The following is a 57671-nucleotide window of genomic DNA, read 5'->3' as shown; positions in this document are numbered from 1 at the left end:
ATAGATTTAAAGGATTTTTATAATCCCAATAATCATTTTAATCTGTGGCTAAAATTTTTAAATTATAGCGTACTTTGCGTAAATCCTTGCGCCCTTTGCGGTTAAGCCTCTAAAGTGTAGCTTTCTGTTTTTCTACAAACTTATGCGATTGCAGTTCCAGTAATTCTTTTGCGTTTTTACGCTGTAAATCGTAGAGACTTTTATCTTCTGCAATATCTGCATAAACTCTATCGTGCATTTCGGCGCTGGTTTTAACCAATAAATCTCTTTGGTATTTGTTTTGCGCCAAAGTCGCTTTCATTGCCGTTTCAGCTTCTTCTTGTTTAAAATCGAATTCTCCTTTTGGTGCTAATAATTTGGCAATAATTGGCGAAGTTTCAATGGCCAAAAACAATAGCATAATAAAGAATGACGGTAGCCAAGGTAGTTTATTCAATGCATTGATGCGTGCCATTAATCCGTCAAAACCTTCAATGATGGGTTGTGTCTGCGAAACTTTTTTATCTAAATCGGCTTGTAATTGTCTGCCTGCTTTTTCTTTTTCGGCAATTTTGGCTTCGTTTGTAGTTTTTAAAGTTTCGTATTCTTTAAGAGCTGCATCGTGTTTTTCACGTTTTTCTTTATAAACTGGGCCTTTTCCTAGTTTTTTGGTTCCGGCAGTTCCTTCGGCTTCTGTAATATAAGTTGAATAAAGTGCGTTTACTTCTTTTTCTTTCTTAACAATGTCAGCTTTTAGCGCTGCAATTTCAGCTTTATTTTTATCTAAATCTGTTTTGAAATAAGTTCCGATTTGCTTTTTATTCGCCAATTCCATTTCGTTTTTCTCTTTCAATAAAACGGTATTGATTTCTTTTTCGAAAATTTTAATTTCCAATGGTTTAGAAATTACAATCGCAATAATAATCGCCAAAACAATACGCGGAGTCGCTTGCAGGAATTCATCCATAAAACGATCTCTTTTTTTAATGGTCGAAACGATAAATCGATCTAAATTAAAAATAAGTAAACTCCAGACAAATCCAAAAATTAAAGCGGGATAAATAGAATCGAAAACGGTAAAAAGTGCATAAGCACTGGCTAAAAAAGCCATAACTGCTGTAAAGAAAACAGTGGCGCCAATACCAACATATTTGGTTTGTTCGCCTTCTGAGCAGTCTTTCAAGAGGTCTCGGTCGGCTCCTGAACATAGGATAAAAAATTGTTTTAACATGATTGATGATTTTTGATTAATGATGATACGGCAAATTTAACGCCAAATTTTCAATTACAAATCAAAATATCTTTTTCTTTTTACTTGTGAATCAATTATTTGATAGTAGCAGTGTTATTTAAAGATTAATAAAATTTAGAAAAACCCATTAATCATAACACTATGTTAATTTTTTTTGAAGGCTTTATTAATACTTGGGTTATAGTTTCGCAACCGAAATCAAACTAAACATAAACTAATGAAAAAATTCTATTTATTAACCTTATTCTTTTTATTTGCCTTTACAGGTTTTGCTCAAAAGGCAATTATATCTGGAAAGATATTAGATGCCGATGACAAATTGCCTCTTCCTGGTGCAATGGTTCAAATTGTAGGCGAAAAAAAATATACCGTTTCTGACTACAACGGGCGTTTTGAATTATTAAATATTACGGAAGGAACTTACAAAGTTGAAGTAAAATATATTGGATATACTTCTCTAGTTCAAGAAATAAAAGTGGAGCAAGGAAAAAACAACGTAATTGACTTCGCTCTTAAAGCTTCTGAAAATGAATTGAAAGAAGTTGTTGTTGGAGACATCTTAAAAGGTCAGGCAAAAGCCTTGAACCAGCAAAAAAATAATAAAAATATCGGAAACGTTATTTCATCAGACCAAATGGGACGTTTTCCAGATGCTAACGTTGGAGACGCTTTAAAACGTGTTCCAGGTATCACAATGCAGAATGACCAAGGTGAGGCTCGTAACATCATTATTAGAGGTTTGGCTCCATCTTTAAACTCTGTTACTTTAAATGGAGACAGAATTCCTTCTGCAGAAGGAGATAACAGAAACGTACAAATGGACTTAATTCCGTCTGATATGATTTCTACAATCGAAGTAAACAAAACGCTAACATCTGACATGGATGCAGATGCTATTGGAGGTTCTGTTAACTTGATTACAAGAGCAACTCCAAACGGAGAAAGAATTTCTGCAACATTAGCAGGAGGTTATTTACCTATTCGTGATCACGCTTCTTACACTGCTGGTTTCGTTTATGGTAATCGTTTTATTGACAACAAATTAGGAGTTGTTGTGAGTGGTTCTTATAACAATGTTGATTATGGTTCTGATAACATCGAAAACGAATGGGTAAGAGATGAATTCGGAAATGATTATTTGCAAGCATCTGAAATTAGAAAATATGATGTACAGCGTATCCGTCGTAGCGGTTCTGTTGCTTTAGATTATAAATTCAACGAAAACAATACAATTTTTGCGAATGCTATTTATAACTGGAGAGACGATAGAGAAAACCGTTTCAGAACCACTTATGATGATATTGAAGCAATTTACGATGGCGAAACTATCACTGGTTTTGAAGGTCGTGTAAAACGTCAGTCTAAAGGTGGTGTTGATAACAACAGAAATAAAAACACAAGATTAGAAGACCAAAGAGTTCAAAATTACTCAATTCGTGGAGAGCACTTAATCAATTCTACTTTAGATTTAGATTGGTCTGCTAACTATGCAAAAGCAAGAGAATATCGTCCGCAAGAGCGTTATATCGAATACCGCCAGACTGGATTAGAAATGTTTCAAGATTTATCAGATATTAGATTTCCTCTAATGACAACTGTAGGTGAATCTCTTGACGCATTTGAATTTGACTCTGTTACTGAAAATACAGACGAAACTAGCGAAAGCGAATTTGGTGCAAAAGTAAACATCCGTTTCCCATTTTCTGTTATTGCTGGAGAAAAAGGAAGATTGAGAACTGGTCTTAGGCTTCGTTTGAAAGAAAAAGAAAGAAACAATATGTTCTATTCTTACACTCCAATTAATGACGACATGGAGTTATTATCTCAAGTTCCAACAAGTTATTTTGACGGAAGAGATTTTAATCCAGGAAGTAAATATGTACCAGGAACTTTTGCTTCTGCTGCTTATTTAGGAGGTTTGGATTTAAACAATGCTTCTTTATTCGAAAAAGAAACAGATCCAGCAGAATATTTAGCAGTAAACTACAATGCAAAAGAAAGAATCTCTGCTGCTTATGTAAGATGGGATCAGGATTTTAATGATAAACTTTCTATGGTTTTAGGTTTCCGTGTGGAGAATACACACATTGATTATACAGGAAACCGTGTATTAGACGAAGAAGAATTAGAAAGCAGAATCAACAATACAAACTCTTACACTAATTTATTGCCGAGTATTTCATTACAATACAATGCAACAAAAGATTTAATTTTAAGAGCTGCTGCTACAACAGCTTTGGCAAGACCTAATTATTATGCTTTAGCACCTTATGTAAACAATATTGCTGCAGATAAAGAAATTACAGCTGGAAACCCAGATCTTAAAGCTACGTATTCATACAATTATGATTTCATGGCAGAGAATTATTTCAAATCTGTTGGTTTAATCTCTGGAGGTGTTTTCTATAAAAGGTTAAATGACTTCATTTACAACTACAGCGACAATCAATATACTGATGCAAAATTTGCTGCCGATTTTCCAAATCAAGCAAACCCGATTCCAGCAGGAGAAAACTGGTCTTTCTTACAATCAAGAAATGGAGAAAATGTTGATGTTTACGGATTTGAAGTTGCTTTCCAACGTCAGTTAGATTTCTTGCCAGGTAAATTCTTAAAAGGTTTTGGTATCTATTTGAACTATACCTACACACAATCTGAAGCTAAAGGAATTGCCGATGAAGATGGAAACGAAAGAAATGACATTAGTCTTCCAGGTACAACGCCACACATGTTTAACGGATCTCTTTCTTGGGAAAACAAACGTTTCTCTGCTAGAATCTCTACCAACTTTACATCTGATTACTTAGATGAATTAGGTTCAGAGTCTTATAAAGACAGTTACTATGACAAGCAGTTTTTCTTAGATGCAAATGCTTCTTATAAAATCACGAAACAATTGCGTGTTTTTGCCGAAGCTAATAACTTAACAAATCAGCCGTTACGTTATTACCAAGGAGTTGCTGCTCACACCAAACAAGCAGAATACTACCAAGCTCGTTTTAATCTTGGATTGAAATTAGACTTATAAAATACAAATATTTAAAATTCTTAAATTAGACAGAGTTTAAGGCTCTGTCTAATTGCATTAAAATATTATCAAAATGAAAAATAAATCTATACTGTCATTTTTACTTTTAAGTGTTTTATTTATCGCTTGTAAAAACGATAAACTAGCTCCAGTTCAGCCAAATGCTGTAAAACCGACAGCAGTTACAGAAGCTCTTCCTCACGATACAGACGATCCTTCAATTTGGATAAACCCGACAGATCCTACAAAAAGTATTATTGTTGGAACAGATAAAGACACAGACGGAGGTTTATATGCTTTTGATTTGAATGGAAAAATCCTTAAAAAATCAATTACCTTAAAGCGTCCTAATAATGTGGATATCGCTTACGGATTGATTATTGACGGAAAAAAAGTTGATGTTGCGGTTACAACTGAAAGAGAAGAAAATAAAATCAGAATTTTTAGCCTTCCTGATTTAGAGCCGATCGATAATGGCGGAATTCCAGTTTTTGAAGGAGAAGCACAACGCGACCCAATGGGAATTTCATTGTACACGCGCCCAAGCGATCAGAAGATTTTTGCTATTGTTGGAAGAAAAACAGGACCTTCTGGAAGTTATTTATGGCAGTATGAACTTTCTGGAAACGGAAAATTTGCTGCAGCAAAAGTAGTTCGCAAATTCGGAACTTACAGCGGTAAAAAAGAAATTGAAGCTATTGCTGTTGACAACGAATTAGGATTTGTGTACTATTGCGATGAGCAGGTTGGAATTAGAAAATACAAAGCAGATCCTGCTTTAAACGATAATAAAGAATTGGCTTTCTTCGGTCAAAAAGATTTTAAAGCAGATCATGAAGGAATTGCCATTTACAAAAAAACAGATTCTACAGGATACATTTTAGTATCGAATCAGCAGGCAAATTCTTTTATGGTTTACCCAAGAGAAGGTGCAAACGGAAATCCAAACAATCACCCGCTGTTGGCTGAAGTTCCAACTTCTACAATCGAATGTGATGGTGCCGATGTAACAAGCGTTAACCTTGGCGGGGCATACAAAAACGGACTTTTCGTAGCGATGAGCAACGGTATGACTTTCCACTATTACGCTTGGGATTTAATCCAAAAACGCATAGACGAAGCAAAGAAATAAAGATTCAGTGTTGATTTGAAATTGCAGGTTTTCAGTCCTTTCCTTTAAACTGTGACTGAAAACTGCGTTTCAATGATGTTCATGAAGTTCATGTTCTTCCACAAAGACACACAAAGAAAAAACGCAAAGGTTCGCAAAGTTATATTAAAAAAACTTTGCGAACCTTTTGCATTAGTATTAGCACATCCTAATGTCAGGCTAGGGTGACAGTTAAAGACTGAACACTAAAAATCTGACCACTGACCACTAAAAAAAAAAAGCTGTTCAAAACGAACAGCTTTTTTTATTTGAATCAATAATTCCTTTTATTCTGTAATTGGTGCTCCCGCTAAAATCTCAGCGTTAGCAAACTCTTCAAATTTGGCAAAATTAGCTTTGAATTTTTGTGCCAATTCTAATGCTTTCTTATCGTATAAATCTTTGTCTTCCCAAGTATTTCTAGGATTTAGAATTTCTTCTGGAACATTAGGGCAAGTTTGTGGTTTTGCAATTCCAAATACAGCGTGATTTTCAAACGTTACATTGTCCAATTCTCCTTTAAGAGCAGCAGTAATCATCGCACGAGTATATTTTAGTTTCATACGGCTTCCTGTTCCGTACGCACCGCCAGTCCATCCTGTGTTGATTAACCAAACTTTTACGCCGGCATCTTTCATTTTTTTGCTTAACATTTCAGCATAACGCGTTGGATGCAAAGGCATAAATGGAGCTCCAAAACATGCAGAAAAGTTAGGCTGAGGCTCTGTTACACCTGCTTCTGTACCAGCAACTTTTGCAGTATATCCAGAAATAAAGTGGTAAGCCGCCTGACCTGGAGTTAGTTTTGAAATTGGAGGCAAAATTCCGAAAGAATCTGCCGTTAAGAAAAATATATTTTTAGGATTGTGTCCAACCAAACCTGGCTGTACATTATCAATATGTGTAATTGGGTAACTTACACGAGTATTTTGCGTGATCGAAACATCGTCATAATCTACTTCATTTGTTCCAGCTTTAAAAACCACATTTTCTAAAAGCGCTCCTTTTTTGATAGCTCTAAAAATGTCTGGTTCGTTCTCTTCTGTCAAGTTGATTACTTTTGCGTAGCATCCGCCTTCAAAGTTGAAAACCGTATTTTCGTTTGTCCATCCGTGTTCATCGTCTCCGATTAATTTACGCTCTGGATCTGCAGACAAAGTAGTTTTTCCTGTACCAGATAAACCAAAGAAAATTGCCGTATCTCCTGCTTCACCAACATTGGCGCTACAGTGCATTGGAAGTGTATTTTTGAAAACTGGAAGAATAAAGTTCAAAGCAGAAAAAATTCCTTTTTTCATTTCTCCTGTATAACCCGTTCCACCTATTAAAGCGATTTTTTTTGTAAAATCTAAAATAGCAAAATTAGACTGTCTTGTTCCATCTACAGCAGGATCTGCCATAAAACTTGGAGCACAAACTACGGTCCATTCTGGAGTAAAATTAGCCAATTCTGACTCTTCTGGACGTAAGAACATATTGTAGCAAAACAAATTTGACCAAGCTGTCTCTGTTACAACACGAACATTTAATCTGTAATTTGGATCTGAACACACATAAGAATCACGAACAAAAACTTCTTTGTCTGATAAAAATGCTGTCACCTTATTATAAAGCTTTTCAAAAGCTTGTGGTTCAAACGGAATATTTACATTTCCCCACCAAACTTGATCTTTAGTAATATCATCTTTTACAATAAAACGATCTTGTGGAGAACGACCTGTAAATTCACCTGTATTAATTGCTAAAGCTCCGGTAGAATTCTCAACACCTTGTCCAGACTGCAAAGTAATCGCATGTAATTCATCTGCAGATAGTTGATAACGAACTTTTGCATTTTCAATTCCTAGCTCTTTTAACGAAATCGATTGCGCGAAAACTGTATTAGTGTCCATAAATTTTTAAGTTGTGTGTGATTTTTTGTTTAAAGCAAAATTACAGATTAATTTTTATTCCTTTCAAAATACTTAAATTTCACTTTAATTAATATCAAAAAGGAGAAATTTCACTTTGAAAATCACAAAAAAGAAAAAAATAACCGCTTCTAATTTGTTTATTTACAACCTAATGAGGGACTTTGTTATATTATTTTTGTTTAATGCTAAAAAACATAAAAAAGTCACACAAATAAAGTTATATGTTATTTATGTGACAAAATTAAAGATTAATTCTTAGACAGAATTTTTTTTTCGGTATTTTATGATTTTCTCTTCAAAATTGTAAAGAATAATAGCGCCCAGGCAATAATTAATAGAAAACCACCCACTGGAGTTGCGAATACTATAATTTTAGAATAGAATAAGGTGTAGTCTTTCGTTGCCACCAAATAGATAGAACCGCTAAAAAGAACAACACCTGCAACTACCAAATTGTAGATTGCCTTTAAGGTCTTTTCTGCAATGTCTTTTTGGGTTGATAAGAAAAGAAGAAATAGAGCGTGATACATTTGATATCGAACACCAACTTCAAAAGTATTTAACTGATCGACTGAAAGATATTTTTTTAATAAATGTGCGCCAAAAGCACCCAAAATAATAGCTAACATACCAATAAAAGCTCCCGTTAGAATGATTCTTCTTTTCATAATTTATCTCTTTGAAATTTGAAACAAAAATACTTCAAACGAACCAAAAAACCGCTTTAGTTTCTCGATTATTTAGAACAAAAGCAGGTTATTTTCTATCGAAATTCAAAAAATAAATTCAATTTAATTCATTTTCAATTGTTATATTTATAACATTTAAATATATTTGTGTTAAATATTTGAAACATGAGAAACGTTTTAATAATTGGAGCAGGAAGATCTGCGTCGTCTTTGATTCGATATTTATTGTCGAAGTCTAATGAAGAAAACCTACATATTACTGTAGCTGATCTTTCTTTGCCATTAGCGGAAGCCAAAACTCAAAATCATCCGAATGCAACTCCACTCGCTTTAAATATTTTTGATACCGACGAAAGAAAAACCGCTATTGCGAATGCTTCAATAGTAATCTCCATGCTTCCTGCGCATCTGCATATTGAAATCGCAAAAGATTGTATTGAATTTAAAAAACATCTGGTTACGGCATCTTACATTAGTGATGCCATGCAGAGTTTGGATACAGATGCAAAACAAAACAATCTGATTTTTATGAACGAAATTGGCCTTGATCCCGGAATTGATCATATGAGTGCCATGAAAGTTATTGACGAAATTAGATCTAAAGGCGGTAAAATGCTTTTATTCGAATCTTTTTGCGGCGGACTTGTTGCTCCAGAATCTGATAATAATCTATGGAATTATAAATTTACATGGGCGCCAAGAAATGTAGTGCTGGCAGGACAAGGCGGTGCAGCCAAGTTTATTCAGGAAGGCACTTATAAATACATTCCGTATAGCGCTTTGTTTAGAAGAACTGAATTTCTAGAAGTGGAAGGCTACGGAAAATTTGAGGCTTACTCAAATCGGGATTCTCTTAAATACCGTTCGGTTTATGGTTTAGATGATATTCTAACTTTATATAGAGGCACAATTAGAAGAGTTGGTTTTTCTAGAGCCTGGAATATGTTTGTTCAGCTCGGAATGACTGATGATAGTTATATTTTAGAGGGGTCAGAAAATATGAGTTATCGTCAGTTTATCAACTCTTTTCTTCCTTATCATCCAACGGATTCTGTTGAAATTAAAACCCGTCTGATCTTAAAAATCGATCAAGACGATATTATGTGGGATAAACTTTTGGAATTGGATTTATTTAACCCAAACAAAAAAGTAAATCTCCCAAATGCTACTCCTGCTCAAATTCTAGAAAAAATCTTAAGCGAAAGCTGGACTCTTGAACCAGATGACAAAGATATGATTGTCATGTATCATAAATTTGGTTATGAACTTAATGGAGAAAAGAAACAAATCGATTCTAAAATGGTTTGCATTGGCGACGATCAAACCTATACGGCAATGGCAAAAACAGTCGGACTTCCGGTTGCAATTGCGACATTATTGATTTTAAACGGAAAAATTACAACTCCCGGCGTACAGCTTCCTATTAAAAAAGAAGTTTACGAACCAATTTTAAAAGAGTTAGAAGAATATGGAGTCATTTTTAACGAACAAAATGTGCCTTATTTTGGATATAATCCAGACTTATTTTAGTCAGGATCTGCAGTTTATTTTAGATTTTTTTTAATTAGTTTTTTAATTTTAATCCGCTTCTTCCATCAGGAGCGGATATTTTTTTTCTTTTAAGGGACAAAGGTGCAAAGTAACAAAGTGGCAAAGGTTTTCTACTTTTCGTAAAAAAAACCTCCAGCTAAGGCTGGAGGCTATTGAAAGTCTATGTCACTTTGCAACTTTGTCACTTTGTTACTTTGGCGCAGCCTGAATCGTAATTGGCAAACTATAAAGCACACGAACAGGTTTTCCGTTTTCACTTCCAGGAATCCATTTTGGAGAAAGTTTTAAAACTCGAATTGCTTCTTCTCCTAAACCATATCCAGCATCTTTTACAATTTTGAATTCAGACAGGCTTCCGTCTTTTTCAACCATAAACTGCATCGATATTTTGGTTTCAACATTATTTTTTGATGCTTCTGCTGAAACTTTAAAACGTTGCCCTACAAACTTATAAAACTCTATAATTCCGCCTGGAAATTCGGGCTGTTTAATTTTTAAATCTCCTGATTTATAAACCTTATTAGCAAATGGATCAACTTTTTGAGCTGTCACTTTTGAACTAAAAGTAAACAGAAGTAAACTGCAAACTAGTCCAACAATAAAAACTTTAAAAACTATTTTTAAAGCAGATTCTTTTTTGGTCATCATAAGCAAGCGCTTTTTAGTTATTTGATAATTAATAGTACTTGCTAGCGGAACTGTTTGTCTGTTCGAAGCAAAATCAAGCAGCAGATTCTGGTAATTGCTTATTTCTCCAAACTGTTTATTTACAGCTTCATCAGCTAGAAATTCGTGATTCAGTTTTATAGCTTTTATAAAATAAGAAATGAACGGATTTACCCAAAACACAATTCTCAAAACCTCTGCAAAAAGAATATCCAGCGTATGTTTCTGCTCCAAATGCGCTTTTTCATGCGCGATTAATTCTGACGGAATTTTTCCTGACTCAAAATCGGCTTTATTAACAAAAATCGTATTCCAAAAAGAATGAGGCAAAACAGTTTCTTTCATTAAAACTACTTTTACGCCATTGACCAAGCGGCTTTCTTTTGTTTTTAGTTTTATAAAAAATGAAATCAGGTTTAAAGCCAAACGAAAAGCTAGCACTGTTGAAGCCATAATATATACACCGCTCACAATAACGAACAGGTTTTGCATAATATAATTTTCATCTAAAGAAGTACGATTAGTTTGGATTACTATTTCGTCCAGTTGAATGGTATTTATTCCTGTTTCAAACATCGCCTTCACTGAAAACAATTGGAGCGGAATTACCAAACTGAAAATCAAACTTCCGATAAGATACACACGGTTAAAACGAAACATTTTTTCATTTTCCAACAACAATTTATAAACTGCATAAAAAACTAAAAGCAGTATTGCAGATTTTAAAAGATAGGTTATCATTTTTTCTTTTTTTGAATTTCTGAATCGATTATTTTTTTAAGATCTTCCAATTCTGAAGCCGACAAATTGGTTTCGGTCGTAAAAAACGAAGCAAACTGCGACGCCGAATTATTAAAGAAATTGCTAATCAACCCTTTCACATGTTTCGAGAAATAATCTGTTTTCTTCACCAAAGGATAATATTCTCTCGAATTCCCGAATTCGTTATACGCCACAAATTTCTTGTCGATCATTCTTTTTAATAAAGTCGCGACCGTAGTTGTTGCCGGTCTTGGTTCTGGATAAGCTTCGAGCAAATCTTTCATAAAAGCTTTTTCAAGCTTCCATAAATGCTCCATTAATTGTTCTTCTGCGTTAGATAATTGCATTTTTTTTGAGGTTCTAAGGTTCTGAGATTTTAAGTTCTATCTTAATTCTTAATTCTTAATTCTTAATTCTTAATTCTTAATTCTTAATTCTTAATTCTTAATTCTTAATATCTATTTTTCAAGTTTTTCTGCTTCTGTTTCTGCCAATTCTTTTTTATAGGTTTCCAAATTCCATTCAATATTCAATTTTACTGCATATTCAGCCATAGTGCCAAGTCCGACTTCCGCACGCCTTTTATCTACATTATCTGGATCTATCATTGGAGCTATGCGAATCTTATTCGTCTTTTTATTCATCGAACTCTGACTGCCATAGATTTGTTTTTTCCCTTCTCTTAAAGCAACTCGATCTTCTAAGTAGGCCAAATTTCCTGGATCTGCATTACCAATTTTAGCTGCCTCTCTCATCATCGGCAAATACTTTTGCTGATATTCTAAATCGGCGTGCTGAATAACCAGAAACAAAGTCTTATTTCCCTGTTCGCCAACCACATTTTTCCCTAGCCAGCCCCTTTCATCCAGTATTTTCATCACTTTAATGAGATTAATACTGTCTTTGGTTCCCATAATTTTACCAATGCTATCTATTTTCTTCTTATCAGCATTTGGCTTTCTATAAACATTCATAAATTCTCCACGAATTTCTTGATCTTCAATATAAATTTCTGCGAGTTGTTTTTCTAGCACCTTATCGTAATTGGCTCCAATAATATCCAATTTCTTCTGCAGTTTTTCAATTGTCTTTTTCCATTCTTTTTCTGAATGAAGGCGTTTTAAATCGTTATCAATTCGGATATGTGCCATGTTTTCATACCCTTTATCAATAGACAGATTCAGCCACTTAAAAGCTTTTTTATTTTCTTCTGCCATAGACGCAGAACAGGCTGCATTGTAGAAATCTTTATACGATTTCTGCTCCAGTTTAAAAGCTTTATTATAATAATCAACAGACAACTTATAAATTTCTGCCTCATAACAAGAATCGGCTTTGCGAACCCAATCTTTATAAGTCTGAGCTTTTAAGAAACTGCTGCTCAGTATCAGCAAAACAAAAACAATCGATTTTTTCATAGGTTTTATAGTTAGTTGTTTAATGTATTTTGTTCTGAGATTAATTCTCCTTTTTCGTAATATTTAATGTTTTTCAATTTCCCTTTATCCGAATAAAACTTCCATTCTCCAAAATAAAACCAGTGCGACTCAACTGAATTAGTTTCGAATTTCGTTTTCCCTTTCGATTCTAATTTTCCGTTTTCGTAATAACTTTTTACAACACAAATTCCGTTTTTGTATTTCTCTACCTTGTAGATTTTTCCGCCAATATAAGTTTTCCATTTTTTGACAGGCTGATCGTTTTTATAATGCTCTATAGATTTATATTGAATATTATCCTGAATATAAACATCAACCCATTTGCCTTCTTTTTTCTTGTCTATTTTTTGATTGACAACAGAAGTTTTACAACTTAGAAAGCTAAACAGCATCAAAATAAAAGTCATTTTTTTAACCATTGTCTCTACAATTATAGATTCTATTCTACAAATGTAGAATTAAATTTCAAGCGGACAAGTTTTTTCTTATGTTTTTATCTCTTAGATTATTTTTTTAACCGCAAAGAATGCAAGGATTTTTATTAACCGTTACGTTTATAAACGCAAAGTTCGCAAAGCTTTGTACATAAAGCTTTGCGAACTTTTTAAAATCTTACTTAAAAAATCTCAGCGAACTTTGCGTAAATTCTTCGCGTCCTTGTGGTAAAAAAATCCGCTCATTTCTGAACGGATTTGTATCTAAATCAAGTTTTAAACTTTGACAAAGTGAAAAACTTAAAAAACTTTGCGTCTTTGCGACTTTGCGAGCAAAAAAAAAAGCGCACTTTGTGTAAAAAATTTAACCGCAATCCCGATAGATATCGGGAGCAAGGATTTTTACCATAGGTTACGCACATAAACGCAAAGTTCGCAAAGCTATACGTACATAGCTTTGCGAACTTTTATAAATCTTGCTCAAAAAAATTTTAGCGAACTTTGCGTAAATTCTCCGCGTCCTTGCGGTAAAAAATCTTAGCGTCTTTGCGACTTTGCGAGCAAAAAAAAACGCGCTTAAAAAAAACTTAGTGTCTTAGTGCCTTCGTAGCAAAACCTTATTTACTCAATTCCACAAAATATTTGTAAAACAACGGAATCGTCTCAATACCTTTCAAGTAATTAAAGATTCCGAAATGCTCGTTTGGCGAGTGAATCGCATCACTATCCAAACCGAATCCCATTAAGATCGTTTTGCTTTTTAATTCTTTCTCAAACAAAGCCACAATCGGAATACTTCCGCCAGAACGAACCGGAATTGCTGGAACTCCAAACGTTTCTGTATACGCTTTGTTTGCCGCCTGATAACCGATGCTGTCAATTGGCGTTACATATCCTTGTCCGCCGTGGTGAGGCGTTACTTTTACCGTAACTCCAGCTGGAGCTATACTTGTAAAATGTTTGGTAAACAATTCTGTAATCTCTTCCCAATCCTGATTTGGAACCAAACGCATTGAGATTTTAGCGAAAGCTTTGCTCGCAATAACCGTTTTAGCACCTTCTCCGGTGTAACCTCCCCAGATTCCGTTTACGTCTAATGTCGGACGAATTGAGTTTCTTTCGTTGGTTACATACCCTTTTTCGCCATAAACATCTTCGATATTTAAAGCGTTTTTATATTTTTCAAGACTAAAAGGCGCTTTTGCCATTTCCGCTCTTTCTTCTGCAGATAATTCCTGAACTTTATCGTAAAATCCTGGAATCGTAATATGATTGTTTTCGTCGTGAAGCGAAGCAATCATTTTTGCCAGAATATTAATCGGATTCGCTACTGCCCCACCGTATAAACCTGAATGTAAATCGCGGTTTGGACCTGTAACTTCTACCTCAACATAACTCAAACCTCTTAAACCTGTCGTGATAGACGGCTGTTGGTTGGAGATCATTCCTGTATCTGAAATCAGGATGACGTCGTTTTTCAGTTTTTCCTGATTGCGCTCTACGAACCAAGCCAGACTTGCAGAACCTACTTCTTCTTCTCCTTCGATCATAAATTTTACGTTGCACGGAAGCTCGTTGTTCTGAACCATATATTCCAATGCTTTTACGTGCATGTACATCTGACCTTTGTCGTCACAAGCTCCACGCGCGAAAATGGCGCCTTCTGGGTGAATATCTGTAGTTTTAATAACCGGTTCAAATGGTGGTGAAGTCCATAATTCTAAAGGATCTGGCGGTTGTACGTCGTAGTGACCGTAAACTAAAACCGTTGGAAGATTTGGATCTATTATTTTTTCGCCGTAGATAATTGGGTAACCTGGAGTGTCGCAAGTTTCGACATAATCGCAGCCTGCTTTTGTTAAACTTTCCTTAACAGCTTCTGCTGTGTCAATAACATCTTGAGAGTATGCAGTGTCGGCACTTACCGACGGAATTTTTAATAATTCGATCAACTCATTGATAAAGCGATCTTTATGTTGTTGAACGTAGGACTTAATATTTTCCATTTAAATAATTTTTATAGAAAACCAAAAGTACGAGAAAAAGAATTAAAAAAAATTTTCAAAAAACGCTTTGATAATTCAAAAGTATGCCTATCTTTGCACCCACAATTCCGCGGATATGGTGAAATTGGTAGACATGCCAGACTTAGGATCTGGTGCCGCAAGGCGTGTAGGTTCGAGTCCTATTATCCGCACAAAAAAAGCTTCTGAAAATTTTTCAGAAGCTTTTTTGTTTTACATATATTTGATTCATATATCCTAATCACATAATCACAATGAAAATCAAAGACTTAAAATTAGATTATTATTCAGATTTTTTAGGTGAACCTGAGATCAGATTTTATACCAATCCCAAAAACATTCCTTTTCGAAGAAACAATCAAAAAAAACCAAATGGAATTTCAAGTGAAATTGCACTAACACAAGGCGAAAATGGAATTTACTTTTTCAGCATGTGGGATGGCTTCTTTTTTTTCTTAAGATGTGAACTAACAAAATATTTAAACTCTACATACTTGCCAAAATTCATCAAAGATTATGACGAATGCGAAGGCTGGCGCTGGGATGAAATTGATCTTTTAATCAATGAAAATGATTTAGATTGGTCGATTGATAATTTTTCAATGACTCTTCAAAAAATGAATGAGAAGCAAAAAACCGATTGGAACACTAATAGCATTGTCGATTTAATAATCTTCTTAAAATTCGTAAAAGAAAATGAAATGGAACTAAGAATTTCCTATGAATAAAATATTATTATCCGCACCAAAAAAAGCATCTGAATATTTTTCAGATGCTTTTTTGTTTTTACTACTTCCCTCTTTTGTTATTAAAATTGTTGATAAGCAATTTACTACGATTCTAAATATTTGTCTTTCTATGTTATTTTTGAGAGATAACATTTTAAATCATTTAAAATACAACTTTTTCAGATGAGAACCTTTTTTAAATACTCAAATATTTTAGCTCTTTTAGGAATTATAGCAGGATTTATAATTTATTTTTTAGCTGAAAAAAAGAAAGAATTGACACTTTATACAAATTCGTTTATCTCTTTAGTTGACAAAAACTCGCTTTCTGGATCAGGAATTAAAGTCTCTTTTGACAGTGTTCCTGTTACAAATCTTTATAAAGTAAATTTTAGTTTAATTAATACCGGCGATGTTGCAGTAACAAAATCTGACCTTATTGATAAAATAAAAATTAAATTTGATCCAAAAGCGACACTTCTTAAATATGAAATAAAAAGTTACCCTATTACAATTAAGATTGAAGATGAGAATTCAAAAAACGAAATTGAAATAAATCCAGACCTTTTAAACCCAAGTGATCGAATTGATTTTATAACTTATTACACATTAAATAAAGAAGGTTGCCTACCCCAAACAGATTCTAGAATAATAGATGGGAAAATCATCATCAAAAATTTAGTAAACGAAATCGAAACAGATCGTAAATTTAAAATTATAAATACACCAGTAGGCGAAACTCTGTTTTGGTATATGGTAATTTGGAATATTGCAATTTTTATCATGATAACATGGGCAATATTCCGAGATAAAGAAAATCCTAAATGGGCAAAAATTACTGGCTATATTATTTTTGGCGGAGGAAATGTTTTAACAATGATATATATTTATGGTAAAGAGTTTTTATAACCAAATAATTTTATCATTTCGAAACATATAATAATCCACCTTGACGAAAGAAGCTCCCCAACATCACCAACAAGTTTGTACACTATGAAAAAAATTGCGGAAATCACTCTGAAATTTTTGTAGGTTTTGTTGTTTTGACTTCTCCTTTCGTCGAGATGAACTATTTATCAAAATTGGAATTTGGAATTTCAAAAATTGGAATTTCTTGCATTTATTCAACATCCAAATAAGGATCGAGAACTTCTGCCAATCTATTGAGCCAATAAAAATTATCGTCTAGATTCTTTATTTCAGATTCTAATGTTTCGCATCCACGCATAGAACATAACGAAAGCGCATAATTTACTTGTCGTATCATTTTTGCGATATCTTTTGGATCGATAACATTATTAAAAAAATCTTTTAATCTGGTTTCAACTTCATTTGAAAAGTTTTCTGTAATCATTATCTTATTTTTTATTTGGGTCAAATATAATAATTTATAGGCGAATTAGCCTACATGAACAAAATAAATCTTTTACACTTTTGAAATATGAATATTTCAGAAGAAACTTTTCTTGTAAATCTTGGTATTCACGTTAGACAATTACGTGAAAAGAGAGGCTTATCCCAACAAGGTTTAGCTGACGAATGCAATATTGACAAATCTCAAATAGCAAGATTAGAAGTTGCGAAAGTAAATACTGGAATAAAAACCCTTTTTAAAATTGCCAATGCTTTAGGTGTTGAGCCAAAAGAATTGTTAGATTTTCCTTTGAAGTAATACTATTCTCCATGATCAAAACCAAAAAATTCCAGCTTACTAAAAAAGAATACTTCTCTTTTATTATTAGAATTTTATTAAAAAAAATCGGTTGGCTATTCGCTTTAATGATTTTAATTTCTATCTCACTTATTTTCAAGGACAATAAAAATTACACCGAAAATTCCATTATGGTCTTTGGCTTTTTCTTTCCAATTGTATTGTTATTTCAATATTGGAGATTTGCAAATTCAAAAGAAAATGCAATTATCTTAAAGGAAAGACAATTTGAAATTTTTCCAGATAAGATTTTATACCAAATGGGAGAAGTTTCTGAAGGCACAATTGATGTTGAAAATTTTATAAAAACATTTGAATTAAAAGATCTGTACCTTATATACATCTCAAAAGGTCAATGTTTTTATTTTCCTAAAAGAATTTTCGAATCTAAACAAGATGAAAACTGGTTTAGAAATGAAGTGTTTTTAAAAATTAAGAATAAATAACTCAGCTAAAGCCATTTCTTTCAAAACCATAAAAACCTCCAGCTAAAGCAGTAGACAATTCGTCTAATTTTGTCATTCTGAGGAACGAAGAATCGCACTCGAAATTCCGTAAAGTGAATTTTCAATCTGTGTCGAATCCCGCTTGTGATTCTTCGTTCCTCAGAATGACAAACTTTGTGGTTACTTTACTTAATTACTTTGCGTAAAAAAACCTTTGTCAAAGTTTAAAACTTTGACAAAGGCTTCTCGTATAATTTGGAATTTGGGATTTTAAGATTTGGAATTTAATATTTCAATAATCTTTTCCACATTCACTTCACTATAATCATTAATATAAAAATCACACGGCGGAAGTTCTTCTTTAGTATGCGTACTCAAAACGCCAACGACTTTCATTCCTGCATTTAATCCTGCTGTAACACCCGAAAAAGAATCTTCAAAAACCACACAATCAGACGGTGAAACGCCAACGCGTTCTGCCGATTTTAAATACACTTCTGGATTTGGTTTATGAAAAGTAACGTCTTCGCTAGACATCATCGAATCCATTTTTTGGTCGAGTTTCAAGAAATTAGCAATCAAATCGAGATTGGCACGTGGCGCCGATGTAGCAACCGCCGTTTTGAATCCGCGGGATTTTAATTCTTCCAGAAACGTCATGTAATGCGGAATCGTTTCGACTTTGTCTTTATAAATCTCACGGAACATTCCTTCTTTTTCGTCTTCGAGTTTTAGAAGTTCTTCTCCTTCAATTGGACGTTTGAAGAAATGTGTCATGATATAACTATTGTGTTTTCCGTACATATGCTCCTCAAATTCTTCATTGGTGTACGGAATTTTATATTTATTGAAAAACTCTTCGAAAGCTACGACATGATGCGGATTGGTGTGGCAGATTACGCCGTCCATATCAAATATTACACATTTTTGGCTCATAATTTTATTCTGTTTTTAAACGGGTGCAAGATAAGGCAATAAAGCGTTTATTACGCAGAGATTCACAAAGGTTTTTCGCAGAGATACGCAGATAGTTTTTTTAATCTCGCAAAGGCGCAGAGGCGCAAAGTTTTGTTCTAATTTTTTGTCATCCTGAGCGAAGTCGAAGGACGTAAAGTTTTTTTATTTCACGCAGATTTAAAAAAGGATTTAAGCAGATCGGGCAGATTATTTTATAAAAAATCCAAATTAAATCTGCTCTAATCTGCTTAAATCTGCGTGAAAAAAATCCTTTTAATCTTAATAATCTGTGGCAAAAAAAACTTTGCGATACTAACTCCATCCCTGCTTTGGAATTTGGAATTTTAGAAAATTGGAATTTACCTTTTAGCCTATCCAAATTTTGCTTTTCACCAAAGTAATCGTCTGCCTCAAATGCTGATTCAAAGCAATTAGAATAATCAAAACCACCAAACCATAACCTACAATAGTATAAATCTCCATATCGGCCAATAAAGTCGATTGTTTGCTCATGGTTCCGAAGATCTTTTTCATCGCTAGAACATTGGCATTGTCTGCGGAATATCCTTTAGCGATAAAACTCTGCGTTGTAGCAGCGATATTTTGCTGTGCTTCGGGATTTTCTCCTGTTACGAATTGGCTTAGTTTTAGAAAATGTTTTTTATTGAGAAAAACTACTGCGTTCTGCATCACACAAAAACCAATTGTGCTTCCCCAAAAACGTCCAGAAACCCCGACAATTCCAGCAGAAACCGCCATATTTGCCGGAACCGATGATGTGGTAAATAAGATGAGCGGAACAAATAAAAACCCAACACCGATTCCTTGCAAAATATAGGGAACAATAATATCGCTCAATGCCACATCGGGCACAAAAAGAAACGTAAACCAAAAATGAAATATCGCAATAAGCGTAAAACCAATCAGAAAAATAATTTTGGTCGAAACAGATTTCATCAGGAAAAAAGCAGCCAGAATCAATCCGATTACGTTTCCTAATCCGTTAATGTATTGCACGCCCGCGACACGCGACGGATCCCAATTCCAAATTGAATACATCGCTCCGTGACACAAACTCAATGTGGCACGGCTGATGTAGAAAAGGAAAAACAATAGAAATCCGATTCGAAGATTGGCATATTTTATCACTTCAAAATCGAAACTTGGTCGTTTTACCAAACGTTCTTTAAAAATGAATAATCCGCCTGTAATGAGCGAAAACATCAGCATTAAAACCATTTCTGAAGATTGAAGCCAGTATTTTTTTTCGGCATAAACAAAAAAGTAGGCACCGCAAAGAATCGAAATTAAAACCAAAAAATAACTCATCCAATCGATTTGATACAAAGGGATTTTCTTTGTAATTCGGTGCCCTCTAAAAGTAACTAAGATTAAAAAGACGTTTAAAACCTGAAGTCCACCCGAAACATACAACATGTATTTCCAGTCGTAATGATCGAGGAACCAAACAGCGATATTCATAATAAACGGCGTTGATAAGAGCAATGCGCCATAATAAAATGTAAAACCAATGATAATCGCATTTTTAGTATTGAACTGTTCAATAAGCAATTGTCTAATGGTGATTACAGGAAGCGCCATCAGAATTCCTTCGGCAACTCTCATCAATAAAAAAACCGAAAAATTGGTAATATACGCCGAGGAAACAATCGTAATTCCGATAAGGGAATACACGGCCATCAGGTAATTTTTGGCAGGAAAAAAACTCGAAAATCGGCCTTCTATTAAAATTGTAGCGAGTAAAGTTCCGTAGGTAACGCACATCGCGAATTGCAAATCTTCTGGCTCAATATCCAGAAAACTCGCCGCGTACGTTACATTTGAACTGTAAACTCCCAACAAAATCATAGAATGCAGCAGACAGACGAACAATATAATTATGATCGCCCATCTCGGAACCCACGATTTAAATATACTTTTATCTTCCATTTTATTTGTGTGCAGCAACAACTGTAATGTTCATTCCTGCTCTTAAAAAATCGGTTTGTTTGTCGTTGTCTTTTAACTGAATTCGAACCGGAATTCGCTGTTCAATTTTCACGAAATTTCCTGTCGCATTATCTGGCGGAAGCAAAGAAAATCTCGCACCACTTGCAGGCGACAACGAAGCAATTGTTCCGATAAATGTTTTATCATTTACAGCATCAGCTTTAATTTCAACTTCCTGACCAACGGTTAAATATTGCAATTGCGTTTCTTTAAAATTGGCGGTAATCCATTTTTCTTTACTCACAATAGAAAGTAAAGACTGTCCTTCTTTTACCATTTGTCCTGGTTGTAAAGTTCGTTTTCCAACCCAGCCGTCATAAGGCGCCGTGATAATCGTGTACGAAAGAAATAATGACGCATTATCAACAACAGCTTGTTTTGAAGCGATATTCGTCTGCGTTGTTGGAACATTCGCTTCGGCAACAGAAGTGCTTAAAGCAGAAGAATGAATTCTGTTTTTCATTTCCCGAAAATGTGCCTGAGCCGTTTCATAATCAGCTTTTACTTTTTCTAATTGTTGCGAAGTCGCCGCTTCTTCTTTTACCAAAGCCTGATATCTTTCGTATTCTAATTTGGTTTTCCAAAGATTCGATTTTGCCGCTTCTAACTGCGATTCGTTTATCGCCGTTGCACTCGCCGTATTAATGGCATTTTTCTGAGCTACAACGCTATATTGTTTCGCGTTTTGAACATCAGCCAAAGCCACATTTAATTTCGATTGATATTCCCTGTTATCAATCACCACCAAAGTATCACCTTTATGCACAAACTGATTTTCGTTAAAACGAACTTCCTGTACATAACCCGTAATTCTCGACATAATCGGCGTAACGTATTGCTCCACCTGAGCGTCATTGGTTTCTTCATGATTTCGGTTAAAAACATAAAACCAAATCCCTAAAATAACCCCGCTTATAACCAGCGTACACGCAATAATTGTTATTATGATATGAAACGTTCTATTTCTTCTAGTTTCATTTTTTATCTTAACCATAAACTTTATATCTTTTAATTTCCACCCCAGAATCTGGCGCTACAATATGAATCGTTCCTCCAGAACTGAAAAATCTATATTCTTTTCTACACCGGATTAATCCCGAAGCCTCGGGACGGCGCTACAATACGGATCGTTCCTCTGGAACTAAAAATCTATATTCTTTATTCTATTTTCTATTTTCTATTTTCTTCTAACTTTTCGCATCTAACATCTAACCCAGAACCTAACTCTGCGAAAGCATTCCCGCCGTATGCAGCAGTTCGTAATGTTTTAAAACTGCATCCAATCGGGTTGAGATTTTGTTGTATTTCGCTTGAAGTAAAGCATTATCAGCATCTACCATTTCGGTTATTAAAACCAATTGGTTTAAGTATTTCAGCTTTACAATTCTGTAATTTTCTTCTGCTAAGTCCAACGCTTTGTCAACCACCACAAACTTTTCGAGGATTTCCTGATATTGTGTATGATCTTTAAAAAGCTGATCCTGAATTTCGTCTTTTACAATTTCGGTCTGCATTTTCTGCCATTCGATTTTGGTATTCGCCTGTGCTACTTTCGTTCTGTTTTTATACAAAGCCGAAAGATCAAAACGTGCCTCGATTCCTACTTGACCTAAAGTGTACAAATACGGATTTGGCGGAAAGAATTTGTAGTTTGGATAATAAAATCCGTAATTACCAAAGAAGTTTACGCTTGGCAGATAATTTCCTTTTACCAATTCCAATTCGGTTTTACTGATTTTCAATTCCTGGCTTGAAATGCGCATTTCTTCGTTCTGCATGGCTTTATTCAGATAAAAATCATACGGAACTAAACCGTTCATTTCATCCAAACCAGAAGTCGTATCTATTGCGATTTCTTCGTTTTCCGGAAGCTGAATCAACGTCTTCAGATCGTGAAGTGCGATTTTAATGTTTTTGGAGTTTGTCAACGCATTCAATTCACGATCTGAGAGTTGCAATTCGGCACGAATGACTTCATTTTTGGTCACTGTACCATGTTTCTGCATCGATTGTACTTCTTTCAATCGGCTTTTTTCTTCTTTGATGTTTTCTTCAAAAATCTTCTGAAGTTCCATCATTTTATAAATCGCGAGATAGTTGGCTACAACCTGAAGTTCGATATCATTCTCTGTTTTTTCCGATTTTATTTTGGCAATTTCGTTTTCATCATTCGCAATTTTAATCGCGTTGTTGATTTTATTTCCAACATAAATTGGCATTTTAAAAGTCGAATTTACCTCGTAGATTTCAGGAATAGCTTTGGTCACTGTTTTTCCGTTAAGGAAACCATTTCCTTTAAATTCGGTAATGTTGGTAATTCTGGAATATTCTCCGTTTAGTTCGACATCTGGAAGTCGGAGTTCTTTTCTTTCTTTGATGTTTTGCTCTGAGAGCGTAATGTCCAATTGAGATCTTAGGACTTTTTTGTTGTTTTCTTTAGCCAGTTTCATCGCTTCTTGTAAAGAAACCGAATGAACCTCCTGAGCTTGTAAACTATTGAATGCGAATGCAATTAAAAATATCAATAAGCTTTTGAGAAAACAATCTTCTTTAGAATTTGTTGTTTTAAGGAACATGAATATTTAACTATTTGATGCTGCAAAGTTCCTTCATTTTTTCGTTGACTGATAATTATTAAAAGCCAAGAACATATTCATTTCGGCCAAACGTTAAAATTTCTTTTTCCGAAAACGTTATATTAAAATATTGAGGTACAAAAAATTAGAATCATTTTGTTTCAAACAGATTTTCAATGGTTTAGCTAAAAAAGGTTTCACGCAGATTTAAATGGATTTAAGCAGATCTGGCAGATTTTTTATAATATTTATCTGCTCAATCTCCAAAATCTGCGGGAGAAAAATTATACATTCCAACACAGAAAAATCAAAATTAAATCTGCTTTAATCTTTTTAAATCTGCGTGAAACCAAAAATTCTGCGTGAGATAACTATTTAGTTTGCTCCAAAATTTCCTCCCCATTTAAGTAATCAGAAGGTCTTTGGCCGAGAATTTTAAAAAAGGTATTACTGAATGTAGGAACACTGTTGTAACCAACTTCTTCGGCTACTTCTTTTACCGAAAGTTTTCTTTCTAACAGCAATTCGATCGCTCTTAAAATTCTTCTAATGGTATAATATTGAATAAAAGACATCCCGAGATCTTTCTGGAATAATCTTGACAACGACCTTTCACTATAGCCAAACTCATGCGCGACATTCGAAAAGAGAATAGTTTCTCCCAAATTATTCTCCACATAACGCAGAATTTTACCTAAACGCTTGTCTTTTGGCTGTGGCAATTCTAACGGAAGATTCGTTGGACAGATTTGCGGCAAAATCGCTTTTATGGCTTTTGCGATGCTAAAATTGGGAGTTCCTTCTTCGAGATCGCCATTCCAACGATTGGTAAAAAGCATCATTTGAAGCAAAAGATTATTTACGGGATAAATGCCTTCATTTTTATAAAATTCATCTTCATTTTCTTCAACCGGAAAATAAAGATTCCGCATCATCACATGTTCTGACTTTGGTTCAATGCTGTGTTCTAATCCAGCGGGAATCCATATAAAATGTCTTGCAGGTAAAAAATAAGATTTTGATTCGGTTGTCACAAAAACTACGTCGCCTTCGGCATAAAGCATTTGTGCTTTTTCGTGTTTATGAGTTGGAACTAACAATTCACCCATTATATCATGATGACAATAAATGCTTTTTGGGTCAGCATCTACTCTCTTGATGTAATATTTGTCTACTTTAAAGGGTGATTGTTCCATAGTTTTTAACCGCTAAGGTTTACGCAAAGTTCGCTAAAATTCTTTATTAGGCGTTGAAATATGCTCGCAAAGTCGCTAAGACGCAAAGTTTTTTTAGCCACAGATTATATGGATTAAAAAGGTTTTTTTGTTTCACGCAGATTTAAAAAGATTTTAGCAGATAACGCAGAGGATTTTTGACATTTCGAACGGAGATTCTCCGAATCCTTTTAGAGAAAAACCATAGCCCAAGGTTTTAACCTTGGGAAACGTATTGTGATTCCGTAATGTGATATTGATTGCGTACCCAAGGTTGAAACCTTGGGCTATGTTCTGAAATTCTATGTGAAATTTTTCATTGCGGTTAAATCCAAAAAGAAAGGATTTTGTTTGTCTCACAGATTTGGCCAATTAAGCTGATTTAATTTTTAATAGGAAAGAAATAATCTAAAGATCTGCAAAATCTGCGAGAGTAAAAAACTTTGTATCTAGCAACTTTACGAGATTAAAAAAACTTTTACGAAAAAACCATAGCCAAAGGTCTCAACCTTGGGAAACGTATTGTGATTCCGTAATGTGATATTGATTGCGTACCCAAGGTTGAAACCTTGGGCTATGTTCTGAAATTCTATGTGAAATTTTTCATTGCGGTTAAATCCAAAAAAAAAAGTCTCTCCCTTTAAGGAAAGACTTTCTAAATTTAAGCGGTCTGGACGGGACTCGAACCCGTCTCGTCACTAGACGAGATGACAGGGATGTATTCTAACCAACTTATTTTCTGTCTTGAATCAGAGCTTCAATTGATTTACGATTCAATTTTTTCAACCGTAATTCTTCAATTAAAGCTTCTCTTTTAGTTTCAAAACCTTTTAAATAAACTAATTCCCAAGGTCCTTTATTAGCCGTATATTTACTTCTATTTTCATTATGATATATCAATCTTTGATCTACATTTTCACTAAAGCCTTTATAGTAGACATCAAAAGTTTTTGAATAAATAATATAAACGTAAAACATAATAGTAAGCTTTAAGTATAAACAAAAAAAAATGCCTTTCTTTCGAAAGGCATTTTTAAAAAACTAAGCGGTCTGGACGGGACTCGAACCCGCGACCCCATGCGTGACAGGCATGTATTCTAACCAACTGAACTACCAAACCCTGCTTGTATTGTGGGTGCAAAAATACAACAGAATTTCATTTCTGCAAGCGTTTTTACGAATAAAAATGAAGAAATTTTTAATTGGTTAAATTCCAATATTTTAAAAATTGAAGTTTTTATCAAAAAAGAAGAATTCCCTTTCTTTTCAAAATTATTTAAACGCAAAGTTAAAAACACAAAGGTTCGCAAAGCCATATAAAACTTTCCGAACTTTGACGTAAATCTTATTTCTCTTTGCGGTAAATCTAATTGAGTTTAAAATGGAATTTATTTTTTGTTTAATAACATATATGATTTAAACAAAAAAACCTCTTCGGTTAAGAAGAGGTTTTGTACCCGGAGCCGGAGTCGAACCGGCACGGTTTCCCACAGGTGTTTGAGACCAGCGCGTCTACCAATTCCGCCATCCGGGCTTAGCAGACGAAAAAACAATCAAAGTGATTATTTTAACGCAATAGAATGAGTTCATTTCTGTGCCCATTCCTTTAACACGGTGCAAATGTAAAAAATAAAATTAAAAATTCTAATAAAAAATCTCAAAATTTTACTTTCAGTGTTCGATTAATTTTATAAATTTGCAGCTCGTTAAAACGAAGCACACACAACTAACTACATCCGAGACATTTAAGCGTATCGAGCTTTGCAGAAATGATAGAGTAAAATTCTATTAAATGTAGCGGAATAAAACAACACATATAATGTCGCACCTAGAACCAGAAGCTAAAATTTTTGCTTGTTCACAAAGTGTTTATCTTGCAGAAAAAATTGCAAAAGACTACGGGATTCCGTTAGGAAAAGTAACGATGTCAACGTATAGTGATGGAGAATTTCAGCCATCTTACGAAGAATCAATTAGAGGATTACGAGTTTTTATCGTATGCTCAACTTTTCCAAGTGCAGATAATCTGATGGAATTGTTGTTAATGATTGATGCAGCAAAACGTGCATCGGCAAGACATATTACAGCTGTTATGCCTTATTTTGGTTGGGCAAGACAAGATAGAAAAGACAAACCAAGAGTTCCGATTGGAGCAAAGTTAGTAGCAAACCTATTAACAGCTGCAGGAGCAACAAGAATCATGACAATGGATCTGCATGCAGACCAAATTCAAGGATTCTTTGAAAAACCAGTAGATCATTTATTTGCATCTACAATCTTTTTACCATACGTAGAAAGTTTAAATTTAGAAAATCTGACAATTGCATCTCCAGATATGGGAGGTTCAAAAAGAGCATATGCTTACTCTAAGTTTTTAGAATCAGATGTAGTAATCTGTTACAAACAAAGAAAAGCAGCCAACGTTATCGACACTATGGAACTTATTGGTGAAGTAAAAGGACGCAACGTGATCTTAGTAGACGACATGATCGATACAGGTGGAACTTTAGCGAAAGCTGCAGACCTAATGATCGAAAAAGGAGCACTAAGCGTTAGAGCAATTTGTACACACGCTATTTTATCTGGCGGTGCTTACGAAAAAATCGAAAATTCTAAATTAACAGAATTAATCGTAACAGATTCGATTCCGTTAAAGAAGGAATCTAAGAAAATAAAAGTGGTAAGCTGTGCACCTTTATTTGCTGAGGTAATGCAAATGGTTCACCACAACAATTCCATCAGTGGAAAATTTATAATGTAGTCGTTGCGAGGAACGAAGCAATCTCACTACAAACAGAATTAGAATATTTATTTAATAACTATATTTTTTTACAATGAAATCGATTACAATTAAAGGATCAGAAAGAGAAAGCGTGGGTAAAGTGTCAACTAAAGCCTTACGTAATGCTGGACAGGTACCTTGCGTTTTATACGGAGGAAACCAAGCAGTACATTTCTCAGCAGACGTTACTGCATTCAAAAACTTGGTTTACACTCCAAACGCTCACACAGTTGTGATCGAACTTGGAAAAGGAAAATCATTCAACGCAATTTTGCAAGATATCCAAGTTCACCCAGTATCTGACAAAATTTTACACATTGACTTCTTCCAATTATTTGATGATAAAGAAATCACTATGGAAGTTCCTGTAAAAATCGTTGGTACATCTAAAGGTGTTCTTGCGGGAGGTGTTTTACGTTTAAACCAACGTAAATTAAAAGTTAAAGCTTTACCAGCAAATCTTCCTGACTTTGTTGAGGCTGACATTACTCCACTTGAAATGGGTAACAAATTATATGTTACTAAAGTTGGAAAACCAGAGTACAAAATTATGCACCCAGACAACACAGTTGTTGCTCAAGTAAGAATCTCTCGTGCTGCTATGAAAGCTGCTCAAGAAGCTGCAAAAGCTGCAAAAGCTCCTGCAAAAGGAAAGAAAAAATAATTTTTTCAAACTATACAAAAAGCCTCAATCTTACGATTGGGGCTTTTTTTTTGAGGCACAAAGAGACAAAGGTTTTGAGGAGCTAAGATTTAAAAGTCTTGTGTCAAATTCTTGTCAGGCTGAGCGAAGTCGAAGCTCGTGCAAAGTAAAATCATTAGATTATGCAGCTACTTGTGTGGGCTTAGACTTTGCTCAGCCTGACAAAATGTAGGCAAAAACGAGAATAAATATCTTGAAAACTTTGCGTACTTTACATAAACCCTAGCTCCCGATAGCTATCGGGATTACGGTCAAAAACAAATTATCTAATTAACACATTTCCTAATTCCCTAATTAACCTTATTTTTGACAAATGATAAAATGGATAACAAAACTGTTTTCATCAACACCAAAAGAAGAGAACATAGAAGATAATATGAAAAAATATTTAATTGTAGGATTAGGAAACATTGGAGCCGAATACGTAAACACCAGACATAACATCGGATTTAAAATACTTGATTTTTTAGCCAAAAAAGAAAGTCTATCTTTTGAAACTGTGAAATTAGGTTCGTTGGCTGAATATAAATTTAAAGGAAGAACTTTTTTTCTTTTAAAACCAAATACGTACATGAATTTAAGCGGAAAAGCCGTAAAGTACTGGATGGACAAAGAAAATATTCCGCTAGAAAATATATTAGTGATTACAGACGATTTGAATCTTTCTTTTGGAACCATCAGAATCAAACCAAAAGGGAGCGACGGCGGTCATAACGGCTTAAAAAACATTAATCTTGTTTTAAACACACAAAATTATACCCGTTATAGATTTGGCATTAGCGACCAATTTAAAAAAGGTCAGCAGGTAGATTATGTTTTAGGAGAATGGACTGCTGAAGAAGAAGCTCAACTGCCAGAGCGCTATGAAATTTCTGCAGAAATAATTAGAACTTTTGGAACAGCAGGTTTAGAAAATACAATGACCACTTTTAATGGAAAATAAAGATTTTCAGCTATTTATGTGATAAAAATGTAAATTATCAGTTAATTAAATTCAATTATAACGAAATAGTATTTTCAATTCCAAAGTTAAATGTTTAAATTTGGAATAAATTATTATAAACCATAAAAATCATTTTACCATGGCTTTTGAATTACCACAATTACCTTATGCATACGATGCATTAGAACCACATATTGATGCGCGTACAATGGAAATCCATCATACAAAGCACCACAATGCATACACTACAAATCTTAATGCAGCGATCGCTGGAACAGATTTAGAAGGAAAAACAATCGAAAATATCTTAATCAATTTAGACAAATCTAACGCTGCAGTTCGTAACAATGGTGGAGGTTTTTACAACCACAACTTATTCTGGACTGTAATGTCTCCAAACGGAGGAGGATTACCTACTGGAGATTTATTAGCTGCAATTGAAGCTTCTTTTGGATCTTTCGAAGAATTTAAAGCGAAATTTGCTAAAGCTGGAGCTACACAATTCGGTTCAGGATGGGCTTGGTTAACAGTGCAAAAAGGCGGAAAATTAGAAGTTGTTGGTACTCCAAATCAAGACAACCCATTAATGCCAGAAGTTGCTGGTAACGGCGGAACTCCAATCTTAGGAATGGACGTTTGGGAACACGCTTACTACTTAAACTACCAAAACAGAAGACCAGATTATATTGAAGCTTTCTTTAGCGTAATTAACTGGACAGAAGTTGCTAGAAGATTTGCTTTAGACAAATAAGAAAATAGAGTAAAGAAAATGAAGATAGACGAATGGCGAAAGCTGTTCGTCTTTTTTTATTTATAGTTTTAAGCTTAAGTCTTTGCTCTATTTTCTTATATCTATTCTCTCAAAAAAAATAAAATAAAAAAGGTGGAATTTCTTCCACCTTTTTTGCCCCAAATCTACCATAAACTTAACCTACTAATGTTAATGGTCTTGTAAAGATAGAGCAGATATTTTTTTTAATGAAACTTTTCAGGTAAAAGGCAACAATATCCGATTAAAAACCTTTGTTGATTCTTTTTAAAAATCCAAAGTTTATTATAATAAAAAAGGCGAAATTTCTTCCGCCTTTTTTGCCCCAAATCTACCATAAACTAACCTACTAATGTTATGGTTCAGTAAATGTAGAAAAGACATTTTTATAATGAAAATTTTTTAGACGAAAGGCAATTATAGTCGACAAAATCTACTTAATAACCTAATTATCAATATATTACTTTTTAAAAATAAAAAAGGCAGAATTTCTTCCACCTTTTTTGCCCCAAATCTACCATAAACTAACCTACTAATGTTATGGTATAGTAAATTTAAGGCAGTTATTTTTGCGAAAGAAAATTTTTAGATAAAAGGTAAGTAAATCCGATTAAGAGATATAATTGGCTGTTTATAAATAGTTTGAGTTTATTCCAATAAAAAAGGTGGAATTTCTTCCACCCTTTTTGCCCCAAATCTACCATAAACTTAACCTACTAATGTTATGGTATCTCAAAAGTATAGCAGCATTTCATCTTTACCAAACAAACAGGATGAACGGCAAAAAAAACCGATGAAATGCACAATTTAACCTTTTATTAGTATTTTATTAATAAGCTCGCGCGTCTTTTCCTTCATAAAAATTCATAAATGCACGATTTACAACTCTATTTCCACCAGGAGTTGGGTAGTCTCCGGTAAAATACCAGTCGCCTAAATTTTTAGGACATGCTTTATGTAAATCATCTACTTTTTGGAAGATAATTTTTACTTCGGCGTTAATTTCTGGTGAGCTTAGCATTTCTGCAATTTTATCTGAAATCTCTTCATCTGTAAATTGATCGTAAATAGCTGTTACATAATTCACAACATCTTTATCAAGGAAATTTTCTTGTGCTTTGCATTTAGCATAAACTTCATCTACAATATGATATAGATTTCTTTCTTTTAATAATTCAAGCGCTGCTCTAAAGGCAACTAAGCCTTCTAGCTTTGCCATATCGATACCGTAACAGTCTGGATAACGAATTTGCGGTGCAGAAGACACGATAACAATACGTTTTGGATTTAAACGATCCATCATTTTAATGATACTCATTTTCAATGTAGTACCACGCACAATACTGTCGTCAATTATTACTAAGTTATCTTCTGGCTTAATTACGCCATAAGTAACATCGTAAACGTGAGCTACTAAATCATCACGACTACTGTCTTCGGTAATAAAAGTTCTAAGCTTAGCATCTTTAATGGCTACTTTTTCTGTACGTATTTTTACAGATAAAAGCTCCTGAAGCGTTTCTGTTGTAAGTGTATTTCTGTTTTCCAGAATATAATTGTTTTTTCTCTGGTTTAAGAAATCCTGAGCAGCTTCTACTAAACCATAAAATGAAGTTTCGGCTGTATTTGGAATGTATGAAAAAACAGTATTGTCTGTATCGCTATCAATTGCTTTAAGAACAGCTGGCAAAATCAATTTACCTAAATCTTTACGCTCTTGGTAAATCTCTGCATCACTACCTCTTGAGAAATAGATTCTTTCAAAAGAACAAGCTTTCTTAACGGTTGGTTCCAAGATCTGGTTCATGGTTACTTTACCATTTTTCTTGATAATCAAAGCGTTTCCTGGATCAATTTCCTGAACGCTTTCAAAAGGTACATTGAATACAGTTTGTATAACAGGTCTTTCAGAAGCTACTACAACGACTTCATCATCTTGATAAAAGTAAGCTGGACGTATTCCTGCTGGATCTCTAAAAACAAAAGCATCACCGTGACCTAATAAACCAGCCATAGCATAACCGCCATCTAAGTTTTTAGCCGAACGTGCTAAAATTTTAGCAATATCCAAACGTTCTGCAATTACTGGCGAAGCATCTCTTTTAGAATAACCTTCCGCTTTACAGTCTTGGTACAACTGCATTACTTCTTTATCTAAAAAGTGCCCAATTTTTTCCATTACCGTAACCGTATCAGCCATTTCTTTTGGGTGCTGACCTAATTCAACTAGATTTTCGAAAAGTTCTTTAACATTCGTCATATTAAAGTTTCCTGCCAAAATCAAGTTACGGTGCATCCAGTTACTTTGACGTAAAAATGGGTGAACACTTTCGATACTGTTTTTTCCGAAAGTTCCGTAACGAACGTGACCCAAAAACAATTCTCCTACATAAGGAATATTTGCTTTCAGTTCTTTCATATCGTCTCCCAATTCCGGATTTGCTTTTAACTCCTCGCTGATACGCTCATTAATTTGTTTAAATACGTCCTGAATTGGCTGTGCGTGATTAGAACGAACTCTACTAATGTAGCGCTGTCCTGGATCAACATCAAATTTTATGCTTGCAAAACCAGCTCCATCTTGTCCGCGGTTGTGCTGTTTTTCCATCATTAAATACATCTTCTGGATTCCGTAAAAAGCAGTTCCGTATTTTTCTTTATAATATTCAAGCGGTTTCAGTAGTCTAACTAAGGCTATCCCACATTCGTGTTTTAAAGCGTCGCTCATTGTTTTGTTTTTTGTGTGTTGTTGTAAGTTGTGTGTATTAACGTAATAAAAAAGCCCCGTTTTATCGAGGCTCTTAGGCATTATATTTCTATGTCAAACTGAGTTAACGACTTAAATTGCTGTAATCGAATCGCTACTTCTGCTTTGCTTAATGTTTCCATCCTTTCAGTTCCGAATTTCTCTACGCAGAACGAAGCTAAATTTGAACCATAAATAATTGCGTTTTTCATGTTGCCAAAAGAAATGTTTTCGCTTTGCGCAATAAATCCTGAGAAACCACCTGCAAAAGTGTCTCCTGCTCCTGTTGGATCAAAAACCTCTTCTAATGGTAAAGCTGGTGCAAAGAATACTTCTCTGTTGTGGAATAAAAGTGCTCCGTGTTCTCCTTTTTTGATCACCACATATTTAGGTCCCATATCTTGGATTTTCGCAGCTGCTTTTACTAATGAATATTCACCAGAAAGCTGTCTTGCTTCTTCGTCATTGATTGTAATAACATCTACACGTTTAATAACGTCTAATAGTTCTGGAAGAGCGCAGTCCATCCAAAAGTTCATAGTGTCTAAAACTACCAATTTTGGCTTTTTCTCCATTTGATCTAAAACACTGCTTTGTACTAATGGGTGTAAGTTTCCTAACATTACCACGTCAGCATCTTTGTAGTTTTGAGGAACTTTCGGCTGAAAATCGGCTAAAACGTTCAATTCAGTAACTAAAGTATCTCTAGAATTTAAGTCATTATGGTATAAACCGCTCCAGAAAAAAGTTTTTCCTCCTTTTACAATTTCGATACCAGAGATATCAATGTTTTTTGAAGTTAAAAGATCTAAATGTTCTTGAGGGAAATCGTCGCCAACTACAGAAACAATGGCCGATTGCAAGTTAAAAAATGAAGCTGATAAACCAATGTACGTTGCAGCACCACCTAATATTTTATCTGTTTTTCCGAAAGGAGTTTCAATCGCGTCGAAAGCAACTGTTCCAACAATCAATAGTTTATTCATTTTATGAATTTCGAATTAGGGTGCAAAGATACTCTATAAGTTACAATCTTGCAATGGTTTAGGTTCTCAAAATTTTCTTAAAATAATGACAACGATTTCGAAGTAAAACTATTGTAAATGAATTGGTTAAAATTGATTCTTAGGAATGCTTAAAATATGTTTTTAGGATTTAGAATGCAAATTTTTTGAAAAAAAATGCGATTATTTTACAGCTGATACTTCTTATCAAAATAATTCTTCAAAACACCAACCTGAACCAAAATCATAAAAGTAACAATTAAAATTGCGTACAGGATATTTTTAGACAAATGAATTCCAGAGAATGTGTTAGAAATTTTGTCAGAATACAATTCTCCCATTTTTTCTATTTCCAGATTGTTTTGCGAAACAGAAAACAGAGAAACATAAATTACCAATCCGAATAACGCCAATCCAATAAAAATCCAGACCGGTTTTGAAATCAAAGGTTTATAGGCTTTTAGTTTTTTCTCTTCCAAAACCAAAACCTCCGACATTATTTTAGAAGTAAAATCAAAAGATGGCGACTGAAGTTTTTCTTCAGCCATCATTTTATCAATAAGTTGTTCTAAGTTTTTATCGCTCTCTTTCATAACATTCTATTATTTCTGGTTCTAACTGCTGTTTCAAAATTACAGCTAATTTCTGTCGGCTCCTAAACAATTTTACTTTGGCATTATTGGCCGAAATATTCATTATTTTTCCAATTTCTTCCAAATTCTGATCTTCAAAATAAAATAAAGTGAGCAGGAAATTTTCATCGCTTGGTAATAAATTTAAACATTTCTGAATGGTCTGCTTTCGTTCTTTATCTTCTAGAACGCTCAATGCATTATCCATTGTTTTAATTAAATGAGAAGAAAATTCATCAATCGAAATGTTTAAATCTTCTTTTTTATTTTTCTTCAATCGGTCTAAACAAGTATTGTAGGCAATTTTATAAATCCAAGTCGAAAATTTAGCGTCTCCTTTAAATTTATTTAATGAACTGTAAATCTTTATAAAAGTATCCTGCGCAACTTCTTCGGCTTCTTCTCTATTTTTAACCATTTTGAGAGCCAGTGTAAAGATCATATCTTTATAACGATCAACCAGCACGGCAAACGCATTGGTCTCGCCCTGCAGAATTTTATCTATATAATGCCGATCATTTATTGTGCTCATATTATATAGGACGACAAGTTGTTGGTTTAGGTTACAAGAAATTGGAAAAATAAATTCCAAACTTTTTAAATTCCAATCTTTAATATATAAGTGAGAATTGAATTTTGTCAAAGTTTAAACTTTGACAAAATAGTTGGCGTAAAAAAAGCAAGATCAAAATTAATTGATAATCAGTGACTTTTGGAATTTGGAATTTGTTTTTTGAATTTTATTTTAAAATTCTGTAACCTCATTTCAAAACCTGTCGTCTTATGGGTATATCAATCAATTAAAAACATAAAAAATCATGGACGACAAAGTTTTAATCCCAATTAGTTTCTTTTTAATGATCTTCGGAATCGTTTACTTAATTTATTCAACCAGAAATAGAGAACGTTTAGCGTTAATAGAAAAAGGTGTAGATGCCAGCATCTTTATTCAAGGAAAAGGAAACGGAGTTCCGGCTTGGAAAATATTTGTAGTTAATCTGGCCTTTTTATTAATAGGTAGTGGGGTCGGAATTTTTATTGCAATATTAATTACAACTTACACTTCATTAAATGACGGAGCCGTTTATCCTTCAATTATATTTATTATGGCAGGTTTAGGACTTTTGACAGGATTTAAAACAGCAAAAGATTTAGATAAAGAATAACCGTTCGTATCAAATTTAAGTTAGTACAAAAAACGCATCATATATATGATGCGTTTTTTTTATTCTTTAGAACCAATGGTTTCGTAATAAACGTCGACGGAAAGTTTGGGCTGCGCTGATGCCATTACAGCCAATTGATCGCAGCGCTCGTTTTGCGGATGATTATTATGACCTTTTATCCATTTGAAATCGACTTTGTGTTTTCGGTAAACAATTAAAAAGCGTTTCCATAAATCAGGATTCTTTTTGCCTGTATAGCCTTTTTTCTCCCAACCGAAAACCCATTTTTTTTCTACAGAGTCAACTACATATTTAGAATCGGAAATCACCAAAACCTTCATGCCTGGATTTTTCAGTTTTTCTAAACCTACAATGACAGCCAAAAGTTCCATTCTGTTATTAGTCGTAAGTCGAAAACCTTCGTAAAATTCTTTTTTATATGGTGTACCTACCAGTTCCATGACAACCCCATACCCCCCATTTCCTGGATTTCCCTTTGCAGCGCCGTCTGTATATATATGTACTTCGTGAGACATTTAATTATTTTAGATTGTTGATTTTAGATTGAATTTGCTTTGTCTGTTTTTATTTTTTACCATATAAGTTATGTAAGTTCATTTAAAAATTGGAACTTTATGCTACTTAGTGACAAGGACATTTAAGTTTTGTTATTTTATAATTCAACTTAAAATGAATTCAAATACACTTATATGATCTTAAATTTTACGTCCCTATAATTTTGCATCCCTCTTCAAAAATGGACTTACATAACTTATATGGTTTAAAAAAATTACGCGTGCAGTAATCTTTCAATAATCTCCGGGAAATGCTTTTGTTCCAGTTCGTGAATCTTTTCTGCAACGGTTTCTGGGGTATCTTCGTCTGTTAGCGCAACATTTGCTTGAAAAATAATGCCACCTTCATCATAATGTTCGTTAACATAATGAATAGAGATTCCGGTCTCTTTTTCTTTATTATTTACAATTGCTCTATGTATGTGCATTCCGTACATTCCTTTACCTCCATAATTAGGTAAAAGTGCCGGATGGATATTTATTATTTTATTCGGATATAGTTCAATTATGTTTTCTGGGAACTTTAGTAAAAAACCAGCGAGCACGATCAAGTCCGGGTCGATTTCTTGCACTTTTTGTAGTACGTTTCTCTCTAAAAGTTCGTTTTTTGAGAAAATTTCAACAGGAATTTGATGATTTTTTGCTCTTTCGATCACTTTTGCCGAAGCATTATTGGTAAAGACCGAAACAACCTTTGCAATTTTAGTGTTCGAAAAATATTTTATAATGTTCTCTGCATTAGTTCCTGATCCTGAGGCAAAAACGATAATTTTTTTCATAAAGCGGTGTATTTTGAGAGTGCAAAAAACGGAATAAAAAACGAAAATAAATAGCTTTGAAAGACCTTTCTTGAAATTAATTTTATAAATTAGTATCACATTTATAAACTAAATCATGGTTTTAAAATAAAGTTTTTTATTTTTGCCAACAAATTAAATTCTAAAATTAAAGATTATGTCAGACATTGCATCAAGAGTAAAAGCGATTATCGTAGACAAATTAGGTGTTGACGAAAACGAAGTTGTAACAGAAGCAAGCTTCACTAATGATTTAGGAGCTGACTCATTAGACACTGTTGAGCTTATTATGGAATTCGAAAAAGAATTTGATATTCAAATTCCAGACGATCAAGCAGAAAACATTGCTACTGTAGGTCAAGCTATTTCTTATATCGAAGAAGCAAAAAAATAATAATACTACACCCGAATTCTAAAAATTCCAAATATTAATATCCAAATCCCAATTTGGAGTTTGTTTTTTTAAAATTGGAATTTTTAGATATCGGGTGTTATTATTTTTTTAAAATTAAATTCCGATTGATTTTCAATCTAAAAGATATATTTATATTGTAATTCCCATGGCTCTTAAGTAACAATAAGTTAAGAAAGCGTGGGTTTTATTTGTTTAAAGTACAAAACACATATTTATGGCATTAAGGCGAGTTGTTGTAACAGGATTAGGTGCACTTACTCCTATCGGGAATAATATCCAAGAATATTGGAATGCACTTGTGAATGGAGTTAGCGGAGCCGCTCCAATCACATATTATGATACCGAGAAACACAAAACGAAATTTGCCTGCGAAGTAAAAAACTTCAATATTGAAGATTACATGGATCGCAAGGAATCTCGTAGATTAGATAAATTTGCACAATATGCGATTGCTGCCAGTGATGAAGCTATCAAAGATGCCGGAATCACAAATGATAACGTAAACAAACAAAGAGTTGGTGTTATTTGGGGCGCAGGAATTGGAGGTTTAGAAACTTTTCAGGATGAAGTATTGTATTATGCAAAAGGAGACGGAACACCAAAGTTCAATCCTTTCTTTATTCCTAAAATGATTGCCGACATCGCTCCAGCGCATATCTCTATGCGTAATGGGTATATGGGGCCAAATTATACTACGGTTTCTGCCTGTGCATCTTCTGCAAATGCACTAATTGATGCTTTCAATTACATTCGTTTAGGAATGTGCGATGTTATTGTTTCTGGTGGTTCTGAAGCAGCAGTTACAATTGCAGGCATGGGAGGATTTAGCTCAATGCACGCTTTATCTACAAGAAACGAAAGTCCAGAAACAGCTTCTAGACCTTTTGACGCTACTAGAGATGGTTTTGTTTTAGGAGAAGGAGCAGGAGCTTTAGTACTTGAAGATTACGAGCATGCTAAAGCAAGAGGAGCAAAAATCTACTGCGAAATTGGCGGTGGAGGAATGTCTTCTGATGCTTATCACTTAACTGCACCGCATCCAGAAGGAATTGGAGTTATTGCAGTAATGGAAAACACATTGAGAGATGCTGGAATGAGCCCTGATCAAGTGGATCATATCAATACGCACGGAACTTCTACTCCATTAGGAGATGTTGCGGAGCTAAAAGCAATCAGCAAAGTTTTTGGAGATCATGCTAAAAACATCAACATTAACTCTACAAAATCTATGACAGGACACTTACTTGGTGCTGCTGGAGCTATAGAAGCTATTGCTTCTATTTTGGCAATGCAACACGGAATTGTGCCTCCAACGATTAACCATACAGTAGTTGACGAAAACATTGATCCATCTTTAAATCTTACTCTAAACAAACCTCAAAAAAGAGAAGTAAATGTTGCTATGAGTAATACATTTGGTTTTGGTGGACATAATGCTTGCGTATTATTTAAAAAATTAGCTGACTAATTTCTGTATATGAATATTATCAAAAAAATATTTTCTAAATCCCGTTCTCTAGAAGACGGGATTTTTTTTGACACTATTCAGAAAATTCTTGGTTTTCAGCCTACAAATATTGATTTTTACAGAAGAGCTTTCACACACCGCTCTTCCAATAAATTAGATCAGAATGGCCATCCTATAAATTATGAACGCTTAGAATTTTTAGGTGATGCTATGCTAAGTGCTGTCATTGCTGCACATTTGTTTAATAAAGCACCAAATGGAGACGAAGGCTATTTAACCAAGATGCGTTCTAAAATTGTGAGCCGTGAACATTTGAATGAATTAGGTAAAGATTTAAATTTAGTCCAGTTTGTAGAAAGCAAAGTGCCAATTCAGCATTTTGGAGAAAATATTCATGGTAATATTTTTGAATCGCTTGTGGGAGCTATTTATTTGGATAAGGGATATTCTTTTTGCGAAAAATTTATTCAAAAAAAGGTAGTAACTCCATACGTTGATATTGCCCGACTAGAAGGAAAAGTGATAAGCTATAAAAGTCTTGTTATCGAATGGTGTCAGAAAGAAAAAAGAGTTTTCCATTATGATATTTTTGAAGATAACGGCATAGATGGACAGCGTTTATTTGGTGTTAAATTGAGTATTGACGATAAAGTTGTTGCAAGAGCGAGAGCAACTTCAAAAAAGAAAGCAGAAGAAAAAGCATCGCAAAGAGCGTATTTTGCATTTCAAGAAAAAATTGACAAGAAATAGCTGCAAGAATGTTGTAACTATCACAAGGCTACAACGTTTTCGTTTATAATTTAACAAAACAAGCATGTCATAACTGTTGATGCTCCGTTTAGAAATAGTATATTTACAACTTGATTTTTCAAGACATGGCTATTCATAAATTGGATTTAGACGAATTTGACGAAATTGATTATTATTTAATGGCAATTCATACTTCATTAGAAGATTATAGATTAGCCTATTTTATTAATAAAATCCTTCCGATTAACTTAAGTAAGAGCAAAAACGAGATTCATGCTCAGACTAAGGAAGGTGAAGCAAATTTTTCGAGATTCTATTATTATGATGAAGAAAAAGCTGTTTCCTGGAATTTAATTCAGAATAAAAATGAAATCATTTCTGTGAGTACAAATGATTTCCAGAATTTGTTTTCTAATGAAACAAGTGAGGTTTCGACAACAATTCATTTACTTCCTGAATTTAAAAAAGTCGATTTTTTCCTGAAAATTGATAATAGCGAAGAGGCGCTTAATTTTTCAGAAATTCAACAAAAATTAAATACCATAGAAAGTATTGCGGCTATTTATACCGTTGATACAGACAAGATAAAATCAAAAAACAATCTAATTTTTTAAAAAAAATGCTAACAAACAAGAAAACCAAAATTGTTGCTACACTCGGCCCAGCTTGTAGTACAAGAGAGATCATTAAAGATATGATCGATGCAGGTGTTAATGTGTTTAGAATCAATTTTTCGCATGCAGATTACGAAGGAGTAAAAGAAAGAATAAACATTATTAGAAGTCTAAACGAAGAGTTTGGCTACACAACAGCAATCTTAGGAGATTTGCAAGGACCAAAACTTAGAGTTGGTGTAATGGAAGAAGGCACTGTTGTAAACGACGGCGATGAAATCACTTTTACAACTGCTGAAGATATTATCGGAACGTCAAAAAAAGCGTTCATGAAATATCAAAATTTCCCAAATGATGTTAACGTTGGAGAGCGTATTTTGCTTGACGATGGTAAACTTATTTTTGAAATTGTTTCTACAGATAAAAAAAGTGAAGTTGTTGCTAGAGTTATCCAAGGTGGAGAGTTGAAATCTAAAAAGGGAGTTAACCTTCCGAATACAAAAATCTCTCTGCCAGCTTTAACAGAAAAAGATATTGCAGATGCTATTTTTGCAATTGAGCAAAAAGTAGACTGGATTGCACTTTCGTTTGTAAAAACTCCTCGCGATTTACAAGACTTACAAGAATTAATCGCTAAGCATTCTGACGTTAAAATTCCTATCATTGCTAAAATTGAAATGCCAGAAGCTCTTGAGAACATGGATAAGATTGTAGCTTATTGCGATGGTTTAATGGTAGCTCGTGGAGATCTTGGTGTTGAACTTCCTGCTCATGAAGTGCCATTGGTGCAAAAAGATTTGATTAGAAGAGCTAAAACGGCTAGAATTCCTGTTATCGTTGCCACTCAAATGATGGAAACAATGATTACAAGTTTAACTCCAACAAGAGCAGAAGTAAATGACGTTGCAAACTCTGTAATGGACGGTGCAGATGCTGTTATGTTGTCTGGAGAAACAGCTACAGGAAACTACCCTGTACAAGTAATTCAGAGAATGGCACAAATTTGTGAGGCTGTTGAGAATTCACCTTTAATTCAGGTTCCTCAAAACACACCTCAAATTAAAACAAAACGTTTTGTTACTAAAACAGTTTGTCACCAAGCGGCTTTATTGGCTAACGAAATCGAAGCTAAAGCAATTTGTACTTTAACAAATAGTGGTTATACAGCATTTCAAATTTCGGCTTGGAGACCATCAACTGCTCATATTTTAGTGTTTACTTCAAACAGAAGAATCTTAACACAATTGAATTTATTATGGGGAGTTAAATCTTTCTATTACGATAATGAAGAAAGTACAGATGATACTGTAACAGATGTAAATCAAATTGCGGTTGAGAAAGGATATGCACAAAAAGGAGATTATTTAATCAACCTTGCTGCAATGCCAATTAAAGATAAAGGAATGGTTAATACCATGAGAGTTTCTGAAATTGATTAATATTTTCTTTACAAAATACTTTAAAAAAGTCGCTTATTCTTTAAGCGACTTTTTTGTTTTTGAGCCTTTTTTTCTAAAAAACAGCTCAATTTCCTGATTTGTTATTCTTGTAATCTCACAAATTTTTAGACGCAAAAGAATCTTTTTCTGTTTCATTTCACTCAATTTTTAGAAAACAACTATACAAAATAACATCATCTGCTACTATTTCTTCTTTTTTTTTCATTTTAGAAATAAAAACATAAAAAGCCTATTTTCTAACGTTTAGGTGTGTTTCATTTTGCAAAATGAAACATTTTGGTGCAAATTCTTCATTTATGTTGTTTCATTTTATAAAATGAAACAAGCTCATGCCGAATAAATACAATTGTTCGCTCAATTATTAGTTAATTTTGAGAAACTTAAAAAAAAGTTAAAAATATTCTGTTTCAGATTTTAAAATAAAAATGAATTTGAAACACATCAAAAAGATGCAACCTCAATTGAAGCCATTTTTTTGAAAGCTTACCATTTTCCCATTTATTTTTTTTGGATTTATCGAACTCATATAATAACAAAATCTTTAACGAATTTTTTTATCATGAAACAAATCAAATTAAAATGCGGATTTATAAATACCTTTCAGGTATTAGCGTTACTGTTTTTTTCTGGAGTTTCTATTACAGCACAAAGTAAAAAACCAAATATTTTGGTACTTTGGGGTGATGATATCGGAATTACCAATATTAGTGCCTATAGTGACGGACTTATGGGATATACTACCCCAAATATTGATCGTTTGGCCAATGAAGGAATGCGATTTTTGCACTATTATGGAGAACAAAGCTGTACTGCAGGACGTGCAGCATTTTTAACTGGTCAGCACGGTATTCGTACAGGACTTACAAAAGTAGGTTTTCCTGGAGCACCAATGGGAATGAGTCAGTTAGATCCTTCAATTGGAGGTATTATGAAAAGTCTTGGTTATACAACAGGACAATTTGGAAAAAATCACGTGGGTGACCGAAATGAAACATTGCCTACGGTCAATGGTTTCGACGAATTTTTTGGAAATCTGTATCACTTAAATGCAGAAGAAGAACCAGAATTGCCAGATTATCCTAAGGATCCCGAATATTTGAAAAAATTTGGACCAAGAGGGGTGCTAAAATGTACGGCAACAAATGTTGATGATGCGACTACAGATCCTCGTTTTGGAAGAGTTGGAAAACAGAAAATTGAAGATACCGGAGCGCTAACAAAAAAAAGAATGGAAACGGTTGATGACGAAACTTCAGCTGCAGCCATTGATTTTATTAAAAGACAAAATGCTGCTGGCAAACCATTTTTCTGCTGGTTTAATGCTACTCGTATGCACCTTCGTACGCACGTTAGAAAAGAACACAGAGGAAGATATACTCACGGTGACAGTGAATATATTGATGGTATGATCGAGCATGACGAAACTATCGGAAGCATCTTAAAAGCTCTTGACGATTTAGGAATTGCCGACAATACAATCGTGGTGTATTCTACGGATAATGGACCTCACATGAATACGTGGCCAGATGGAGCAATGACATCATTTCGTTCAGAAAAAAACACAAACTGGGAAGGAGCTTTCCGTGTTCCTTGTATTGTAAAATGGCCTGGCCATATTAAGCCAGGAACTGTTACAAATGAGCTAATGAGCCACAACGATTGGATTCCAACTTTTGCTTCTCTAGCGGGTGAGCCAGATATTGTAAACAAACTTTTAAAAGGATACAGCGCAAATGGTAAAAACTATAAAGTGCACTTAGATGGTTTTGACCAGACTAAATTATTGGAAGGAGGAAAAAGTGTTAGAGACAAATTCTTCTATTCGGATGATGATGGTTTATTGGTAGGTATGCGCGTTGGTGATTATAAATATGTTTTTGCAGAACAACGTTTAGCAGGAACTATGGGAGTTTGGGCAGAGCCTTTTACAGAACTTCGTCTCCAGAAAATATTCAATTTATACCAAGATCCTTATGAAAGAGCCGATTTTACTTCAAATACCTATTGGGACTGGTTACTTAATCATGTAGGTTCTGTTTATGGAGCAATGAATGATGTATTTGTTTTTGCCGAGTCATTCAAAGAATATCCGCCTCGTTCGTTCCCGCCAAGTTTTAACCCAACAACAATATTGCAACAGACTTTAAGGGGTATAAAAGCGCAGGAATATGTAGAAAAAAACATTTTGCCTAAAATGAAAGAAGAAGAGGCAGCTTCAAAAAAGAAAAAATAAATAATAAAAGAGATTCAGATTGAAGAGTTGGATCTCTTTATTAAATTATAATACATGAAAAAAAATATATACATTTTACCTTTAATAGTTTTGTTTTTCTTTTCCTGTAAAAAATCGGATACCTTAACCGCACCAACTACAGAGAGTAAAAAAACAGAAACTACAACAAGCGGAGATCCTTTGCCAAGTTGGAACGACGGAGCTTTAAAAAGCGATATAATTGCGTATGTAGAAAAAGTAACCAAAGAAGGAAGTCCAGACTTTATTCCTGAGCAGGATAGAATTGCAACCTTTGATAACGACGGAACTTTATGGGCTGAAAAGCCTTATGTACAAGAGTTATTTGCATTTTACCGTGTAAAAAAAATGGTGGAAGCAAATCCAGAATTAGCAAAAAAACAGCCTTTTAAAGCTGTTGTAGAAAAAGACAAGACTTTTTTTGAAAAAGGAGGAGATAAGGCACTTATAGAGCTTGTTGCGGCAACGCATACTGGAATGACCGAATCGGATTTTGAAGCTTCGGCTAAAGAGTTTTTTGCAGGAGCTAAATATCCTGGTAAAAATGTGCCCATGAAGCAGATTAGATATCAGCCTCAATTAGAATTGCTGAATTATCTGAGAGCAAACGGTTTTAAAACTTTTATTGTAACAGGAGGAACTGTAGAATTGGTACGTTCTATTTCTGAAGATTTTTACGGAATTCCAAAATATCAAGTTGTAGGAACTTCTTTTAAATACAAATTTGATGATGCTACAAATAATATTGTAAGAGAACCAGCCATAGATCTTTTGGATGATAAAGATGGCAAACCGGTTGGAATACAATTGCATATTGGTCAAAGACCTGTATTTGCCTGCGGAAATGAAGGAGGAGCGGGAGACCTTGCCATGCTACGATATTCTCAGGGAAGCAAATATCCTTCATTTCAAATGATTGTAAACCACAATGATTCTATTAGAGAATATAGTTATCAGGAAAAGGATAACCTGTCATTAAATACTGCTGCTAAATACAAATATCATGTAATCAGCATGAAAGACGATTGGAAAACGATATTTCCAGACAAATAATTCTGAATTAGAAAATCAAAAAGAAGCAACTTTTAGAAGTTGAAAGTTGTTTCTTTTTTGATTAAAAAGATGATTAATAAATCTTAAATATACGATTATGAAAATTATGAGATCACAAAACGCCGTACAGTTATTTCTAAGTGTAACTTTTTTACTTTCAAGCTTAATCGTATCTGCACAAGAAGAACCAAAAGCTGCAACAAGCGCACAAGAACTTGCCGATAAAATGGCAAATCCTGTGGCAAGCTTAATTAGTGTTCCGTTGCAAAATAACCTTACTTACGGGATTGGTCCTTATAATGGAGTAAAATATCAGATTAATATACAGCCAGTTGTTCCGTTTAAATTGAGCGATAATCTAAATTTAATTACTCGTTACATTCTCCCAGTTGTAGATCAGCAAGATGTTACGGGAGAAAATACACATGAGTTTGGCTTAAGCGACGCAACAGTAACCGCTTTTTTTGCTCCTAAAACAAAGGGAATTATTTTTGGGGTTGGTCCGGCTTTTTTAGTGCCAACTGCTACAGAAAAATTTTTGGGAACAGAAAAATTTGGAATTGGTCCTAGTGTTTTAGTGATGCATCAGGGCAAAGGGCTTTCTATAGGTTTTCTGGCCAATCAAATTTGGTCTGTAGCTGGAAATGCTGATAGAGCAGATTTTAATCAGTTTTACACGCAGCTATTTCTAACACATAGTTATAAAAGTGGAGCAAGTATTGGTATTACTTCAGAGATTACACAAAACTGGCAAGGCAATTCAACACTTATTACAGTTAGTCCAAATGTTGGAGCAATTACAAAATTAGGAAATCAGACTATGCAATTTGCTTTTATGCCTTTAATACCAGTTGTAGGACATTCAAACATAAGACCAGATTGGGGACTTAGAGCGGTAGTAGCCTTTATATTTCCGGGTTCTTAAATGAATCATTTTTCACTCTATTTTTAATCAAATCTATTAGATATATGAAAAAAGCTGTAGCGTTGTTATCACTTCTGGCACTAATAATTTCATGCAATTCAAATCAAAAAGATACGACAATTGCTTCTACCGAAGTTTCTACGGTGGATACCGTAAAATCTGTCGTTCCTGGCCCAGTTCCCGATGTTGTAATGACAAAGGAATACGTTTATGAGCTAGGAAAGCAAATGTATTTTTGGGGCTGGCCCTTGGTAAATATGCACAATCGCGTATTGGTAATGCGTAAAGTGCCGACACAAGGACTTAATGGCGGAGCTGTTCCCGTAGCACCAGTAAATAATTTGTGCATGACATCAGATTATATAACACCATTTGAAAGATACGTAGCCTGCCCTAATCAGGATGTGGTATATGGTTTTGGAATTATGATGCTCAACGAAAGTCCTGTTGTAGTGCAGGTTCCGGATTTTGGAGACCGTTTTTGGGTGGTGCAATTAGGAAATCAGCGTACAGACGGAATTGCAAAATTGGGCGCCATGTATGGCAGTAAAAAAGGTTTTTATTTAATAGTAGGACCTGGTTGGAAAGGAAAAGTACCTGATGGCATTACAGAAGTTTTTCATAGCGATACCAATCTTGCCTTTGTAATTCCGAGAGCATTTTTAAACAATACTCCAGAAGACAGAAAAGCGATTCAGCCTGTTATTAATCAATTAATGGCGTATCCTTTAGCTGAATACGATGGAAAAGTAAAAACAAAAGAATGGGCAAAAATACCTTCATTTCCAGATCCGAATAAAAGTGAAGGCGGAAAAGAAGTTGCTTTTGTAATTCCAGAGAAATTTTTTCAAGAATTTCCAGCTGTTTTAAAAGAAGTTCCCCCACTACGAGGAGAAGAAGGCCTTTATGCTTTGTTTAACTCAGTAATGGATGCGGTTAAAAAAGACAGCACTTTAATGCCTGTTTTAACAAAAGCAGCCGTAGATGCAGAGCGCGATTTAATAGAGCCTCTACGTCAATTTAAAAATGTTGGCGTACCAGTAGGAAACTATTGGAACACTACTAAAAATGGAGCCAATTTTGGCACAGACTATCTCAGCAGAACAAGTGCCGCGAGAGCAAATATATTTGTAAACCAGCCACAGGAAACCATTTATTACAATCAGGATTTAGATAGTAGAGGTGTTGAATTAAATGGAAAATCAAATTACACCATCACTTTTACGAAAGATTTAATTCCAAAAGTAAAAGGTTTCTGGTCACTGACAGTTTACGATCATAATCATTTCTTTTTTATAAATGATGCCAAAATTTATTCGTTAGGAACCAAAAACAAAGATTTGAAATATAATACAGATGGCTCGCTAACCTTGTATTTTCAAAACACTAAACCAGCTGCAGATAAAGTCAGTAATTGGCTTCCCGTTCCAAAAGACAAGTTTGGACTTTTATTAAGGTCCTACTGGCCAGAAGAAAGCATGATAAAAGGCTATACACCGCCATCATTAGTAAAAGGATAAATGCTAATTAAAACGTATGCCTGAAAAATCTAAAGATATAGACGAAAACAGATTTGATCCCTTGGCATCAAAAGCAGAACGCTTTGAAAGAGGCGCTTCAATGAGAAAAAAAGTGCCATTGGAGAAGCATCAGGAATGGAATTCTTTTAAAAACAGAAAAGATCCTGTAGATATTCTCATTCAGACCAGTGTAGGCAGAGTAGAAAGCCTATTGCCTATTCGGTATAGCAGAATGATGGAATCGCCCTTTTCGTTTTATAGAGGTGCCGCGGCCATTATGGCAGCAGATTTAGCTCATACGCCTGTATCAGGAATAAGCCTTCAGCTTTGCGGTGATTGTCATTTAATGAATTTTGGTGGATTTGCAACTCCTGAACGTAAATTGGTTTTTGATATTAATGATTTTGACGAAACATTTCCTGGACCGTGGGAATGGGATGTAAAAAGATTGGCAACCAGTTTTGTTATTGCAGGACAATGGAGAAAATTCTCCAATAAAAACTGCAGACAATTTGCTTGGCATGTTGCAGATAGTTACAAAAGGCATATGCTAGATTATAGTAAATTATCGGCTCTGCAGATTTGGTATGCCGATATTGATTTGGCAGAACTGATTGAGTTAGGTCAAGATAAAGAGCTCAAAGAATTTCATCAGAAAAGAATAAAAAAAGCATCAGAATATACCGCTCATGAAAAGGAGTTTGCAAAGATGACTTATTTTGACGGAGACAGAGCGCGCATAAAAGATGATCCGCCTTTGATATTTCATCCTAAAGGAGATCTGGAAAAACAAATTGCTAAAGAAGGTGAAATTATTCATAAAAGATATATCGAATCTCTTTCTGAAGACAAACAGGTTTTGTTAAGCAGATATGCGATTCACGATATAGCGATAAAAGTGGTTGGCGTAGGAAGTGTCGGAACCCTTTGCGGCATTAGCTTGCTAATGTCTGCTACTGGAGAACCTATTTTTTTACAATTTAAAGAAGCTAGAAAAAGCGTATTAGAAGAAAATGTAAAAAGTAAAGGCAAGTACACACATCAAGGAGAACGCATTGTTATGGGGCAAAAGCTTATGCAATCGGCATCGGATATGTTTCTAGGCTGGACAAACGACAGCAAAGATAAGTTCTTTTATATCCGACAGCTTAGAGATGCCAAAATAAAACCGATTCTTGAAATTATGAAACCCAAAAATATGGCAGATTATGCCAAAGCCTGCGGATGGGCGCTTGCAAGAGCTCATGCGCGTTCGGGTGATCCGTCTGTAATTTCAGGTTATTTGGGAGACTCAGACAAATTTGCAGATGCAATTTCTGAGTTTTCTATTCTGTACGCCAATCAAAACAATGACGATTACAATAAAATGTTAGAAGCAATAAAACAAGGAAAATTACCTATAGCTGCAGAAATCTAATCCTCATAACTGAAAGTAGTATGTAGCTGTACAAGGTAAAATTCATTAAAAAAAAACAAAATTTTGAATGCAATTAATGAGTAAAATTAAGAAGTAAGATTTTATTTATTTAATAATGTTAATTAAATAAAATGATTTATCTTTGAGAGTAATATAAGTGATTGTTTAGTAGTGCTTTGCATTCTGTTGGCAATTATTAATATTTGTTACCATTCCTCCGTTCAAGATTTTTACGATTTTAATAAATTCGAGTTATACTGATTTAATTATTAATTTAATAAATACCAACATGAATATTAAAAGAACAAATCTTCGTATAATCCCAATTTTATTTTTGGGTTTGTTTTACAGCTGTTCTCCAACAGTAAAAGTTACAAATGATTACGATCATGCTGCTAATTTCAGCGAATACAAAACATTTGCTGTTTATGATTTGAAAGCGCAGGAAGGTCAAGTTAATCAGCTAAATGTTGATCGTGTTGCCAATGCAATCAAAAATGAAATGCTTGCAAAAGGATTTACAGAATCCAGTAATCCAGATCTAAAAGTCAATGCCGTTTCTATCTTAAAAAATAAAACTTCTGTTAGTGCCAATACCGATTTTTATGGATATGGTGGAATGTACCGTCCATACGGATATTGGGGAGGCGGTGCAATGATGGGCGGTGCCAATACAACATTTAATTCTTACGATTATGTTGATGGTTCGCTAGTGATCGATATTGTATCGACCAAAACAGGTAAACTGGTTTGGCAAGGAATCGGAAATGCTGAAATTGACAGCAAGCCAGATAATCCAGAACAATTTATTAATGACGCAATCAAAAAAATACTAGCTGGTTTCCCTCCCGGAGCAGTTAAAAAATAATGAAACAGAAATAGAGTTTTTGTACTTGCCAAACAACGGCAAGTACAATCTTCTATTCTTTTAGCCCCTTTTCGCATTCTATTTTTAAGATAATAACACCACACTAATAACTTAAAAAATGATCGATATACTACTCTCCCTTTTCTTTTTTGTGGCCATAATAGTGGGTCTCGCAACTTCAATTATGGTTTTGTTTTCCAGAAAAAACTACTCCAAAAGCTTCTTTTTGGGTATGTTTTTACTAAGTCTGGCAGTAGTAAGTATCTACAATTTTTATTTGTCGGCCAATTTATTTAAAAATTTCCCAGATCTATTTACTATTACAAAAGCGTTTATATTTTTAACCGCTCCATGCTCTTTCTTGTATGTTAGAAACATTTTATCATTAAATAAAAGTTTCAGAAAATACGATTGGCTTCATTTTATGCCTTTTGTCATTTATTTCTTTTTAACGCTGATTGTCTATGTTGGAAGTTACACCGATATAAAAGCTGTCGATTATATTGCAGGTTTAATCAAAAATCCGTTTTCTGTTTTAACGCTGAGTATTTGGCTTTTCTATGTCTTTTTTCAAACCATGTTGATTTTAAACTATGATCTGAAAAAATTTAAAGGAAACCAATTTCATCATAATAAAGTAATTAACTGGATTAGAGTATATAATCTCATGATTTTATTTTTGTTTTCGGCACTTTTTGTCCATCATTTTTTACTTCAAAAAGTAGATGCCTCAGATCTTTCTTGTTATGTGCTAATTTCTTCTGTATTGTTTTTTACTGTTGGCTGGCTTTATTTTAAACCGCAGATTTTTCATGATGAAGAAGAGACATTCGATTTTGTTGTAGACAACACGATAGCGCTAAAAACAAAGGAAACAAAAACTACTATTCCGATAGTAAACGAACTGCCTCCGGAAAAAAGAGAAGAATACCTTTCAAAATTAGATTATGTTCTCAATACTAAAAACCTATTCTTAAAAAAGGATTTCGTAATTCGGGATTTGTCTGATGAAACAGAAATATCTGTGCACCACCTCTCTAATTTGATTAATTCTGAGTTTGGACTTCATTTTCAGGACTACGTTAATCTCAAAAGGATTGAATATTTTAAAGATAAAATAAACGATCCAGAGTGGAAAGATTTATCATTAGAAGGTATGGCGTGGGGATCTGGTTTTAAATCGCGAACAACTTGTTTTAGAGCCTTTATTAAACACACCGGAAAATCACCTTCAGAATATTTTAAAACGATCAGAATCAATCCTGATCGCTCAGAAGCTTATTATTTTAAATAAGTTATTTCCTGCATTAATTGATGGCTATCGAAGAGTCCATAGTTCATTTAAAACTTTTTAGCATGAAAGCAAAAATTAATAATTCCAAAAAAATAGTGCAATCCGCTTTAATTATGATTTTACTATTGATCTCTTTTTATAGCAATGCACAATTAAAGGGAGCTCACATTCTAGGTTCAATGGGGCTTCAGTCTGGTACGCAGGCTCCAGAAAATACCTTGAGCGTTTATATTCCTGGATATATTTACAGCGCATCATCTTTACGAAATAGTGATGGTGATAAAGTTGGAGATCCAAATCTTACCATGTTCCTTACCGGTGTTGGAGCCAATTTTGTTAGTGATTTCAAAATTCTTGGTGCTAATTACGGAGCTTCGCTCCTATTAGCGGGAGCTTCCAATACTATTCAAGGAAGTTATATCGACTCAAAAAGCGATTTTGCTTTTACAGATATGTACATACAGCCTATTCAGTTAGGCTGGCATCATAAAAGAGCCGATTTTGTATTCAGTTACCAAATGTATCTTCCAACAGGAAAATATGATGTTGGAGGAAGTGACAATAGTGGCTTAGGAATGTTTGTAAATGAATTCTCCGGAGGAACAACATTATTTTTTAATGACAAAAAAACATTTCATTTCTCGGCATTGGCTTCTTATGAAATCAATGGAAAGAAAAAAGATACTGACATAAAAACTGGAGATATTCTAAGTATTGAAGGAGGTTTAGGAAAAACTTTTTATTGCCTGAATGCCGAAAAAACAGCTCCAAAAGGTATATTAAATGCAGGTTTAATTTATTATCTGCAATACAAAGTGTCTGATGATAAAATTCCTGTAGGGAACATTTTTGTAATTGAACCAGATAAAGATCATGTTAATGCAATTGGTGCAGAGGTTAACTATCTCCACATTGGCAGTATGACGAATGTTGGTTTTAGATGGCTTGGAGAAGTAACCGCTGAAAATAGATTTCAGGGAAATACTTTTTTTATCACACTAGCGCATGTTTTTAGGCTGAATAAAAAATAATTTCTACATAAGATTCTTAAGGATTTAGTTTGTTGAGATGAGGTCAATTTTTAAATATAAAACGATAAAAGCCTATATGAAAAACAAAAAGCCGACACAAAAAACCATCCTATTTCTGCTATGGATAGTCTTATCGTTTAATGTTTTAAGCGCGCAGAAACATCGAGTAGTTTTTAAGGATTCTTTAGACGGAGCTTTCGATTTGAGTGATTTCTTAATTTACGCCAACGGATTTATTGTAGTGCCAACCATTATAACAGAACCTGCCGTTGGAGGATTTGGAGGCGCAGTCGCGCCAATTTTTCTTAAAAAACGCGCTCCCGTTATCGAAAAAGATGGAACCAAACGTTTTATAAATCCAGATATAACAGGAGGAGTTGGTATGTATACGGCAAATAAAAGCTGGATGGCAGGCGCTTTTCGCTCGGCGACGCTCGCAGAATCCAAAATCTTGTATCGCGGTTTTGCGGCTTATGGCGATATGAATTTATCATTTTATGCCAATAATCTGCCCAACCAAAAAGATCAGGAATTTAAGCTTAATTTTAAATCGACTATTTTTTACACGCAGTGGCTTAAACAGTTTAGAAATGCAAAATGGAGCGCTGGGCCACAATACTTATTTTTAAACTCCAAAATAAACCTTCCCGATTTAAATCTTCCTCCCCCATTTGTAGATCCAAAAGATATTAAAAGTACCATAAGCCAGCTTGGTGGTGCACTACAGTTTGACGGACGCGACAATATATTTACACCAGATAAAGGAATAAGACTTCAATCCGATTTTTTCTGGTCAGACAATATGCTAGGAAGCGATTACGATGCCTGGCGTATCAATTTATCGGCAATTGGATATTATCCTTTGGCAAAAACATTAATTGGCGGACTAAGGATAGAAGGAGAGCAGGCGTTGGGAAGTCCGCCTTTTTATTTAAAACCAGGAATCAATTTACGAGGAATTCCGGCTGCCAGATATATGGGCAACACCAGTATTGTGACCGAAGCCGAATTAAGATGGGATGTTTACAAACGATGGAGCCTTATGGGATTTGGCGGTCTGGCGAGCGCTTTTGACGATTGGGACAAAGCTTTTGCAAAACCTGTCGTATATAGCTACGGAACAGGTTTTAGATATCTAGTTGCCAGAAAATTTAAACTCCGTATGGGAGTAGACGTTGCCCACGGGCCAGAAGAATGGGCGTATTATATCGTTTTTGGAAGCAATTGGCTTAGATAAAAATTCCCGACAAATTATTGCCGGGAACTTGATATGGAGAATCGGTTCTTATTTTTTCCAATAAGGTTTTATGATTTTATTATGTTTTTCATTTAAAATTAAAATAATAACTGTCGCAATCAAACAAATAACAGTTGCCTGAATACTGCCTTCTGGACCAAATGCACCACCTGTAATAAATTCTGGACCTTGTATTCTAGCTTCTAATAAACTGCTCGTTTTTTCGTTTCCTGATGTAATGGCTCCAAAAATTCCTGATTGGGTAAAATTCCATGCAAAATGCAATGCAATCGGACACCATAAATTACGGGTATAAATAAAGATGGCACCAAAAAGAAATCCGGCAGTGGTAATGCAAAGACTAGAAAGAACAGTACTATTCGCATTAGCAAGGTGTAAAATTCCGAATATAAGAGATGAAATAGTAAGAGCGAGATAACTTCCTAGTTTTTCTTCCATTACTCTAAATATGATGCCGCGAACTAATATTTCTTCAATAATTGCCACAGTAAACATAATCGCAAAAGGAATCAAAATAAAAGTAATGGGATTAATAGCCACAACGCTATAACTTCCGTTAAGGTAAATAATTAAAATCGTTAGCGATTGTAAAACCAAACCAAGCATCGCACCAAGAAGAACATTTTTTAAAAGTTCTTTTGTGGCAAATTCTGTAATGTTTCGTTTTTCAAATTTTTTAAAGAAAGTAATATAGCTTAAAACGCATGCAGTAGAAACAAAAAGCCCTTTTAGCAGATTTCTGAAATTTTTATCCAAAGGAGTTAATGCTAGCAATTTGGATGCAATTTGCTGTCCGATGACAACAACAGCCATAAAAACAAGCAGAGCTAAAAGAACCTTAATTATGGATGAATGTGATATTTTTTGTTTTAGGGTAAGAGTTTTCATTTGAATTTGGTTTTAGAATTAATTTGAAGCAAATGTAGATTGCTCCGAAACCAAAAAATAGAATGAAATTTGCTTCGTTTATAATTTTTGAAATTGTTTTGGCAAAAATCCCGTCTGGCTTTTAAAAGTTCTAATAAAATGACTTTGATCCGAAAATCCGCATTGGAGTGCTATTTCAGTCAGATTTTCATTGCTGGATTGTATTAGCGAAAGCGAACGGTCAATTTTAATTCGGCGCATATACTCGCCCAAAGTGCATCCAAAATATTTAGGGAAATGTTTAGAAATCGTAATCGGATTTAAATGTAAAACCTGTGCCAAATCATTCAAGTTTGGATTTTCATTCCAACAGTCATTCAATAATTCATTCAAGCTTTTAACCCAAAACGGACTTTTGTCAAAACGTTCCAAATGATCTGTAGAATTGGAAAGCTGTGCAAATAACATTCGAATAGTATCGCTTGAAAAAGAATCTGAAGATTGCGTTTCTTTAAAAATCTTTAGAATTAAAAATTTGGTAAAAGCAGTGTTCTGAACCGATTTTTCTAAAACAGCTTCGGTAATTTCGAGTTCTTTGAGCAGGTTTTCTTCAATTTCGATATTAATATTTCGGGAGGGTAAAAGGGTATTCTGGTTCAAATGCAGCTCATCGCTATGATAAAATAGTAAAGAACCCGCGCCAACCGTTTCATTAAAGTTTTTGCGTTTTTCGGTGGTGCCTCCGTTAAGAAAAAGAGTAATGTGCGCATTGTTATGCGAATGCCAACCTTCGTAAACCTTGTTCTGATATTCGGTTTCTACGACTGCAAGACCTTCTGTATTGAAGATGTTTTTGGTATTGCCCAAGTATTTTTCTTTTTCCAGTTCGTACATTTTCAAATTCTAGCGTGGCGTTTACAGACAACCAAAATACTATATATTTAAAAAACTACAGATTATAATTAGAGATTGATTGGCAATGCGCTTCACTTTTGCAGATTTTGTAATCTTATACACCTTAAAAGAAAGATTGTGAAAAAATTAACCGCTCAAACGCAATAAATTACAAAAAATTTAATTGTTTTGTAACAAATTAGAAACAATGGAGACTAATTTTGTTAAATCTTAAACATAAATTATGAATACATTTTCATTCAAATCAGTGTTTGCTGCTTCAGTATTTTTGGCTGGAACTGCAGGCTGTTTTGCGCAAGACGTATTAGTAAATTCACTAAAACTAAACGCAAGCGACAAAAGTAAAGAGAACTTCAAGTTTACAGAAGTAATTAACTTAGGAACAACATCGGTAAAAAACCAAGGTTCATCTGGAACTTGCTGGAGTTATGCTTCTAACTCGTTTTTAGAGTCAGAAATGATTCGTTTAGGAAAACAGCCGGTAGAATTATCTCAAATTTATTCTGCAAGAAATGTGTATGTTGACAAAGGAGAAAACTACGTTCGTATGCACGGTGCTATTACACTTGGAGACGGAGGAGCTTTGCATGATGTAATCAACATGTACAAAAAATACGGAACTGTACCAAGAGAAGTTTACACGGGATTAAACTACGGAACAGACAAAAATAAATTTGCTGAAATGGGCGCTTTAATCGAAGGATTTTTGACGGCTGTTGTGAAGAATCCGAACGGAGAATTGACACCAACTTGGAAAAAAGCTTACGCAGCAATGATCGATTCTTATTTAGGAAAAGCTCCAGAAAACTTTGCATTCAAAGGGAAAAACTACACACCGCAATCTTTCGCAAAAGAAGTGGTTGGAATTAACCCAGATGAGTACGTAGAAATGTCTTCTTACAACAATGTGCCTTACTACCAAAAAACAACTATGATGGTACCAGACAACTGGTCACTAGATCAGGTTTACAACGTAAAAATTAATGACATGACAGATGTTATCGACAATGCGTTGAAAAAAGGATACACTGTAGCGTGGGCAACAGACGTGAGCGAGAAAACCTTTAGCTGGAAAAACGGTGTAGCATATGTAGCTACTAAAAAATTCGAAGATATGACTGCAGAAGAAAAAGCAGACTTATTTAACGGGCCAAAAGCTGAACCAGAAATTACTCCAGAAATGCGTCAGGCTGCGTTTGACAACTACACTACAACAGACGACCACGGAATGCACATTATTGGTCTTGCAAAAGATCAAACTGGAAAAGAATATTACATCGTAAAAAACTCTTGGGGAGAAACAAACGACTATAAAGGTTTCTTGTTTGTAACTAAGAATTTCGTAAAATATAAAACTACTGCTCTTCTAGTAAACAAAGGAGGAATTCCTGCTGAAATTGCTAAGAAATTAGGGGTTTAATTTTATTAGACTTTTGAAATAGGAAAGCGCCGTGATCTTTTGAAGATTGCGGCGCTTTTTGATTCCATCGAATTTGATGGAATTAAAAATATGGCAGGTTCTAATAGTTTTTCCCTAATTCTGAAACGATGGATTGAATATACTAATTCTAATACAACACAACATAGAACAAAATGAGCGATTATTAAAACTGAATGAAATAGCTTATAAGTCAAATGAAATCCCTAATAAATACCACTCTATTTCGCAAAATATAAAACTACTGCTCTTTCAGTAAACAGAGGAGGAATTCCTTCTGAAATTGCTAAGAAATTAGGGATTTAATTTTATTAGACTTTTTTGAAATAGGAAGCGCCGTGATCTTTTGAAGATTGTGGCGCTTTTTTTAGTTAAATCCATAAAAAGACGTACTTCATCGTCTTTATAAGCAAGTTACGGTTAGAATAAAGCTAACTAGAAGAAAATGAGTAACTTTAGTGTGAGTTTTTTATTGGAGCATTAATTTTATTCAAAAAATTATGAAAAAGTATGAAGCAATTATCGTTACACTTGCGTTCGTATTTTCTCTCGGCTGTTTTGCCCAGAGCACAAATGATGCATCTGCTTTTCCAGCAATAGGAAAAACAACACTATTGACGGATAATCTTGCTAATAATAGTGATTATGTAATAAAATCGTATTATGTAGAAGAGAGAATAAATAAGCTTTTTGGAGGTAGAATTATTACCTACCAAGTTACTAAATTGGATATGGTCGATACTTACGATCTCGGGCCCAATAATACGAGAACAGTAATTCCGAATTACGTAAAAAGAAAACCTAAAGCAACTTCAAATACAATAGAAAAAAAAGCAACTGTAACCAGTTTATCAGCTTCGGTAGAACCCGTTAAACTCGAAATTAAAACTCCTGCCCCTCCTCTTTCGGCTTCAAAATACATTACGGTCAATGTGGTAGATACCTACGAAAAAGTAATCGAAAAAGGGTATAAATCTGTCGATATGCTAAAAAAAGTTGCAGACCGCTTTTATTTTGAAGGAAATCTTACCGCAGCGGTTGGCTATTATGAGAAATTGTTTGACGAATCCAAAGAGCTGGATGTTATTTACTATTACAGATACGCACAGTCTTTAAAAGCAATAAACGAAAATGAAAAAGCTGATACTTTAATGAAAAGGTTCAAAAGTGAAACTTTGAGTATGAAATAGTTTTTTTTACCGCAAAGCCACGCTAAGATTTTTATGCAAAGGGCGCTAGCTAAGTTTACTTTTAAACGATATCTAAATATTAAGTTCGCAGAGCTATATGCATATAGCTCTGCGAACTTTTTTATTCTATAAAAATTACTCAAAAAACTTAGCGCTCTCTGCGTAAAAATCTTAGCGTGGCTCCTATGTTTGCATAGTTATAAAATCAATCTTTCAAATACCTATATTTGGATATAATAAAGTGAAAAGGATGAGAGTCGATTCGCGGCTAAATGACTCATGAAGTACATT

51 protein-coding genes, 3 tRNA genes and 1 pseudogene are annotated in these 57671 nt (G+C 34.2%); 30 read left to right on the top strand and 25 right to left on the bottom strand.

Annotated features, from left to right (window positions below):
• Positions 1-109: 109 nt before the first annotated feature.
• The gene (locus EG814_RS17415) at positions 110-1210 is read right to left on the bottom strand and encodes a DUF4407 domain-containing protein (RefSeq protein ID WP_125723168.1); all 1101 of its coding nucleotides are present in this window, start codon (positions 1208-1210) and stop codon (positions 110-112) included.
• 238 nt (positions 1211-1448) lie between these two features.
• Here EG814_RS17415 and EG814_RS17410 point away from each other — a divergent pair, with 238 nt between their 5' ends.
• Both EG814_RS17410 and EG814_RS17405 read left to right on the top strand, forming a co-directional pair.
• Complete coding sequence (locus EG814_RS17410) at positions 1449-4259, top strand: TonB-dependent receptor (protein ID WP_125723167.1); 2811 nt, start codon at positions 1449-1451, stop codon at positions 4257-4259.
• 73 nt (positions 4260-4332) lie between these two features.
• Complete coding sequence (locus EG814_RS17405; RefSeq protein WP_125723166.1) at positions 4333-5391, top strand: phytase; 1059 nt, start codon at positions 4333-4335, stop codon at positions 5389-5391.
• A gap of 305 nt (positions 5392-5696) precedes the next feature.
• Here EG814_RS17405 and pckA read toward each other — a convergent pair whose 3' ends face one another.
• Both pckA and EG814_RS17395 read right to left on the bottom strand, forming a co-directional pair.
• Positions 5697-7301, bottom strand: a complete 1605-nt coding sequence (pckA, locus tag EG814_RS17400) for a phosphoenolpyruvate carboxykinase (ATP) (protein ID WP_125723165.1) — start codon at positions 7299-7301, stop codon at positions 5697-5699.
• A gap of 302 nt (positions 7302-7603) precedes the next feature.
• Positions 7604-7990 (bottom strand): DUF423 domain-containing protein, encoded by a 387-nt coding sequence (locus EG814_RS17395; RefSeq protein ID WP_125723164.1) that lies wholly within the window; start codon positions 7988-7990, stop codon positions 7604-7606.
• Between the two features lie 186 nt (positions 7991-8176).
• On the opposite strand from EG814_RS17395, the gene EG814_RS17390 reads away from it, so the two are divergent.
• On the top strand, positions 8177-9541 hold the full coding sequence (locus tag EG814_RS17390; protein WP_125723163.1) for a saccharopine dehydrogenase family protein: 1365 nt from the start codon (positions 8177-8179) through the stop codon (positions 9539-9541).
• Between the two features lie 210 nt (positions 9542-9751).
• Here EG814_RS17390 and EG814_RS17385 read toward each other — a convergent pair whose 3' ends face one another.
• The 5 genes from EG814_RS17385 to EG814_RS17365 all read right to left on the bottom strand — a co-directional run bounded on the left by EG814_RS17385 (position 9752) and on the right by EG814_RS17365 (position 14869).
• A complete protein-coding gene (locus EG814_RS17385) occupies positions 9752-10969 on the bottom strand; it encodes a M56 family metallopeptidase (protein ID WP_235831007.1) in 1218 nt (405 codons plus the stop codon).
• Positions 10966-11337, bottom strand: a complete 372-nt coding sequence (locus tag EG814_RS17380; protein WP_125723162.1) for a BlaI/MecI/CopY family transcriptional regulator — start codon at positions 11335-11337, stop codon at positions 10966-10968. Before EG814_RS17380 ends, EG814_RS17385 begins: the two co-directional genes overlap by 4 nt.
• A gap of 111 nt (positions 11338-11448) precedes the next feature.
• Complete coding sequence (locus EG814_RS17375) at positions 11449-12408, bottom strand: DUF6624 domain-containing protein (RefSeq protein WP_125723161.1); 960 nt, start codon at positions 12406-12408, stop codon at positions 11449-11451.
• Between the two features lie 11 nt (positions 12409-12419).
• Positions 12420-12836 carry a toxin-antitoxin system YwqK family antitoxin gene (locus EG814_RS17370; RefSeq protein WP_235831006.1) on the bottom strand — a complete coding sequence of 139 codons (417 nt, stop codon included), beginning with the start codon at positions 12834-12836 and terminating at the stop codon, positions 12420-12422.
• 644 nt (positions 12837-13480) lie between these two features.
• Complete coding sequence (locus EG814_RS17365; protein ID WP_125723159.1) at positions 13481-14869, bottom strand: dipeptidase; 1389 nt, start codon at positions 14867-14869, stop codon at positions 13481-13483.
• A gap of 109 nt (positions 14870-14978) precedes the next feature.
• On the opposite strand from EG814_RS17365, the gene EG814_RS17360 reads away from it, so the two are divergent.
• From EG814_RS17360 to EG814_RS17350, 3 genes are all read left to right on the top strand, one after another.
• Positions 14979-15060 (top strand) — tRNA-Leu (locus EG814_RS17360).
• Between the two features lie 81 nt (positions 15061-15141).
• Positions 15142-15615 (top strand): hypothetical protein, encoded by a 474-nt coding sequence (locus tag EG814_RS17355; RefSeq protein ID WP_125723158.1) that lies wholly within the window; start codon positions 15142-15144, stop codon positions 15613-15615.
• Between the two features lie 183 nt (positions 15616-15798).
• Positions 15799-16524, top strand: coding sequence for a hypothetical protein (locus tag EG814_RS17350; protein ID WP_125723157.1), 726 nt, complete (start codon positions 15799-15801; stop codon positions 16522-16524).
• 211 nt (positions 16525-16735) lie between these two features.
• Here EG814_RS17350 and EG814_RS17345 read toward each other — a convergent pair whose 3' ends face one another.
• Positions 16736-16969, bottom strand: a complete 234-nt coding sequence (locus tag EG814_RS17345) for a hypothetical protein (RefSeq protein WP_125723156.1) — start codon at positions 16967-16969, stop codon at positions 16736-16738.
• 87 nt (positions 16970-17056) lie between these two features.
• On the opposite strand from EG814_RS17345, the gene EG814_RS17340 reads away from it, so the two are divergent.
• Both EG814_RS17340 and EG814_RS17335 read left to right on the top strand, forming a co-directional pair.
• Entirely contained in the window at positions 17057-17287 is a 231-nt protein-coding gene (locus tag EG814_RS17340) for a helix-turn-helix domain-containing protein (protein WP_125723155.1), read from the top strand.
• 11 nt (positions 17288-17298) lie between these two features.
• Positions 17299-17772, top strand: coding sequence for a YcxB family protein (locus tag EG814_RS17335; protein WP_125723154.1), 474 nt, complete (start codon positions 17299-17301; stop codon positions 17770-17772).
• 408 nt (positions 17773-18180) lie between these two features.
• On the opposite strand, the pseudogene EG814_RS17330 reads toward EG814_RS17335, so the two are convergent.
• The 7 genes and pseudogenes from EG814_RS17330 to EG814_RS17300 all read right to left on the bottom strand — a co-directional run.
• Positions 18181-18708 (bottom strand): annotated as a pseudogene (locus EG814_RS17330) (HAD family hydrolase); the annotation flags it as partial.
• A 387-nt stretch (positions 18709-19095) separates the two neighbouring features.
• A complete protein-coding gene (locus EG814_RS17325) occupies positions 19096-20679 on the bottom strand; it encodes an efflux MFS transporter permease (protein ID WP_125723152.1) in 1584 nt (527 codons plus the stop codon).
• 1 nt (position 20680) lies between these two features.
• Positions 20681-21733, bottom strand: coding sequence for an HlyD family secretion protein (locus tag EG814_RS17320; RefSeq protein WP_125723151.1), 1053 nt, complete (start codon positions 21731-21733; stop codon positions 20681-20683).
• 226 nt (positions 21734-21959) lie between these two features.
• The gene (locus EG814_RS17315) at positions 21960-23315 is read right to left on the bottom strand and encodes a TolC family protein (protein ID WP_125723150.1); all 1356 of its coding nucleotides are present in this window, start codon (positions 23313-23315) and stop codon (positions 21960-21962) included.
• Positions 23316-23686: 371 nt separating this feature from the next.
• The gene (locus tag EG814_RS17310) at positions 23687-24511 is read right to left on the bottom strand and encodes a helix-turn-helix transcriptional regulator (protein ID WP_125723149.1); all 825 of its coding nucleotides are present in this window, start codon (positions 24509-24511) and stop codon (positions 23687-23689) included.
• 750 nt (positions 24512-25261) lie between these two features.
• On the bottom strand, positions 25262-25507 hold the full coding sequence (locus EG814_RS17305; RefSeq protein ID WP_125723148.1) for a GIY-YIG nuclease family protein: 246 nt from the start codon (positions 25505-25507) through the stop codon (positions 25262-25264).
• Positions 25508-25575: 68 nt separating this feature from the next.
• A tRNA-Asp gene (locus EG814_RS17300) sits at positions 25576-25649 on the bottom strand.
• Between the two features lie 11 nt (positions 25650-25660).
• Between EG814_RS17300 and EG814_RS17295 the strand changes: the two genes are divergently transcribed.
• Positions 25661-25849: a hypothetical protein gene (locus EG814_RS17295; RefSeq protein WP_125723147.1), complete on the top strand. Its 189-nt coding sequence runs from the start codon at positions 25661-25663 to the stop codon at positions 25847-25849.
• 134 nt (positions 25850-25983) lie between these two features.
• On the opposite strand, the gene EG814_RS17290 is transcribed toward EG814_RS17295, so the two are convergent.
• Positions 25984-26063 (bottom strand) — tRNA-Leu (locus EG814_RS17290).
• Between the two features lie 285 nt (positions 26064-26348).
• Here EG814_RS17290 and EG814_RS17285 point away from each other — a divergent pair.
• From EG814_RS17285 to EG814_RS17270, 4 genes are all read left to right on the top strand, one after another.
• Complete coding sequence (locus EG814_RS17285; protein ID WP_111378835.1) at positions 26349-27290, top strand: ribose-phosphate pyrophosphokinase; 942 nt, start codon at positions 26349-26351, stop codon at positions 27288-27290.
• Positions 27291-27363: 73 nt separating this feature from the next.
• Complete coding sequence (locus EG814_RS17280; protein ID WP_125723146.1) at positions 27364-27975, top strand: 50S ribosomal protein L25/general stress protein Ctc; 612 nt, start codon at positions 27364-27366, stop codon at positions 27973-27975.
• A gap of 352 nt (positions 27976-28327) precedes the next feature.
• Positions 28328-28957 (top strand): aminoacyl-tRNA hydrolase, encoded by a 630-nt coding sequence (gene pth / locus EG814_RS17275; RefSeq protein ID WP_125723145.1) that lies wholly within the window; start codon positions 28328-28330, stop codon positions 28955-28957.
• Positions 28958-29096: 139 nt separating this feature from the next.
• On the top strand, positions 29097-29708 hold the full coding sequence (locus EG814_RS17270) for a superoxide dismutase (RefSeq protein ID WP_095930681.1): 612 nt from the start codon (positions 29097-29099) through the stop codon (positions 29706-29708).
• 847 nt (positions 29709-30555) lie between these two features.
• Here the strand turns inward: EG814_RS17270 and EG814_RS17265 are convergent.
• From EG814_RS17265 to EG814_RS17250, 4 genes are all read right to left on the bottom strand, one after another.
• Complete coding sequence (locus EG814_RS17265; RefSeq protein ID WP_125723144.1) at positions 30556-32454, bottom strand: amidophosphoribosyltransferase; 1899 nt, start codon at positions 32452-32454, stop codon at positions 30556-30558.
• Between the two features lie 80 nt (positions 32455-32534).
• On the bottom strand, positions 32535-33458 hold the full coding sequence (locus tag EG814_RS17260; protein ID WP_035646428.1) for a PfkB family carbohydrate kinase: 924 nt from the start codon (positions 33456-33458) through the stop codon (positions 32535-32537).
• 206 nt (positions 33459-33664) lie between these two features.
• The gene (locus EG814_RS17255; RefSeq protein WP_125723143.1) at positions 33665-34069 is read right to left on the bottom strand and encodes a hypothetical protein; all 405 of its coding nucleotides are present in this window, start codon (positions 34067-34069) and stop codon (positions 33665-33667) included.
• The gene (locus tag EG814_RS17250) at positions 34053-34640 is read right to left on the bottom strand and encodes an RNA polymerase sigma factor (protein WP_125723142.1); all 588 of its coding nucleotides are present in this window, start codon (positions 34638-34640) and stop codon (positions 34053-34055) included. The genes EG814_RS17255 and EG814_RS17250 overlap by 17 nt, the downstream gene beginning before the upstream one ends.
• 286 nt (positions 34641-34926) lie before the next feature.
• Between EG814_RS17250 and EG814_RS17245 the strand changes: the two genes are divergently transcribed.
• Positions 34927-35274, top strand: coding sequence for a DUF6249 domain-containing protein (locus EG814_RS17245; RefSeq protein ID WP_125723141.1), 348 nt, complete (start codon positions 34927-34929; stop codon positions 35272-35274).
• Between the two features lie 59 nt (positions 35275-35333).
• On the opposite strand, the gene rnhA is transcribed toward EG814_RS17245, so the two are convergent.
• A complete protein-coding gene (gene rnhA, locus EG814_RS17240) occupies positions 35334-35810 on the bottom strand; it encodes a ribonuclease HI (RefSeq protein WP_125723140.1) in 477 nt (158 codons plus the stop codon).
• Positions 35811-36064: 254 nt separating this feature from the next.
• Entirely contained in the window at positions 36065-36628 is a 564-nt protein-coding gene (gene purN, locus EG814_RS17235; protein ID WP_125723139.1) for a phosphoribosylglycinamide formyltransferase, read from the bottom strand.
• Between the two features lie 175 nt (positions 36629-36803).
• Between purN and EG814_RS17230 the strand changes: the two genes are divergently transcribed.
• The 14 genes from EG814_RS17230 to EG814_RS17165 all read left to right on the top strand — a co-directional run bounded on the left by EG814_RS17230 (position 36804) and on the right by EG814_RS17165 (position 52949).
• Positions 36804-37040: an acyl carrier protein gene (locus EG814_RS17230; RefSeq protein ID WP_007137004.1), complete on the top strand. Its 237-nt coding sequence runs from the start codon at positions 36804-36806 to the stop codon at positions 37038-37040.
• Between the two features lie 235 nt (positions 37041-37275).
• Positions 37276-38529 carry a beta-ketoacyl-ACP synthase II gene (gene fabF / locus EG814_RS17225; protein ID WP_111378847.1) on the top strand — a complete coding sequence of 418 codons (1254 nt, stop codon included), beginning with the start codon at positions 37276-37278 and terminating at the stop codon, positions 38527-38529.
• Positions 38530-38538: 9 nt separating this feature from the next.
• Complete coding sequence (rnc, locus tag EG814_RS17220; protein WP_125723138.1) at positions 38539-39279, top strand: ribonuclease III; 741 nt, start codon at positions 38539-38541, stop codon at positions 39277-39279.
• Between the two features lie 125 nt (positions 39280-39404).
• Complete coding sequence (locus EG814_RS17215) at positions 39405-39893, top strand: IPExxxVDY family protein (protein WP_125723137.1); 489 nt, start codon at positions 39405-39407, stop codon at positions 39891-39893.
• 5 nt (positions 39894-39898) lie between these two features.
• Positions 39899-41332, top strand: coding sequence for a pyruvate kinase (pyk, locus tag EG814_RS17210; RefSeq protein WP_125723136.1), 1434 nt, complete (start codon positions 39899-39901; stop codon positions 41330-41332).
• 580 nt (positions 41333-41912) lie between these two features.
• The gene (locus EG814_RS17205; RefSeq protein WP_125723135.1) at positions 41913-43586 is read left to right on the top strand and encodes an arylsulfatase; all 1674 of its coding nucleotides are present in this window, start codon (positions 41913-41915) and stop codon (positions 43584-43586) included.
• A 54-nt stretch (positions 43587-43640) separates the two neighbouring features.
• On the top strand, positions 43641-44657 hold the full coding sequence (locus tag EG814_RS17200) for an HAD family hydrolase (protein WP_125723134.1): 1017 nt from the start codon (positions 43641-43643) through the stop codon (positions 44655-44657).
• A 97-nt stretch (positions 44658-44754) separates the two neighbouring features.
• Positions 44755-45582, top strand: a complete 828-nt coding sequence (locus EG814_RS17195) for a hypothetical protein (RefSeq protein WP_235831005.1) — start codon at positions 44755-44757, stop codon at positions 45580-45582.
• A gap of 44 nt (positions 45583-45626) precedes the next feature.
• A complete protein-coding gene (locus tag EG814_RS17190; RefSeq protein WP_125723133.1) occupies positions 45627-47102 on the top strand; it encodes a DUF1254 domain-containing protein in 1476 nt (491 codons plus the stop codon).
• Positions 47103-47118: 16 nt separating this feature from the next.
• Entirely contained in the window at positions 47119-48519 is a 1401-nt protein-coding gene (locus EG814_RS17185; RefSeq protein WP_125723132.1) for a DUF2252 domain-containing protein, read from the top strand.
• A gap of 289 nt (positions 48520-48808) precedes the next feature.
• Positions 48809-49387 (top strand): DUF4136 domain-containing protein, encoded by a 579-nt coding sequence (locus EG814_RS17180; protein WP_125723131.1) that lies wholly within the window; start codon positions 48809-48811, stop codon positions 49385-49387.
• Between the two features lie 118 nt (positions 49388-49505).
• Complete coding sequence (locus EG814_RS17175; RefSeq protein WP_125723130.1) at positions 49506-50681, top strand: helix-turn-helix domain-containing protein; 1176 nt, start codon at positions 49506-49508, stop codon at positions 50679-50681.
• 62 nt (positions 50682-50743) lie between these two features.
• The gene (locus EG814_RS17170; RefSeq protein WP_164515341.1) at positions 50744-51712 is read left to right on the top strand and encodes a SphA family protein; all 969 of its coding nucleotides are present in this window, start codon (positions 50744-50746) and stop codon (positions 51710-51712) included.
• A 76-nt stretch (positions 51713-51788) separates the two neighbouring features.
• The gene (locus EG814_RS17165) at positions 51789-52949 is read left to right on the top strand and encodes a BamA/TamA family outer membrane protein (RefSeq protein ID WP_125723128.1); all 1161 of its coding nucleotides are present in this window, start codon (positions 51789-51791) and stop codon (positions 52947-52949) included.
• A 48-nt stretch (positions 52950-52997) separates the two neighbouring features.
• Here the strand turns inward: EG814_RS17165 and EG814_RS17160 are convergent, their stop codons facing one another.
• On the bottom strand, positions 52998-53858 hold the full coding sequence (locus EG814_RS17160) for a CPBP family intramembrane glutamic endopeptidase (protein WP_125723127.1): 861 nt from the start codon (positions 53856-53858) through the stop codon (positions 52998-53000).
• Positions 53859-53936: 78 nt separating this feature from the next.
• Positions 53937-54731, bottom strand: coding sequence for an AraC family transcriptional regulator (locus EG814_RS17155; RefSeq protein WP_125723126.1), 795 nt, complete (start codon positions 54729-54731; stop codon positions 53937-53939).
• Positions 54732-54975: 244 nt separating this feature from the next.
• Between EG814_RS17155 and EG814_RS17150 the strand changes: the two genes are divergently transcribed.
• Complete coding sequence (locus tag EG814_RS17150; protein ID WP_125723125.1) at positions 54976-56172, top strand: C1 family peptidase; 1197 nt, start codon at positions 54976-54978, stop codon at positions 56170-56172.
• A 518-nt stretch (positions 56173-56690) separates the two neighbouring features.
• Positions 56691-57380 (top strand): tetratricopeptide repeat protein, encoded by a 690-nt coding sequence (locus tag EG814_RS17140; RefSeq protein ID WP_125723124.1) that lies wholly within the window; start codon positions 56691-56693, stop codon positions 57378-57380.
• Positions 57381-57671 lie beyond the last annotated feature (291 nt).

The organism is Flavobacterium ustbae, from assembly GCF_003946915.1.
In the GTDB taxonomy this organism is placed as follows: Bacteria; Bacteroidota; Bacteroidia; order Flavobacteriales; family Flavobacteriaceae; genus Flavobacterium; species Flavobacterium ustbae.
This window is presented reverse-complemented; position numbering and strand designations above follow the sequence as displayed.

Coding starts and splice junctions, on each gene's coding strand:
- EG814_RS17340 (WP_125723155.1), top strand. CDS start 17,057: ATGAATATTTCAGAAGAAACTTTTCTTGTAAATCTTGGTATTCACGTT.
- EG814_RS17395 (WP_125723164.1), bottom strand. CDS start 7,990: ATGAAAAGAAGAATCATTCTAACGGGAGCTTTTATTGGTATGTTAGCT.
- EG814_RS17180 (WP_125723131.1), top strand. CDS start 48,809: ATGAATATTAAAAGAACAAATCTTCGTATAATCCCAATTTTATTTTTG.
- EG814_RS17380 (WP_125723162.1), bottom strand. CDS start 11,337: ATGCAATTATCTAACGCAGAAGAACAATTAATGGAGCATTTATGGAAG.
- EG814_RS17370 (WP_235831006.1), bottom strand. CDS start 12,836: ATGACTTTTATTTTGATGCTGTTTAGCTTTCTAAGTTGTAAAACTTCT.
- EG814_RS17260 (WP_035646428.1), bottom strand. CDS start 33,458: ATGAATAAACTATTGATTGTTGGAACAGTTGCTTTCGACGCGATTGAA.
- EG814_RS17160 (WP_125723127.1), bottom strand. CDS start 53,858: ATGAAAACTCTTACCCTAAAACAAAAAATATCACATTCATCCATAATT.
- EG814_RS17150 (WP_125723125.1), top strand. CDS start 54,976: ATGAATACATTTTCATTCAAATCAGTGTTTGCTGCTTCAGTATTTTTG.
- EG814_RS17405 (WP_125723166.1), top strand. CDS start 4,333: ATGAAAAATAAATCTATACTGTCATTTTTACTTTTAAGTGTTTTATTT.
- EG814_RS17280 (WP_125723146.1), top strand. CDS start 27,364: ATGAAATCGATTACAATTAAAGGATCAGAAAGAGAAAGCGTGGGTAAA.
- EG814_RS17190 (WP_125723133.1), top strand. CDS start 45,627: ATGAAAAAAGCTGTAGCGTTGTTATCACTTCTGGCACTAATAATTTCA.
- EG814_RS17285 (WP_111378835.1), top strand. CDS start 26,349: ATGTCGCACCTAGAACCAGAAGCTAAAATTTTTGCTTGTTCACAAAGT.
- EG814_RS17245 (WP_125723141.1), top strand. CDS start 34,927: ATGGACGACAAAGTTTTAATCCCAATTAGTTTCTTTTTAATGATCTTC.
- EG814_RS17325 (WP_125723152.1), bottom strand. CDS start 20,679: ATGGAAGATAAAAGTATATTTAAATCGTGGGTTCCGAGATGGGCGATC.
- EG814_RS17140 (WP_125723124.1), top strand. CDS start 56,691: ATGAAAAAGTATGAAGCAATTATCGTTACACTTGCGTTCGTATTTTCT.
- EG814_RS17365 (WP_125723159.1), bottom strand. CDS start 14,869: ATGGAAAATATTAAGTCCTACGTTCAACAACATAAAGATCGCTTTATC.
- EG814_RS17265 (WP_125723144.1), bottom strand. CDS start 32,454: ATGAGCGACGCTTTAAAACACGAATGTGGGATAGCCTTAGTTAGACTA.
- EG814_RS17185 (WP_125723132.1), top strand. CDS start 47,119: ATGCCTGAAAAATCTAAAGATATAGACGAAAACAGATTTGATCCCTTG.
- EG814_RS17155 (WP_125723126.1), bottom strand. CDS start 54,731: ATGTACGAACTGGAAAAAGAAAAATACTTGGGCAATACCAAAAACATC.
- EG814_RS17170 (WP_164515341.1), top strand. CDS start 50,744: ATGAAAGCAAAAATTAATAATTCCAAAAAAATAGTGCAATCCGCTTTA.
- EG814_RS17410 (WP_125723167.1), top strand. CDS start 1,449: ATGAAAAAATTCTATTTATTAACCTTATTCTTTTTATTTGCCTTTACA.
- EG814_RS17390 (WP_125723163.1), top strand. CDS start 8,177: ATGAGAAACGTTTTAATAATTGGAGCAGGAAGATCTGCGTCGTCTTTG.
- EG814_RS17270 (WP_095930681.1), top strand. CDS start 29,097: ATGGCTTTTGAATTACCACAATTACCTTATGCATACGATGCATTAGAA.
- rnc (WP_125723138.1), top strand. CDS start 38,539: ATGAATATTATCAAAAAAATATTTTCTAAATCCCGTTCTCTAGAAGAC.
- EG814_RS17320 (WP_125723151.1), bottom strand. CDS start 21,733: ATGGTTAAGATAAAAAATGAAACTAGAAGAAATAGAACGTTTCATATC.
- EG814_RS17215 (WP_125723137.1), top strand. CDS start 39,405: ATGGCTATTCATAAATTGGATTTAGACGAATTTGACGAAATTGATTAT.
- EG814_RS17345 (WP_125723156.1), bottom strand. CDS start 16,969: ATGATTACAGAAAACTTTTCAAATGAAGTTGAAACCAGATTAAAAGAT.
- fabF (WP_111378847.1), top strand. CDS start 37,276: ATGGCATTAAGGCGAGTTGTTGTAACAGGATTAGGTGCACTTACTCCT.
- pth (WP_125723145.1), top strand. CDS start 28,328: ATGATAAAATGGATAACAAAACTGTTTTCATCAACACCAAAAGAAGAG.
- pyk (WP_125723136.1), top strand. CDS start 39,899: ATGCTAACAAACAAGAAAACCAAAATTGTTGCTACACTCGGCCCAGCT.
- rnhA (WP_125723140.1), bottom strand. CDS start 35,810: ATGTCTCACGAAGTACATATATATACAGACGGCGCTGCAAAGGGAAAT.
- EG814_RS17375 (WP_125723161.1), bottom strand. CDS start 12,408: ATGAAAAAATCGATTGTTTTTGTTTTGCTGATACTGAGCAGCAGTTTC.
- EG814_RS17415 (WP_125723168.1), bottom strand. CDS start 1,210: ATGTTAAAACAATTTTTTATCCTATGTTCAGGAGCCGACCGAGACCTC.
- pckA (WP_125723165.1), bottom strand. CDS start 7,301: ATGGACACTAATACAGTTTTCGCGCAATCGATTTCGTTAAAAGAGCTA.
- EG814_RS17315 (WP_125723150.1), bottom strand. CDS start 23,315: ATGTTCCTTAAAACAACAAATTCTAAAGAAGATTGTTTTCTCAAAAGC.
- EG814_RS17165 (WP_125723128.1), top strand. CDS start 51,789: ATGAAAAACAAAAAGCCGACACAAAAAACCATCCTATTTCTGCTATGG.
- purN (WP_125723139.1), bottom strand. CDS start 36,628: ATGAAAAAAATTATCGTTTTTGCCTCAGGATCAGGAACTAATGCAGAG.
- EG814_RS17205 (WP_125723135.1), top strand. CDS start 41,913: ATGAAACAAATCAAATTAAAATGCGGATTTATAAATACCTTTCAGGTA.
- EG814_RS17350 (WP_125723157.1), top strand. CDS start 15,799: ATGAGAACCTTTTTTAAATACTCAAATATTTTAGCTCTTTTAGGAATT.
- EG814_RS17195 (WP_235831005.1), top strand. CDS start 44,755: ATGAAAATTATGAGATCACAAAACGCCGTACAGTTATTTCTAAGTGTA.
- EG814_RS17255 (WP_125723143.1), bottom strand. CDS start 34,069: ATGAAAGAGAGCGATAAAAACTTAGAACAACTTATTGATAAAATGATG.
- EG814_RS17230 (WP_007137004.1), top strand. CDS start 36,804: ATGTCAGACATTGCATCAAGAGTAAAAGCGATTATCGTAGACAAATTA.
- EG814_RS17305 (WP_125723148.1), bottom strand. CDS start 25,507: ATGTTTTACGTTTATATTATTTATTCAAAAACTTTTGATGTCTACTAT.
- EG814_RS17175 (WP_125723130.1), top strand. CDS start 49,506: ATGATCGATATACTACTCTCCCTTTTCTTTTTTGTGGCCATAATAGTG.
- EG814_RS17200 (WP_125723134.1), top strand. CDS start 43,641: ATGAAAAAAAATATATACATTTTACCTTTAATAGTTTTGTTTTTCTTT.
- EG814_RS17385 (WP_235831007.1), bottom strand. CDS start 10,969: ATGATAACCTATCTTTTAAAATCTGCAATACTGCTTTTAGTTTTTTAT.
- EG814_RS17250 (WP_125723142.1), bottom strand. CDS start 34,640: ATGAGCACAATAAATGATCGGCATTATATAGATAAAATTCTGCAGGGC.
- EG814_RS17335 (WP_125723154.1), top strand. CDS start 17,299: ATGATCAAAACCAAAAAATTCCAGCTTACTAAAAAAGAATACTTCTCT.
- EG814_RS17310 (WP_125723149.1), bottom strand. CDS start 24,511: ATGGAACAATCACCCTTTAAAGTAGACAAATATTACATCAAGAGAGTA.
- EG814_RS17355 (WP_125723158.1), top strand. CDS start 15,142: ATGAAAATCAAAGACTTAAAATTAGATTATTATTCAGATTTTTTAGGT.